The 57,671-nt window shown below is 35.4% G+C and carries 47 protein-coding genes (2 of these 47 running past the window's edge); 22 read left to right on the top strand and 25 right to left on the bottom strand.

Annotated features, from left to right (window positions below; translation table 11 throughout):
- The 5 genes in view from M2265_RS25380 to M2265_RS25360 are tightly spaced (at most 50 nt apart) and all read right to left on the bottom strand, a layout consistent with a single transcriptional unit that may run on beyond the window.
- A protein-coding gene (locus tag M2265_RS25380; protein WP_132772960.1) for a DUF3732 domain-containing protein crosses the window boundary here: on the bottom strand, positions 1-1,742 show its 5' portion. Its footprint begins 301 nt before the window's first position; only the first 1,742 of its 2,043 coding nucleotides appear in the window; its start codon is at positions 1,740-1,742; its stop codon lies beyond the left edge, outside the window.
- Positions 1,742-2,278, bottom strand: a complete 537-nt coding sequence (locus M2265_RS25375) for a three component ABC system middle component (protein ID WP_132772962.1) — start codon at positions 2,276-2,278, stop codon at positions 1,742-1,744. The genes M2265_RS25380 and M2265_RS25375 overlap by 1 nt, the downstream gene beginning before the upstream one ends.
- 2 nt (positions 2,279-2,280) lie before the next feature.
- A complete protein-coding gene (locus M2265_RS25370) occupies positions 2,281-3,513 on the bottom strand; it encodes an ABC-three component system protein (RefSeq protein WP_132772964.1) in 1,233 nt (410 codons plus the stop codon).
- 50 nt (positions 3,514-3,563) lie between these two features.
- Positions 3,564-3,857 (bottom strand): hypothetical protein, encoded by a 294-nt coding sequence (locus M2265_RS25365; protein ID WP_132772965.1) that lies wholly within the window; start codon positions 3,855-3,857, stop codon positions 3,564-3,566.
- A gap of 18 nt (positions 3,858-3,875) precedes the next feature.
- The gene (locus M2265_RS25360; RefSeq protein WP_132772967.1) at positions 3,876-6,311 is read right to left on the bottom strand and encodes an AAA family ATPase; all 2,436 of its coding nucleotides are present in this window, start codon (positions 6,309-6,311) and stop codon (positions 3,876-3,878) included.
- Between the two features lie 559 nt (positions 6,312-6,870).
- Between M2265_RS25360 and M2265_RS25355 the strand changes: the two genes are divergently transcribed.
- Positions 6,871-7,551: a DUF6843 domain-containing protein gene (locus M2265_RS25355; RefSeq protein ID WP_132772969.1), complete on the top strand. Its 681-nt coding sequence runs from the start codon at positions 6,871-6,873 to the stop codon at positions 7,549-7,551.
- Entirely contained in the window at positions 7,536-7,943 is a 408-nt protein-coding gene (locus M2265_RS25350) for a hypothetical protein (RefSeq protein WP_132772971.1), read from the top strand. The genes M2265_RS25355 and M2265_RS25350 overlap by 16 nt, the downstream gene beginning before the upstream one ends.
- A gap of 890 nt (positions 7,944-8,833) precedes the next feature.
- Here M2265_RS25350 and M2265_RS25345 read toward each other — a convergent pair.
- The 3 genes from M2265_RS25345 to M2265_RS25335 all read right to left on the bottom strand — a co-directional run bounded on the left by M2265_RS25345 (position 8,834) and on the right by M2265_RS25335 (position 11,217).
- Entirely contained in the window at positions 8,834-9,682 is an 849-nt protein-coding gene (locus M2265_RS25345) for an aldo/keto reductase (protein ID WP_132772973.1), read from the bottom strand.
- A 122-nt stretch (positions 9,683-9,804) separates the two neighbouring features.
- Positions 9,805-10,149, bottom strand: coding sequence for a putative quinol monooxygenase (locus M2265_RS25340; RefSeq protein ID WP_132772975.1), 345 nt, complete (start codon positions 10,147-10,149; stop codon positions 9,805-9,807).
- A gap of 54 nt (positions 10,150-10,203) precedes the next feature.
- The gene (locus M2265_RS25335) at positions 10,204-11,217 is read right to left on the bottom strand and encodes an aldo/keto reductase (protein ID WP_132772976.1); all 1,014 of its coding nucleotides are present in this window, start codon (positions 11,215-11,217) and stop codon (positions 10,204-10,206) included.
- A gap of 441 nt (positions 11,218-11,658) precedes the next feature.
- On the opposite strand from M2265_RS25335, the gene M2265_RS25330 reads away from it, so the two are divergent.
- Positions 11,659-12,018: a hypothetical protein gene (locus M2265_RS25330; RefSeq protein ID WP_132772978.1), complete on the top strand. Its 360-nt coding sequence runs from the start codon at positions 11,659-11,661 to the stop codon at positions 12,016-12,018.
- 77 nt (positions 12,019-12,095) lie between these two features.
- Positions 12,096-13,022 carry a helix-turn-helix domain-containing protein gene (locus M2265_RS25325; protein ID WP_132772979.1) on the top strand — a complete coding sequence of 309 codons (927 nt, stop codon included), beginning with the start codon at positions 12,096-12,098 and terminating at the stop codon, positions 13,020-13,022.
- A gap of 346 nt (positions 13,023-13,368) precedes the next feature.
- Here the strand turns inward: M2265_RS25325 and M2265_RS25320 are convergent, their stop codons facing one another.
- Positions 13,369-13,554 (bottom strand): hypothetical protein, encoded by a 186-nt coding sequence (locus tag M2265_RS25320; RefSeq protein ID WP_132772981.1) that lies wholly within the window; start codon positions 13,552-13,554, stop codon positions 13,369-13,371.
- A 710-nt stretch (positions 13,555-14,264) separates the two neighbouring features.
- Between M2265_RS25320 and M2265_RS25315 the strand changes: the two genes are divergently transcribed.
- Positions 14,265-16,829, top strand: coding sequence for an SEL1-like repeat protein (locus M2265_RS25315; protein ID WP_132772982.1), 2,565 nt, complete (start codon positions 14,265-14,267; stop codon positions 16,827-16,829).
- Positions 16,830-16,903: 74 nt separating this feature from the next.
- Here M2265_RS25315 and M2265_RS25310 read toward each other — a convergent pair whose 3' ends face one another.
- The 4 genes from M2265_RS25310 to M2265_RS25295 all read right to left on the bottom strand — a co-directional run bounded on the left by M2265_RS25310 (position 16,904) and on the right by M2265_RS25295 (position 21,735).
- The gene (locus tag M2265_RS25310) at positions 16,904-17,920 is read right to left on the bottom strand and encodes a hypothetical protein (protein ID WP_132772984.1); all 1,017 of its coding nucleotides are present in this window, start codon (positions 17,918-17,920) and stop codon (positions 16,904-16,906) included.
- Positions 17,921-18,014: 94 nt separating this feature from the next.
- Positions 18,015-18,971: a hypothetical protein gene (locus M2265_RS25305; RefSeq protein WP_132772985.1), complete on the bottom strand. Its 957-nt coding sequence runs from the start codon at positions 18,969-18,971 to the stop codon at positions 18,015-18,017.
- 162 nt (positions 18,972-19,133) lie between these two features.
- Complete coding sequence (locus M2265_RS25300; RefSeq protein WP_132772987.1) at positions 19,134-19,766, bottom strand: response regulator; 633 nt, start codon at positions 19,764-19,766, stop codon at positions 19,134-19,136.
- Positions 19,759-21,735, bottom strand: a complete 1,977-nt coding sequence (locus M2265_RS25295) for an ATP-binding protein (protein WP_132772988.1) — start codon at positions 21,733-21,735, stop codon at positions 19,759-19,761. The genes M2265_RS25300 and M2265_RS25295 overlap by 8 nt, the downstream gene beginning before the upstream one ends.
- Before the next feature lie 164 nt (positions 21,736-21,899).
- On the opposite strand from M2265_RS25295, the gene M2265_RS25290 reads away from it, so the two are divergent.
- Positions 21,900-22,376 (top strand): hypothetical protein, encoded by a 477-nt coding sequence (locus M2265_RS25290; RefSeq protein WP_132772990.1) that lies wholly within the window; start codon positions 21,900-21,902, stop codon positions 22,374-22,376.
- Between the two features lie 68 nt (positions 22,377-22,444).
- Here the strand turns inward: M2265_RS25290 and M2265_RS25285 are convergent, their stop codons facing one another.
- From M2265_RS25285 to M2265_RS25275, 3 genes are all read right to left on the bottom strand, one after another.
- Positions 22,445-23,326 (bottom strand): DMT family transporter, encoded by an 882-nt coding sequence (locus M2265_RS25285; protein ID WP_132772991.1) that lies wholly within the window; start codon positions 23,324-23,326, stop codon positions 22,445-22,447.
- Complete coding sequence (locus tag M2265_RS25280; RefSeq protein WP_132772993.1) at positions 23,313-24,134, bottom strand: alpha/beta hydrolase; 822 nt, start codon at positions 24,132-24,134, stop codon at positions 23,313-23,315. The genes M2265_RS25285 and M2265_RS25280 overlap by 14 nt, the downstream gene beginning before the upstream one ends.
- A gap of 71 nt (positions 24,135-24,205) precedes the next feature.
- Positions 24,206-24,778 carry a Crp/Fnr family transcriptional regulator gene (locus M2265_RS25275; protein WP_132772994.1) on the bottom strand — a complete coding sequence of 191 codons (573 nt, stop codon included), beginning with the start codon at positions 24,776-24,778 and terminating at the stop codon, positions 24,206-24,208.
- A 207-nt stretch (positions 24,779-24,985) separates the two neighbouring features.
- Here M2265_RS25275 and M2265_RS25270 point away from each other — a divergent pair, with 207 nt between their 5' ends.
- The 4 genes from M2265_RS25270 (at position 24,986) to M2265_RS25255 (ending at position 31,200) form a co-directional block, all read left to right on the top strand.
- Complete coding sequence (locus M2265_RS25270; protein WP_132772996.1) at positions 24,986-25,384, top strand: DUF2809 domain-containing protein; 399 nt, start codon at positions 24,986-24,988, stop codon at positions 25,382-25,384.
- Positions 25,385-25,798: 414 nt separating this feature from the next.
- Entirely contained in the window at positions 25,799-28,759 is a 2,961-nt protein-coding gene (locus M2265_RS25265; RefSeq protein ID WP_132772998.1) for a SusC/RagA family TonB-linked outer membrane protein, read from the top strand.
- 10 nt (positions 28,760-28,769) lie between these two features.
- Positions 28,770-30,452, top strand: a complete 1,683-nt coding sequence (locus tag M2265_RS25260) for a RagB/SusD family nutrient uptake outer membrane protein (protein WP_132773000.1) — start codon at positions 28,770-28,772, stop codon at positions 30,450-30,452.
- A gap of 253 nt (positions 30,453-30,705) precedes the next feature.
- Entirely contained in the window at positions 30,706-31,200 is a 495-nt protein-coding gene (locus M2265_RS25255) for a GNAT family N-acetyltransferase (protein ID WP_132773001.1), read from the top strand.
- Positions 31,201-31,395: 195 nt separating this feature from the next.
- Here M2265_RS25255 and M2265_RS25250 read toward each other — a convergent pair whose 3' ends face one another.
- From M2265_RS25250 to M2265_RS25235, 4 genes are read right to left on the bottom strand one after another with little or no spacing between them, the layout of a single operon-like run.
- Positions 31,396-32,829 carry a c-type cytochrome domain-containing protein gene (locus tag M2265_RS25250; RefSeq protein WP_243655501.1) on the bottom strand — a complete coding sequence of 478 codons (1,434 nt, stop codon included), beginning with the start codon at positions 32,827-32,829 and terminating at the stop codon, positions 31,396-31,398.
- Entirely contained in the window at positions 32,826-33,707 is an 882-nt protein-coding gene (locus M2265_RS25245; RefSeq protein WP_132773003.1) for a sugar phosphate isomerase/epimerase family protein, read from the bottom strand. The genes M2265_RS25250 and M2265_RS25245 overlap by 4 nt, the downstream gene beginning before the upstream one ends.
- A 12-nt stretch (positions 33,708-33,719) precedes the next feature.
- On the bottom strand, positions 33,720-35,213 hold the full coding sequence (locus M2265_RS25240; protein ID WP_132773005.1) for a DUF1501 domain-containing protein: 1,494 nt from the start codon (positions 35,211-35,213) through the stop codon (positions 33,720-33,722).
- Between the two features lie 5 nt (positions 35,214-35,218).
- Entirely contained in the window at positions 35,219-37,975 is a 2,757-nt protein-coding gene (locus M2265_RS25235; RefSeq protein WP_132773006.1) for a DUF1553 domain-containing protein, read from the bottom strand.
- A gap of 585 nt (positions 37,976-38,560) precedes the next feature.
- Between M2265_RS25235 and M2265_RS25230 the strand changes: the two genes are divergently transcribed.
- Positions 38,561-39,469 carry an AraC family transcriptional regulator gene (locus tag M2265_RS25230; RefSeq protein ID WP_132773008.1) on the top strand — a complete coding sequence of 303 codons (909 nt, stop codon included), beginning with the start codon at positions 38,561-38,563 and terminating at the stop codon, positions 39,467-39,469.
- A gap of 163 nt (positions 39,470-39,632) precedes the next feature.
- Positions 39,633-41,453 (top strand): alpha-L-fucosidase, encoded by a 1,821-nt coding sequence (locus M2265_RS25225; RefSeq protein WP_132773010.1) that lies wholly within the window; start codon positions 39,633-39,635, stop codon positions 41,451-41,453.
- A 137-nt stretch (positions 41,454-41,590) separates the two neighbouring features.
- Here M2265_RS25225 and M2265_RS25220 read toward each other — a convergent pair whose 3' ends face one another.
- The 3 genes from M2265_RS25220 to M2265_RS25210 form a co-directional block, all read right to left on the bottom strand.
- Positions 41,591-42,511, bottom strand: a complete 921-nt coding sequence (locus M2265_RS25220) for a dihydrodipicolinate synthase family protein (RefSeq protein WP_132773011.1) — start codon at positions 42,509-42,511, stop codon at positions 41,591-41,593.
- Between the two features lie 117 nt (positions 42,512-42,628).
- Entirely contained in the window at positions 42,629-44,167 is a 1,539-nt protein-coding gene (gene nanU, locus M2265_RS25215; RefSeq protein ID WP_132773013.1) for a SusD family outer membrane lipoprotein NanU, read from the bottom strand.
- A gap of 20 nt (positions 44,168-44,187) precedes the next feature.
- Entirely contained in the window at positions 44,188-47,487 is a 3,300-nt protein-coding gene (locus M2265_RS25210) for a SusC/RagA family TonB-linked outer membrane protein (protein WP_243655502.1), read from the bottom strand.
- Positions 47,488-47,625: 138 nt separating this feature from the next.
- On the opposite strand from M2265_RS25210, the gene M2265_RS25205 reads away from it, so the two are divergent.
- Entirely contained in the window at positions 47,626-48,357 is a 732-nt protein-coding gene (locus M2265_RS25205; RefSeq protein ID WP_021189128.1) for a FadR/GntR family transcriptional regulator, read from the top strand.
- A 187-nt stretch (positions 48,358-48,544) separates the two neighbouring features.
- Entirely contained in the window at positions 48,545-49,366 is an 822-nt protein-coding gene (locus M2265_RS25200) for a DMT family transporter (protein ID WP_319801179.1), read from the top strand.
- 126 nt (positions 49,367-49,492) lie between these two features.
- Here the strand turns inward: M2265_RS25200 and M2265_RS25195 are convergent, their stop codons facing one another.
- A complete protein-coding gene (locus tag M2265_RS25195) occupies positions 49,493-49,822 on the bottom strand; it encodes a DUF3276 family protein (RefSeq protein ID WP_132773015.1) in 330 nt (109 codons plus the stop codon).
- Positions 49,823-50,106: 284 nt separating this feature from the next.
- On the opposite strand from M2265_RS25195, the gene M2265_RS25190 reads away from it, so the two are divergent.
- From M2265_RS25190 to M2265_RS25165, 6 genes are all read left to right on the top strand, one after another.
- The gene (locus M2265_RS25190) at positions 50,107-51,009 is read left to right on the top strand and encodes a LiaF transmembrane domain-containing protein (RefSeq protein ID WP_132773016.1); all 903 of its coding nucleotides are present in this window, start codon (positions 50,107-50,109) and stop codon (positions 51,007-51,009) included.
- Positions 51,010-51,011: 2 nt separating this feature from the next.
- Positions 51,012-52,055 (top strand): sensor histidine kinase, encoded by a 1,044-nt coding sequence (locus tag M2265_RS25185; RefSeq protein WP_021189131.1) that lies wholly within the window; start codon positions 51,012-51,014, stop codon positions 52,053-52,055.
- Positions 52,048-52,788, top strand: coding sequence for a LytR/AlgR family response regulator transcription factor (locus M2265_RS25180; RefSeq protein WP_021189132.1), 741 nt, complete (start codon positions 52,048-52,050; stop codon positions 52,786-52,788). The genes M2265_RS25185 and M2265_RS25180 overlap by 8 nt, the downstream gene beginning before the upstream one ends.
- A gap of 36 nt (positions 52,789-52,824) precedes the next feature.
- The gene (locus tag M2265_RS25175) at positions 52,825-54,255 is read left to right on the top strand and encodes a serine hydrolase (RefSeq protein WP_132773018.1); all 1,431 of its coding nucleotides are present in this window, start codon (positions 52,825-52,827) and stop codon (positions 54,253-54,255) included.
- A gap of 179 nt (positions 54,256-54,434) precedes the next feature.
- Positions 54,435-55,418 carry a 2-hydroxyacid dehydrogenase gene (locus M2265_RS25170; protein ID WP_132773020.1) on the top strand — a complete coding sequence of 328 codons (984 nt, stop codon included), beginning with the start codon at positions 54,435-54,437 and terminating at the stop codon, positions 55,416-55,418.
- Positions 55,402-55,545, top strand: coding sequence for a hypothetical protein (locus M2265_RS25165; RefSeq protein ID WP_021189136.1), 144 nt, complete (start codon positions 55,402-55,404; stop codon positions 55,543-55,545). Before M2265_RS25170 ends, M2265_RS25165 begins: the two co-directional genes overlap by 17 nt.
- Here the strand turns inward: M2265_RS25165 and M2265_RS25160 are convergent.
- Positions 55,542-56,393, bottom strand: a complete 852-nt coding sequence (locus M2265_RS25160) for a mechanosensitive ion channel family protein (RefSeq protein ID WP_132773021.1) — start codon at positions 56,391-56,393, stop codon at positions 55,542-55,544. The genes M2265_RS25165 and M2265_RS25160 overlap by 4 nt on opposite strands.
- Positions 56,394-56,529: 136 nt before the next feature.
- Between M2265_RS25160 and M2265_RS25155 the strand changes: the two genes are divergently transcribed.
- Positions 56,530-57,399 carry an AraC family transcriptional regulator gene (locus tag M2265_RS25155; RefSeq protein WP_132773023.1) on the top strand — a complete coding sequence of 290 codons (870 nt, stop codon included), beginning with the start codon at positions 56,530-56,532 and terminating at the stop codon, positions 57,397-57,399.
- 2 nt (positions 57,400-57,401) lie between these two features.
- Positions 57,402-57,671: the 5' portion of a DUF983 domain-containing protein gene (locus tag M2265_RS25150; protein WP_132773024.1), read on the top strand. Its footprint extends 165 nt past the window's final position; only the first 270 of its 435 coding nucleotides appear in the window; the start codon lies at positions 57,402-57,404; its stop codon lies beyond the right edge, outside the window.

The following is a 57,671-nucleotide window of genomic DNA, read 5'->3' as shown; positions in this document are numbered from 1 at the left end:
ACTAATAATGAAGGTATGTAGTTCTTCTTACTAGTTTCTGGCAATTTTAAAAAATATTCATGTAATCCAAGAATTGTGGCAAGATGGTAACACATGTGATTCGCACCACTACCTAACTTATATAGAAAATTAATATTCTTTGTCTTTGTATCTTGAATTCTGATTCCAACACTAACATCTGGATCAAGCAACACTCTTCTTTGCTCTCTATTTTCTATAGGAAGAATCTTCACATAATTAGCAATTGAATCCGAAACTTTCTTCAAACAAAGTTCTTTATCGAATTTTTCTTTTAACTTTCTTATTTTTCTCCTTTTACTAATTAACAAAGTTGCAATTTTGTCTAGTTCTACCGCCAAATCTGCTGAAGGAGAAATCCTTTCTAAATTCTCGATCACATGTTGAATCTTACCTGTAAATTCAAATATATCTTGAAACTTTTTATAATTCCTATGATCTTCGTTTCTAATTATTTGAATATTTGCATCTATCTTTTGTATATTTTTTTCCCTTTCTCTTATCTTCTCTTGATAATCCCCTTTCTCTCTTTCAAAACTGAAGTATTCTGATTGCGAGTCTTCTATAATTTTATGATTTTTCTCCCTCTCATTTCTTAATGTAAGAAGAGTATTTATAGCTTTCTCAGACACTGAATCACAAAATGGACAAACATTAGTACCTTTCTGCTGAAGAAACCACTCTACGGGTGTTAACCTCTTATTCACTTCAATGGAAACATTATCAATGTAATCGACTTTTGATCTATCAAATTGTTTGATTTTTTGAAGACCTACTTTAAGATCATCCAATTCTCTTATTAGAATTATTCTTTCCTTATCTAATTCTTCTAACTTCTCCGAGTACCTCAAAGACGATCCCTCCTTCAAAAACCGATTACTTTTAACATCTATCACGATTCTACTCAATTCGTCCTTAATAATGTTGACGCTACTAGTCTCAATACTTATATCGGCATTTGACAAACCAAGATTGATTGCCTTAGAATAGTATTCGTATATGTCGGTTTGCCAGTTTTCATACTGTAACTTTAAATCGTCTAGCTTTTTAGCTTTCTCCTTTTCCTTACGTTCTAATGCATCAATTTCTACCTCAAGATTTAAAATTTCGTAAGACTTGTACCCCAAAACTAATGGAAACAACATCTTCAGGCGACGTAAATGTTCAAAAGTATCCGTCTTGTAAAATATAGTCGTAGGGTTTGCGATAATATTTTGTGGCTGGAACAAAAATGCGGCGGTGTCTCTAAAACTAGCTGGAGCTTCTTCTTTTTGAGATTCATTATTTATTGAAATATTCTCAAAGCCAGCCTTTACGGATAGAAAATCTTTCACTTTCTTCCGATTCGTCTTATACTTTCCAGATTCCTTTATCCATTCATTAGAGTTTAAAGTTGGGTTATCACCTTTTCCCTGAACGTCATACATATACATGACGTCAGACGCCTTATTGTCATTACCAGGACAATCCCTTGCTAAAAAAACTGCTTGATTATCTAATGTTATGTAAATGGCAAACTTATTGACTTTCTCTCTAATTGTTCCTACCGGAATATCACATTCACTACTTCCTAAACAATAATCGATTATTGAAATAATAGCAGACTTGCCTCGTTGACTGTACCCTGTAATAACATTTACCTTATCTTCCTCAAATTTGATAATTCTTGGATATAAATTATCATCTTGTGGGTACAAGAGAATATTTTTAATTTTCAATTTCATTAAAACCTGATATTTAGACTACTCTGTATATTTTTCTCATGCTTTTTAGCAAAAACACTTCCCAACTTATATGCACTATCTTGAATCTGCTTCACACTATCAAAGGAATTATTTGAAGATATAGATAGTACCAGTTTCTTGCTTGTATACGGTTTAAGCAGAATTATTGTACCATTATCTTTATCAATACTCAAAATTTTTTTACTGAAAGCCATATTAAGAGCGTCAAAAGTCTGTTTAGACATTTTGTATGCTCTTTCCTGAAGCCCTAGGATTATAGAATGTTCTTTGATTAAAGCTGTATATAACTCATTGGAATTTAAGAAACTCAACATCGCTGAATAATTATAGACAATAGGTAACACAAAAAATAGGTAATCAAGTTTAGGAAATTTTAGTTCACTTTCTTTATTTTTCGCTATGTTGTGATACCCCAAGGTAAAGCTGTGAACAGCTATTACACCAAGAGCATCATTTTGCATTAATTCAAAAAGATTATAGGCTTCCTCAGTAGGATAATAATTATCTTCCCCCATTATTACTTATATTTAGATTCCCAATCAGGATGCCAACCAATTTCTGGAATGTTTGACAGTTTTAAAAAGGTTCCATTACGTACATAACTATTTGAGGAATTGAATGAAATTCCATCCTGAAAATGAACAACAATTTCATTCATCAGTTTATCGAAGATATCTATTGCCATATCATTTTTCTCATTATCATTATATTCATCAAGTTCTTTTCTAACAACAGTATCATAGTGACTTTGCCATTTATGCTTACACACTTGCTGAAATTCCACAAAATCTGGTTCTGTAAATTCACCTCCTTTTACTATGTGCGACATCTCGATTTCATGATATATAAAATCATTCACAGCCAGCTCGATAATTCTTTGTTTTGACTTTTCGTTTCGATCAATATCCGTAATTTGTTTTACAAACAGCTCCTTTTTGAGATGAGCAAGTACTTTTTCATCTATTGTTCCCAAATCACTCTTTTTCCTAAAAATCGCGTTGATTATTGCAGGATTTGTTGTAACGTAAGATAGTTTTGAATCAAATTCTTTCTTTGAAAAAGATGCAGGAATTTTAGTCCCCTGCATCCACTTAGCCTTACTAGCGTTTACAATCCATCCATACATCGCTTCAAAAACAAGGTCTTTTCTTACGTTGTTATAATTATTAGTACTCATGTGTATGGCTATAAGAAATCTTTCCTTTAATACTTCTTGATCCTCAATAACAAGATTTTCTTTAACTTTCCTAAAGCTATCTTCTCTAGACAGCACAAACTCTATAAGCGTTATTGTTTGCTTTATCGATGAGCCTGCACCCTTATTAGTACTTTTCGATTTTTTAAGCTTTTCTTTTTGGTCAGTTAATAGCAACTTTATTTCCTCTAAAACTTTATCAAAGTCGTTGGTTTCAATTTTACGCAAAAGTGAATTATCTGCTATTTTCCTATTAGTAGAACAGATAAATTTTGTAGTATCATCAAACACCCCTAATTCAACTTTCTGAATCCATATCTCTAAGGTTCTCCATAACGACCTACTAGTATCTTGGAAGGTTGTCCCGTTCGGAGATATACTATGTTTTGATTGAATAGTGACTAGTACAAGGTCGTCCTCGTTTTGAACAGCGACGTCGTCAACTTGTTCAATTGAAACCACATCCTTAGTATTGTCTAGCGTCGCCAATAAAACTAGTGCTTTCTCAAATTGAAAAAGAAATCCAGCAATTGAGCCTGAAGCGGAATCAGTCATAGATTAATTTAATTGTTAGTTTTACTAAATTTACTAATTTTCAATGAATCTCAATGAATCTTACCAGTAGATATAAACTCAAAAGCTTTTCCTATCAAAAGTGATTTAGAACTGGTAAGGGATAACCAAATATTATATCCTTTATCTTTCCCATCATACTTAATCATAGGAAGATAGAGATTTTTTGCTTCATGTACTATGTTAATCAGATTGAAACCATAAGCAGATTCAATAAAATTCAATATCCGATCAATCGGCTTCATCTGCATATTTTCGCTAAACGAATTGGATTCATACTGCCTATATATTTCGGGAAAACTATTTTTGAATTCTTTTAAGGTCATAATAATCTCTTATCTTGTTTAGGCTAACCCAGTATTAGCTAGAGCTAATGGTGCAGGTCTACTTACACCTATGCTTTCTAACAATGCTTCGTATTGTTCGGAATCTTTATCCTCAATCCTATCTAATATAAACTGAGCAACTTTTTTCATTTCTGGTATATCGATGGGTTGCATACCCCGATCAAATATCTCTTCAAGATGAGACAATTCGTTATTAACACGGTCTGTTAAAATAGCGGCTTGATTGTCATTCCCAAAATATTTTAATAAACGCTTTGAATTAGCATTATTAGTTTGATTTTCTATTCTAGATGGGTACTTGTAAAAAAGCAAGGCCTCCAAAAATTTACGAGCATTATTACCGAAATTGTAAAAAAGATGATGGTTCTCATCGTTTACAATTTCTGCATTTGCACATTTATAAATTTGATCAAACAAAAAGTTAAATTCAGTAACATAATCTTTGAGATATGAAGGCATAAGGGATATAGTACTCTTCTCTCCTATTCGATTTATAATAAAATGCTCCATTCTATCATTTTTATTTACTTGCAGGGAAGACAAATCTAACCTCTTCAAGTATTTAAGAAAATCTAGATTATGAGTTGATATAAATATTTGATCAAATCTATTCTTTACAAACAGCTCAGAATTGATAACGCTATACAAATAAAATATGTGATTAGCGTCCAAACTGGATATTGGGTCATCTATTAGAATTATTGGTTTACTTCCTAAAGTGTGAATATCATCAAGTTTTGCCATAAAATAGCAAAATGAGATTAAAGAAATCTCGCCCTCACTAAGGTGATATGCTATACTATTGTTTCTGACGATATTAAATCTAATTTTCTTCGTTGCACTTTTTTCCTCTTTAATAGCCTGTAACTTAAGGTGTCCATGTCCGAAATAATTAGTAAGATAGTGATTTACTCTATTCGCTCCTTCTTCCTCATCGTTTAATCTCCGCCCTAATTCATCTATACTACTTTCTTTACTTCGTATTTCTTCTTCTAACTCGATAAATACTCTTTCTTTTTCCCGTAAATCTGCCTCTTTTTCAAGAATCAGAGCTTGCTGTCCCGAATAGTTTATAGTTTCAATAAAATTATTAATCTCGTAATATCTTAAATCCTTTTGAGCATTTTCCTTTCGGTCTTTTAGCTTACTGGTCAAAGTATTGTTATCTTTTATTAAGTCATTTAATAAGGATACTTTGGAATTTAATTCCTGTATACAACTAATATTAACTGTTTTCGAAAAATCAGCATTCCTCAGTAATGATTGCAATCGAGTATCTATTAAGTTAGCATATTCTTCTAATTCGACAATAACACCATCTAAGCTTAATTTTACGGCATCTATTGCTGAAGAGGCTTTCGTTTGCAATTCGCTATAAAACAAATCTGAAGATATTGAGTTCTTTTTACCGGATAATTGAGTATTCTTATTCTCTATTAAGGAAGCGACTATTAATAAATCTTTCTTCAACTTTGCAGTCTCTTCATCAAAATGCTTATCGAGAGCTACCCAGCGTTCAGACGAAATAGAATTACCACAAAATGAACATTTACAATCTCTGTCATCCTTATGTAAATCATATCCTTCTTGTGCCCATCTATTAAGTGTAGCATTTTCGAGAAGTTCTTGTATCTTATCGCTACCGAGAATTTCTTTCATAACGAGTTCTTTTACTTTGCTATGAATAGTCTCTATTTCGCAATCAATAACTTCCAATTCAGAAACATCCGCCTTTTCGTCCTCTTTCAAAAGCTTTTCACATTGGTCTTTCTTCTCTAAATCAAGCAATTGAACATTAGCAATATCTCCAATCTCCTTACTCAGTTTTGTAATATTATAGTTGATATCACCATAAGTAGCATAGTTCTTTTTGATGCTATCTGCCCCTACTGTAGCTTTGTTTGCTAACTGAGTATTCAAATTACCCTTTAATTTTGTCAACTCTGAAGAGACTACCTCTTGGTCGACCTTTCTTTGTTTTAAATCACTATATAAGAGTGTCTCTATTCCCTCTTCATTACTACCTAATAGATTTCTAATCTCTTCTATTTGTTTCTCAATTCCTGTATTTTGTCCTATAATAGCAAACGGAATTATATCCGTTTCGTGATCAATAAAAAACTTTAGATTCTCCTTAATAAAATCTTCATTAAAGCACCTTATCAGCAGATTATTCTGCTGAAAATTGGTATAATTTATCAATACTCCACCTTCCAGAGTCAGCTCGAAGTCGGGTCTCTCATATTTATCAGAAATAGACTTAGTTTCTATACCTCGAAGTATTCTTGATAGAGTTGTTTTACCAGAATAATTTCGTCCATAGAATATATTTACTTTTTTTAATGGTATTAGAGTATTCCCTGAATCTCTTATTGAATCCCAAGTGAAACCATTATATATACCAAAATTATTAATGTTAATTTTTCTAATCATAATTAAATTTATTTTCACTATTTTATTGATTTATGTCATATGACTTTTCCTTTACATCATAGCATTTACAATACAAGTATTTTTATAATTTAGTCAGGATCTCTTGCTAACAATATGGCTGTTTAGAAATCATCTACAATATAAACTGAAAATCAATAAATAAAAAATTAAAAGTAAAATAGTTTTGTATCCTGCAATTGCGCGCAATAATAAGTAATCTTATTTTACATAGTATACGGGAAACCGTAAAGGAGAAAAAAGAGGAATATATTCGGCTTTATCGCATATGCTTAACAGAATCTGCATAATTTATATTGCCGATTGCAATTGCGCCTTTGTCTTTCGATTCGTTTCAGGAATCAAAATGATAATTACACCTTTTATATTAATTCAAAATCAATTACATTCATCGCTGATAAAAGTCTTATTTATTTCCTATTGTAGTATATTAGGAAATACTATATCCCTTATGCTAACAGGGATACAAATTTAAAATTCAGTCTGTCATTTTCGCCAAGCCACAAACCATCTGTAATTTTACAAATACGACAAATACAAAATGAGCGTTTATAAAACGGGAATTATTCTGATTATTTTAAGTTGGATTGCTTGCTTAAATCCTTATTGGATAATATTTGGAGGACCAGTTTTTATAATCGGACTTTTGATAGTATGGTTCTCTAAAATCAAGCTAAAGACAAAATTACTAACGACCTTTTTACCACTGCTACTTTGGTTTCCTGGAATGCTTGCATTCGTCTTTTTAGCTTCAAAGCATATGACACCAGAGACCTTTCTTATTCCTAAAGGCTTTAGAGGTCAAATCACGCTAATTTATAATGAGCCTTGTGGACAGACTGTTCCAAAAGTAGACGGAAGACTGATTTACAAAATTCCAGATAATGGAGTTATGATACTCACAAACAAATTTGAGACTGGTATCATAGACCAAGAGTATTATTTTGTTGATAACAACTGGAACAAAATAGAAAAAATACCGGAACTTATACAGCAAGACTTTAACGAAGACTACACACTTGAAAAGAACAAAAATGAGCCTCCAAGAAATAAGGTCGGTATATTTTTACTTGGGACAGGTAGTGGATCCACTGCAATGAATGAGAATTATGAGTTTCATATGATGGCAGTCAATTCCTGGGACAATTTTAGAGTTCAATACGATGGAGGTATTTCGGACAAATTAATCGACAGCTTATTATTCCAATGCAGGAAAAAATAACCATACAATATTTAATTGGTGTAGGACTTGCACTTTTGATAATTCCAATAGTTGAAGGCGCACTTGCGGTACTTCCGAACATTGGTTGGCATTTTTTGACAGTTATGTATTTTACGGTATTTACTTTGCAAATCACCTTTTACTACTTGACAACAAACTTCAAATTTGGCTGGACGGTTTTGAGTTTTATTTTGAACTTTATATTCTGGACATTTGAGCAAGTAATTATTGAGAAGACTTTTCACGACTCCATTATTTACAATGGAGAGAACTGGAAACTTGGCGTATACATTCTTGGCGGACTACTTTGGGTAACAAATAAAATTCTTATTGATAAACTTTTTGACCTTAATAAATCCATTCACAAGCAGAGCAGCAGAATAAATACATAGTGTATTTTGCATATTGGTTTTGGCTTCTTTGGTACTTTTACTTGTGAATACTTGATGACAATAAAGAGAATATCATTTTAATAAATTTTTACACTTGTCATTGTAAAGCATATGTTTTGTTTACGAAATGATTTAACAAGAGCTAGTTTGAAAATTTAACAAAGCCTATTTATCCAAAGCAAAATATCCTCCATCTTTTGGTACACCTCGAAATTCTATCAACCCAACCAAAAATCGGAAAGCTTATTAATTGAAAACAATCAGTATTACAGAATTTTGCATAATGGAGAAAAGAAAGAGATATAAAAATTCCAACAAATGTTATAGCGGAGGTTTCCCTCCGTGTTTAAAATATTCAATTTATCTTTTTTTACGGTTTTGATGATTGCATCAATATAAGCATATACAAAGGCTTCTTTGTCATTGGTTTCAATAGTGGTTTCACACCTTTTCCCTCCCAATTTGTTTTTGTAATCGGATGAATGGATTGAATGTAAAGAACCGGCATGAAAAATCTTTAAGGTTGTAAATTAAAATAGAATCATTGATAAATTATACTAGGATTCTCATTTGGTACAATTCTCTGGATGATGATAATCCATCGTCAGAGAATGTTGATGGGATTAGTAATTTCGTAAAAATAGATGATAGCGATTTAGATATAGGCTGCGGCACAGGTAAATTAGCAAGCGAGCTTATGCATGGGTATAAAGAAATATACGTTTTGGATATATCTGTAGAGATCAATGGAGCATCAATATATCAAATAATGACTACGACATGTAAGTCAAATACACAAATTAAGCGATACTTGCCGACTCTCAAATATCTAATTCACAGCAAGCAGACACCTGCCGTGGATTAGATAAAAGTTTTGAAGCTTCTCAGCACTATCCTATCTTATGTTGATTGATGAATTTGGCAATGACGGGATCGCGATGATCGAAAACTACACTGGATTTTGTTTCTAATGTACTGATGGCTTGCATATCCTCGCGACCAAGTTCAAAATCGAAAATATCGATATTTTCCCTGATGCGCTGCGGTCGCACCGATTTTGGTATCGCAACTATGTCCCGCTGTATAAGCCAGCGCAAAACAACTTGTGCTACTGTTTTATTGTGTTTTTTGGCAATAGGCACGAGCACTTCATTGTTGAATATATCATTTTGTGCTTCTGCTAAAGGTCCCCAGGATTGGTGCTGTACATTGTATTCCACCATCGTTTTCTGTTCTTCTTTTTGCTGGTGAAACGGGTGTGTTTCCACTTGATTTAAGGCTGGTACCACCTTGTGGTTCAGGATGAGGTCGACCAAACGGTCCTGCTGAAAATTACAAACTCCAATGGCCTTGATTTTGCCTTCGGTATACAGTTCTTCCATTGCCCGCCACGCTCCGTACACATCACCGAAAGGTTGGTGAATCAGGTAAAGGTCGAGATAATCAAGGCCAAGATTTTTCAAAGATTTGTCAAATGCAATTTTGGCTTTCTCATAGGGATGATCCTGCACCCACAACTTAGTCGTGATGAACAGTTCCTCTCTTGGCACGCCGCTTCGGCGGATCGCTTTTCCAACGGCCTCCTCGTTAACGTAGGCCGCGGCGGTATCAATCAAACGGTAGCCTGCCTTTATCGCCTCATATACACTATTTTCACATTCTATCGGGTCGGGAATTTGGTAAACACCAAATCCAAGAATCGGCATTTCAACGCCGTTATTCAATGTAACTGTTTGCATAATTAATTATTTATGATATTCGTTAATAAAAGCTATCATTCCATTATCAGGATCATGCTTTAAAAAATGGGAACTTAAACATCCGATCTAAAATCCCATTTTATCAGATGATCAGCACAGGCTTATTTGTTCGCCGATACAAAAAGCAGATAATTTTCTACGCCAAACTGTTCCTTGAATGATTCGCTTAGCGGACCTAATGCAATTATCTGAGAAATCTCCGTCAACTCAAACCATTCTGCCAGCTGTAGAGCTGTATTCTTGTTGTGTTCCTGGCATGCATCTTCGCTTGCGTAGCGTTCATGCTGGCAATAACTGCCATCTGGTTTTCTGAAAATATCATATACCAATGTTCCCGTTTCTGTTTTTGCAATGGCAATTTGTTCTGCCATTACTTCTTCGTAAAGTTTCTGCTTTCCTTCTTTTACCGTGAAGGTGAATATCATGTCAATAATTTTACTTTCCATTTGTTGTATTTTTAATATTTAAGAATAGATATATAGGTTTAACAACCTAGTTTTTTATGCATTATCAATGGCCTGCATTCCCGCATCGTCATATCTGTTACCCGTTGGGGTTCCTAATGGAATGATACTTTCCAGACGGATCAAATCATCGGTGCTTAATTCCAGATAGGTAGCAGAAATATTCTGCTCTACATATTTTACACGTTTGGTTCCAGGTATAGGAATTGCCCCTTTTGAAATGGTCCATGCCAATGCCAATTGGGTACTTGTTACTCCTTTTTCTGAAGCCATCTTCTCTATTTCCTCAAGTAGTTCAACGTTCTTTTTTAGTTGATCGCTCATATACTTGGGAGATGTTCTTCTGAAATCGTTTTTCGGAAAATCTTCCGTTTTTTTGAACTGTCCAGATAAAAAGCCTCTTCCAAGTGGCGAATAGGCCACAAGACCGATACCAAGTTCTGCTAAAGTTGCCTTTACGTCGGTCTCTTCGATGCTTCGCTCAAATAGCGAATATTCCGTCTGTACAGCGGTCAACGGATATACGGCTTGGGCCCTACGAATTGTGGCGGAAGATACTTCAGATAGGCCAATATATTTTACCTTACCCTCCTTGACTAGTTCTGCCATTGCTTCAACAGTCTCTTCAATAGGGGTGTTTTTATCGAGACGGTGCAGGTAATACAGGTCTATATAATCGGTGTTCAAATTTTTAAGCGACCTCTCTACGGCTTTTTTTACATACGCTTTGCTACCGTTAAACTGCCATGTAAGCTGGTTGTGGTCATCTATCTCAAAGCCAAATTTTGTGGCTATAATATAGTTCTGACGATTGCTCCTGGTTGCTTTCCCTACCAATTGTTCATTTATCAATGGACCGTACAAGTCTGCGGTATCAAGAAAATTACCTCCAAGCTCCAAGGAGCGGTGTATCGTTGATATGGAATCACTTTCAACGGCTTTACCATACATATTGCCACCCAGCATGTCTGTCATACCCATACAGCCTAAACCTACAGCTGGTACAATTAGCCCCTGACTGCCTAATTTTATTTTTTTTATTTCTGACATATTTTTATTATTTATTAATCGACATACATCCGAACTTCATTTGCTCCAAAGGTAAAATCGAAACATTTATTTAAAATTAATAATACAAAGATCTCACTCGTAGTCAGTTTGGGTGTATCTCAATCTCTGAATAAAGTATCCCAATTACATCTGTCAAGAAAACAGTCTAAATTCTTCGTTACGAAACTCTAATGATAACCAATTTGGATACATATAACATTGGTTTGGATACAGGTGCACAAAGTCAAAGCAGTAATTTTGAAATAATCTTGTACATGGAATTCAGCTATATGAAGCACGCGCAGAAAAACATGGGATTGTGTTTTTAACTATGGAACGCATCAAGGAACATTTGTGATAGAATTAAAGATCGTCTCATTGGTATATTAGAATTGAAAGAAACTTCATAAGTCCCCTTAAATAAATTAAATAATATAAATAATGGAAAAACAAGCTGTAATAAAAATTATAAACAAGCTAAAGATTAAGACTGGCCAGGAAGCAAACATAATCCCGTTGCTTGAAAAGCAACTGCAATTTGTCAGCAAAAATGAACCCCACATCCTGGCGCTAGAGTTTGGCAGGCTTGATGAAAATACATTTATCATATTCCAGACTGTGGCAGGCAATGCAGGAATGCGGATGCATTTTTCTACGGTATCGCCCGACCTTGCAAAGGAATGGGCCACAGTAACTTACTCTGAGGAAGTGATCGTTCTTGGTCAAGTAGACAGCGATGTTTTGGAAGTATTGAAAAGCTTTGGTAAACTAGTCCACTATACTTTAGCTATGGAGTTATAGTGATATGCTTGCTATTCTCATAATATCTGCTTAAATTTATATAGCCCCTGGAAAAAACACTCCAACAAAATTGTCAAATGAAAAAGAATAACCGGATTCCTGAAAAAGTAAGTACAATTTCTGCTTTGCACGCTTCCTTGGGGATTAAAGGACCAAAACACCCATTAATCAGCATCATTAACCTGGAAGAGATCGTAACAGACAGCCCGACCGTGGAAGAGTCACTATCTTTTTCCTATAACTTTTACATCATAGGACTTAAAAAAAACTACGAGGCAAAAGTAAGATATGGGCAGAACTACTATGATTTTGATGCCGGGGTGTTAAGCTGTATCGGTCCAGGCCAGATCATAAGCGTTGACAATTCCGCACCCCAGAAGCTGGAAGGATATCTTTTAGTAGTGCACTCAGATTTTTTTGCTCAATATCCACTTGCCAAACGTATAAAGGAATATGGTTTCTTTTCTTATGCAACCAATGAAGCCCTCCACATGTCGGACGCTGAAGAATTAACAATCATCTCTATGCTGAAAAATATGCAGAATGAGAGCTCAACCCCAATTGATCACTTTACACAGGATTTGCTGGTATCAAATCTGGAGCTGTTGCTCAATTACTGCAACAGATTCTATAACCGCCAGTTTATCACTAGAAAACATGTAACCACTGATATCATTTCCAGTTTCGAAACTTTGCTCAATAGTTATGTTGACAATGGGGAATCAATATTAAATGGATTGCCTACAGTACATTATTTTGCAGAGCAACTCAATACCACTCCAAATTATCTGAGCGATCTTCTGCGTGCATCTACAGGTAGAAGTGCGAGTCATCACATACAGGATAAGGCAATTGAAAAGGCCAAGGAACTTTTAGGTTCTACTGAACTTACCGTAGCGGAAATTGCCTATCAGCTGGGATTCGAATTTCCCCAGTCCTTAAATAAGCTTTTTAAGAAAAAAACAAGCATTACCCCATTAGATTATCGACAGTCCTTGAATTGATCTTAGGATAGAAGCGTATTGTTGTAGAAGGATAAGGAAAGATACGTTGAAAACAAGTCAAACTGCTTTTTTGAATTCTTTATCCAAATAACCGTTTGAATCCTTCATCTGTCATCGATCAATAAAAACGTGTTGAACGTGATTTTTCATAATTTTAGGATTTGCTTAAATAATGAATTACATAAAGCAAATCTGATAAAAACTAAAAATATTATCCGATTATTATACGTTATAGTCTTTTGTTGTCGGCTATCACAACTTGGCTCAATATTTACAGATATATCAGAAAAAAGCAAAGCCACATCTTGCGACGTGGCTTTTACTAAACATATGAATTAAACTTAACTTACTTATACGAGTTGATCGATTGGGATACTTTCCAGTTGCCACCATCATTAACCAAGGTGATTAAATCGGTCTTGGTAAATCCTTCGAATTGTTGGGTTATTTTTGCGATCCTATAGTCACTGGATTGCTCAATGATTGCAGTGCTTGTTTTACAGTTCAACTCCTCGCCTTTTTGTTTTTTCAAAAATGAAATAACTTCTGAACGGCTATTGGTTCTATCTTCTGATGCATGTACTTTCTGATTAAAACCTGAAGTGAACAACTGCTCTACTCTGCCGACTGTCCTTCGGTCATAACTTCGACGTAATGATCAATGGCTAGATCTGCTGTGGATAGATTGACCACTGCTTTTTTAGAGTTATCTCCTACTGGTTTGCCTGCTGCCATCGTGAATGTAGATAGTGCGATCAACGCTGCTGCTGCAAATGTTTTTGCTAAAGTTTTTCATCTAGTTAATTTGTTATTTAAAGGTGATAAAGCTATCATGAGTATAAATTCTACAACTAATTACCAATATACTCATGATGGTTCATAATGTTTTTATGTTATATTGTTATTAAGTTGCATCAGCCCCACATCCACCAATTCAAACCTTGATGCCTGCTTTGCAGTTCTATTTGTTTGTTGATTCAAAAGTAGGGTGTAAATCGTACCTACCCTATGGCAATTAGACTAAACCCACTAAAAACTCGGTGAATGGTGGAAATGGGTAGGTAAATCTGTGCAGTTATGACGTAATGTCGGTGAAAAGGAATAGAGGAAAATATAATTTATCCCTTTATCTTGTAAATATGTTTTTAACATCAACATTATTCTAAAAATCCCCAATTTCAGCGAATGTTTTAAGAAACTAATCTTTTTATCTTTGATCAGGATCTTAATACAATTATAAAAATGGCACATCGCATTTACATCTATAATATCGACTCCCAATCTGGTGAAAGCTATCCCTGTTATTTGGGAGAATGGAACTACGAAATACCACCTCTTTTATTACCTCTTTTTGCTTCTCAAATCAGGGCAAAAGGAAAACTATTATATGCAAACCGAGAAGCGGGAATTGTGTTATTAAGGCAATTCTACACGCTATTGGCCGATGAATACCAATTGCACTATAAAAAGGCGTATTACGAGCCCGTCAATCAGCTATTTGATTTGTTAGAAAATTTACCCTATGATACGTTCTTGATCGATGGTACGGATGTCTTCAATATGAATGAGGAGAGAAAATCAGAACAAGCCAAAGATTGGGTTACTGAAATCCAACAAAAAAATAAAAGTTACCTAAAGGCAACAAAATCTCAAAGCTTAAAACCGCTCGATAGTATATTGAAAGCATCAGGTTATCAAAATTTTCTTGAGGCTCTGAAAACAGATTGGATAAACTACGGATTAGGATATTGGAATGAAGATGTTTATAAATACGATTATGCTGAAGTATTTATAGAAAATGATGTAAAAGGATTAAAAGATATAAAAGGTAATATCATTACTCCTGCCTACTATGATGAAATATCTGAATTTGAGGATGGAATTGCAGTTATTCAAAAAAACAACAAATTTGGTTACCTAGACACAAAAGGAACTGAAATAGTTCCACCAACTTATGATGATGCATCTCATGTTTTTGAAATTTATTACGGACTAGTTTCAGATTACGATTACGAATTTAAGCATCTAGTTGGTTGTATAACTTCTGATGCTAAGGTTGGGCTTATAAATATGGTAGATCATCAATTGCTTATTCCACCTATTTATGAGGAGTTAACACATCTATATGGGAATTATTTTAATGCAAAAACAGGTAGAACATACACGTTAATCAATCATAAAAATGAAAACGTCATCAATCAAGATAGTGAAACTCCTTTTGATTTTGACGGGAGTGAACTTTTCTTTATAAAAATTGCAGGAAATTCAAAGCGTAAGTATTTTAATAATAGAGGGGTCCATATTGGCGATTATATCAAAGATGTATTACATGTACTGCCCCATAACTTTTTCTATGTAAAAGCAAACAAATTTCACAAGAAAATTGAAGTTGTCAAATCTGACGGAGAAATTCTAGATACAGAAATAGATCAGGTAATCACACTGTCGAACTACCAGACTTTTGTTTACCGCAAGACTAAGAAATGGTTTATTTATAATCCAATAAATCAAAATTATCTAAAAGATGATGTTAATATTCAAAAAATTGAAATTGATTATCTGGCAAACTTCTTTAAAGATATCTACATATTATATACCGAAATTGGTAATGGAATTTTTGATGCCTTTAACAACCGTTGGTTACTTGAGCCCAATGCTTCATATCTTAAAATCGAACAGCTTGAAAAACACTTTTTAAGAGTGCACTTACAAGAGGGAATGCAATATTGGGATGGACAGACCAATCAATTAAGTCCAATTTACGAGTATGTTTCAGAAGTAATTGACCATCATAACGATGAGCTTTTCCTCTATCAGAAAGAAGAATTGTTTTGTCTTGACAAACTGATGAAAATCAGAAAAATTACACCTGAGGAGATGGGTAAATGCTATAACCGAAAAGAGAATTTAAGGGGTAAAGACTTAGCTTTTTTCTTAAAATATTACACCGGTTGGAAATCTCAAACAGGCGCAAATTACTTTCACTATTTCGATAATCAAAGCTTGTACGACTTAGGTCTTGATCTTTTAAAAAACAACAAAATAGAAGAGGCAATTGAAGTTTTAAAAATAGGTGTGCAGCGAAAACATCCTCAAATGATGACCGAATTGGCCATGATTTATACCGATACCGAAGATCAAGTTCATGCCAACCTAGCTTTAGGTCTCGAATTATATGAAAAGGCTGCAAAATTAGGCGAAAAGAATGCCTGGAACAATTTGGGATATCACTATCAAAATGGCCTGGGCTGTAAGAAAGATATCGATAAAGCAGTAAATGCATACACTAAAGCTGGAGAATTGGGCAATGGATTAGGATGGGCTAATTTGGGAGATCTTTATTACCACGGCCAATGGGTAGAAAAAGATGAAGACAAGGCCTTAGATTATTATCTAAAAGCGCAGAAATTATATTATTTCAATTCGGATAAAATAGCCGATATCTATTTTACAAAAGAAGATTATAAAAAGGTTCTACCGCTATTAAAAAAGGATTACGATGAAGAGTTTTCACCTATTTACTATGCGATTATGTATGAACTTGGCCTCGGTGGATTAAAAATAAATCTAAAAAAAGCAATCAGCTATTACGAAAAAGCAATGCAGATAGGTGTTTACCATCATGCTGTAAACCAATTATTATATTATTATAGACCTGCTTCAGAATATGCTAATGAAGCTCAATTTGCAAAATGGTATGCGTATGCAGAAGAAAATAACATCGAGATAGATCTAAAAGTCTTAGGCCTTGAAAAACAGCGAAAAGACACATTAGGTTCATTTTTTAAAAATCTATTTAAAAAGTAATAGAGCCATAAATAGTAATGTCTATAAGACCAGAACATTCCATGGCCTTGTAGACATCACTATTTACTGATTATTTACCACTTCACCAACTCGCCGATCCGATAAGTCAATACTCCAGTTGTTGGATTATAGCTATCTGTCGACAGAACCGGCATTGGCATTGCAATCTGATCCTGATCCGGATGATGTGTTCTATTATGATGAGTTTTTATTTCCTTTGGAATAAACTCTTTATCATTTATCCTCAAATTACTTAAAGTCATATCAATGACCGGGATATCTTTATATCGGAGATAACCCTTTCCAAGTTTACGATCTTGGCTAGCAAAATCAAACGCTTTATGATACTGCTCTGTAAAGTATATGATACTTTTGCCCATCACTAACTTCTTGCCAGGAAAAGCCATGGAACCTATGGTATCAACTTTCTTAGTTTCCAAATTTTCAACCGTGTAGGTCACCCACGTATGTTCGATATCGCCCCATGCGAAATATAGATCTTTTGGATTATATTGTTCTGGAATTGCTTTTCCTGGAACGTAATCAGCTTTTGAAAGTTTCAGGCGATATTTTCCTTTATTCCAATTAAGTTTATTTCGAACACTGATGAAATCACCTTCGCCATCACTACTATTGTAATATCCTTTGGAGCGAGTAGCTTCCTTACTTCGTTCATACCAACGTGAAAAGATCCCGCCTCGGCCTATTTGCTGATAGGAGTTATCTTTCACACTAAAACCATCAGAATGGGTTTGGATGCCCCCATATATAGGCATACCATTTAAGCTGATGTTGAAAGGTGAAATATAAAACGCATAATCATCAGGAATGTCATTCAATATTTCTACATCGATACTGAAAGATTGAAAGTCATTTACAGCGCTATCTAAAGTAACGAAAGAGTTTGTAAAATGGAGAGGTGCTAGAATCACACTATCGGGATAGGCTCTAGAATTTCTCATTTTTTTCTCCGTTTCCTTGTGAAGATCACTGTTTTCATATTTTTTCTTAAGCTCTTCTTTAGTCTGCGCCAATAGACATGTACTTGAAAGAGAAAGAAGCAATAAAATAGAATGTATTGAATATTGCATTGGGTTATAATTTTAATACCTAAATTACACTTATTTTTAGATATTCAAATTTAATAACAGCAAATCCAAAGAGAAAAAAAATGTAAGGTTAAAATTATGATGTAGGCAGATCAACACGAACACCATTTTTCCAATAACATGGCTTATAATTTACAGGAACGTCTCCTGTTGAGCCTGTTACATAAACATCTTCACCGTTAATAAAAATTCCTGAAGCTTGAGCATTATCTTCTAATTCGTGAAGAACGCCGTTTTTCCAATAACAAGCAGTATGACCAGTACTGTTTGATTGATGTTTATTAATTAATCCAACAGCATAGATATCATTGTTCGATTGTGTAATCTGCAGAACTTCACCATAACGTTCATCCAATACAACAAGTTCTTTATTTTTCCAATAGACCGGAAAACCACAATTACCACCTATATAAACTGTATTTGCACTACCTTGAAAAATTGTCGTTACTTCTTTAAATACTCCTTTGCTCGGCAACGGTAATTCTTCTGGCGCAGATACACCATTCCAATAAAAAGGTTTACCTATAGCTAATGAGCTTCCTCCGAAATTTCCAGAAACCTTTCCATACATACCTGCAAACAATGGTTTATCATTATACATTGTCATAGTCCGTAGGACCCCCACACTATCACTATTCATCTTTACCTTCACATTGTTCTTATAATAATACATAACGGTATCTAACAGGAAGCTACCTTGGTCCATCTGATAGGATTCCTTTGCTCCTGACTTATTTTTATATTCAAAATTTATTCTTGATTTATCATCAATAGCTTTACGATAAAAAGTTCCATTCGGAATATTTTTAATAAATGTAGTCGCATCTATCTTTAGACCATCTAACCAATAGACTGTACTAACTTCACCAACAAAGGATCGATAGCCACTAATTGCAACGTGGCCATCAGTCGCGATAATGGATAGACCATTACTTAAGAGCTCCTGTTTGACATCTGATTTTTTACAAGAAACAAATAGAAATATAATTGAAAATATAGCTAAAAGGCGACTAGGATATATGCGACTCATCATCAATGGTATTTATGTTTACTAAAATTGATTAGTTGTATTGTCAAAGTTAAAAAAAAATATAAGATCATGCATATATTGATAGTACTTTTTACAGGCTAAATATAGTTGTCGTTTGGTTAGATGAAATGAGTTAAGGATAAGAAATTGTCGAAATAATTTAGATTAGATCAATTTATTCTCTGTAGCAACCCTTACTAATTCGATCATATTTTTTGCCTGAAATTTTTTCAGTAGATTTCTGCGGTGAGTTTCTACAGTAATGATGGAAATGAATAACTTCTCAGCTATTTCTGCTGACGTAAGTCCTTCAGCTACAGATTTTAAAATCTGCTGTTCTCTCTTTGTCAGTCGTGGTATTTCGAAAGTATTGAGCGAAGGCCTTAACATAATCTGCTGTACTTCTTTACTTAAAGCAATCTCACCGCCCAATGCTTTTTCGATGCACGCAACGATTTCTTCTGAATCAGCATTTTTTAAGATATAACCATTACCACCATTTTCTAAAAACCGGAAAATAATACTGCGCTCAGCCTGATTGCTGATACCAAGTACAATGGAATGTGGTGATTTTTGTTTAATATTTTTACAAAAGTCCAATCCATTACCATCACTTAAAATAATATCCAGTAAAACAATATCGACCGTATTTTCCTGAATAAAATCCAATATAGCGGCACCTTTTGTAAATGAAAACACTTGGAATTTATGTTCATTTTGAAGTAAAGATCTTAGTCCCTCCACAATCATGGGGTGATCATCAACTATTGCCAGATTTAACGTATTTTTACTAAACATAACATTCGACATTTATTGTAGTACCTTCTCCCTTTGCAGAAGTAATATCTACTGTTCCATTAATCAATTGTACACGGTTTTCAATGTTCTTTAATCCTAATCCTTTTGTAATTTGATTTTTATCAAATCCAACTCCATCGTCTTCAATGGTAAGATTCAAAAGATTGTCATTCTGACTGATCTGAACAATTACGTTATTCGCTTGCGCATATTTGATGACATTGCTTATACTTTCTTGGGTAATGCGATAAAGAGCCAGCTGCGTCTCAAAAGGAATATTTTCAGATAGATCAAAAGCTTCGAATTGAATGCGTAAATTTTTGTAACTCATGGATTCGCAAAGTTCTGATAATGCAGTTTCAAGACCTAGATTCTTTAAGGTTTCAGGCATCAAATTTCTAGAAATACGACGCATTTCTGAAATAGATTGATCTAGCTTTTGAACGATATCATTTGTTTCATTAATATTCCCTATCCCATCCTTTGAGATAGACATCCTGATGTTGGCCAGCATTCCTCCCATACTATCATGTAGATCCTGGGCAATACGCTGACGCTCCTGCTCTTCTCCTTGTAAAAGAGCTTGTGTTGCTTCATATTTTCTTTTGTTCTCAATACGTAACAACTGTTGCTGATGGCTCAAGCTGATTTGTTCATTCAATTTTCTTTGCTTCGTATAATTGAGATAGGCTAAGAATGCAATAACCAAACTTAAACCAAGCGCAATGCCCAATAGTATAGTACGCAAATTCTTATTTCTAGCTAAGAGTTCATTTTGCTTTTTTTCCTGTTCTAAACGATTTATGGTTTGTTGCTTTACTGAAGTTTGATGTGAGATTTCCAAAGCGTTCATTTTCTCCAGTAATTTTTTCTGTTGCAGACTATCGCTTAATGCGCTTGACTTTTTTAACCATTGATAAGCTTGTTTATAGTCGCCCATTAATTCATTAACCGTAGCCAATTGGGTAATTATTATCTTACGATTAATACCTTCTTTTGTCAAAATATCTTCATCTAAAATCCCCTCCATTAATGCTTTAGCTTTCGCATAATCTTTTTGCATCAGATAAACATTATACATCCTAAAGTTTAACATCTGCAACATCTTTCCTTGCTTTTTTATTTTTGCCAATACAATGCCCTTACTTAGATTTTCCAATGCCGGAGTAAATTCCTGTTTTGTTGTATGATACATTCCTACTTGATAATAATAATTAGCCGCATGTTGCGTTTTGGGATATTTTTTAATAACTGCTGTTGCCTTGTCCAGATAAATTTTTGCGGTTTTGCTATCGGGTTTATAACAGTAGTTACTAACAAGATTGAGGTAAGTGATAAGATGAACAGTATTTTGTTCAGGTAAATTAAGAAGCTGCTCCAAGGCCTTCTTGTGATATTCTTCAGCAGTATTAAGCTGTCCAACAGACATAAAAGTTAGGCCTAATTGGGTATAGCAATAAGCTAAAAGCTCGGTATTTCCAATTTTTTCACTTAAGGGTATGCATTTCTCCGTCAAAGTCTTGACCAAAAAATCATATCCTTTGTCCTCCACTTGCATGTATGCATAGTTATACCAAGATTTGATCAAGGCATCCTGATTCTTTAATTCTTTTTCAAGTCTAGTGATCGCATCATTGTACAATTCTTTAGCCTTAGTTTTATCACCTTGATTTGCTTCATATACTGCCTGATAATAATTTAAAAGGCCGGAGCTTAAAATATTTTTATTCTTAGCGCGCACTACTGCGTCCAATGCCTGCTTGCTTTTTAAAGCGTCTGTTGGCGCCCAATATTCTGAAAGCAGTAAATAGTTGTAAAGACGTGTACTATCGCTGTTACCACCATTAATCTGATCATTAATTTGCCTTACATAAGCCTCTTCATCCAACGGGATGAGCTGTTGTGCTCTCGCATAATATGCAAAAATAAAAATCGAAAATATGATTGATAAAAAGTATCGCTTTAACATGGGCTTTGTAATTAAATGACAAATATCTGCATAAAAAGAGCTGATCTTTTATTTGCTATAAAATCATGGTAAACCATTAGAAATTAAATCATGGTTTAAGATGATTGTTCAAATAACCCAATCTATGGAAATTTGCTAACACAAAATAAATAAAAATTGTAGTTATGAAAAAAGTAAATGTGAAAATAGCACTTTTAGGGATTTTGTCAGCACTGACATTTAGCATGCTTACTGTAAGTTGTAGCAAAGATGATGATAATACAATACCAGAACAAAAGGGAAGTAACTATAAAATCACAGTAACCCTTAACAACGTAAACGCCGATCAGGATTTTGTTTCGATTGCTGTGGCAGGAGGAAATCCCGGAGGCAAAACAGATGTTTGGAAAGTGAACGGTAAAGTTAGAACGGGTGAATCGGCTATTGGATTAGGCGATACTGATTTCGCTGGTGCTACTAAAACATACGTTATTGAAACGACAGAACCGATTCGCGCATTTTCAGGCGGTGTACAAATAATCAATTATGGCGCACCTTTATCTGTAGACTATAAAATAGAAGTAGATGGTAAGGTTAAAGTTACTGAAAATCCTACACTTACAGGAGATGGTGCGAACTTAACGAAACAATATTCGTTCTAAACGTCTTACCGTTTTATAATATTACAATAGATTTTATTTTGAATCTTGTGATATAACAAGAAAAGCCTCTATCGGGGCTTTTCTTGTTTATTAATTATTACAATAGCAAACAGAATCAATATAATTCCACCCCACTGTATTGTCTGAACCGACTCATTTAATAAGATTACTGCCGACAGTATCGATACAGGAATCTCCAAGCTGGCAAAAATATTACCTAGCGAAATTCCAACTTGCGGAATACCTTTGGTGAAAAGAAGTGGTGGTAGAATAGTTCCAAAGATCGCAATCACAATTCCCCAATATAAACTCACGAAGCTCATTTGTTCGACAATATGAATATTCCAGAATAAAACAACTAAGATTAATCCACCAAAGACAAGATACTTACTGCGTATATGACTGGGTACATCTAAAGCAACAGAACTTGATGCAAAGAGCGACAAAGTGTATGAGGCTCCTGCTCCTAAACCCAATAGAAGACCTTTTACGCTGAGATTAAATTCGGTATCAAAAATATTTGTTGCAAGCACTGTTCCAATTAAAACAATGATCACACCGATTATTTTAGCTATAGTCGGTCGTTTTTTATGAACAACAATCTCCACAATGAGGCTAATCCAGATAGACTGCATGAGAAGAATAATTCCTACAGAAACAGGAACATACTGAATCGACAAGTAGTACAACGTGGTTGTAAGTCCAAGTGATGTTCCCCAAAATACCAATCTTGACTTTGATCTGAAAGATACAATAACCTTCTTCTCCCCTCTTCTTTTTTTCCAGATCAGGTCGAGGAATAATAGAAATATAAATCCAATAAAAAATTGCCAAAATGTTAGGGCACTTGTCCCTATACCCAAACCATTCGCATATTTAACGATAGTTGCCAATAATCCGTAGCTAATGGCGCCTGCAAGTACATAAATAACTGCTTTAAAGTTTTTCATAGTAAAAGTAGTTATTAAATAAAGCCAATTGATTGGAAAGCGATCTGCTCCAGTAAGCGGTATCGTGACGACCATTTGATTCCTGGTAAATATGATCTACATTAGCCTTTATCAGCTGATTATGAAAGTCACGATTCATTCCGATCATCTGCTCGTCTTGAATACCGCAGTCCAAAATATAAAACTGATCTGCAGTTTGCATTTTTGCGATCTTACTAGATGTCAGAAATGCTCGATCTAACTGTTCGTATTGACCTAATACTTGATCAACTTGGTATTCATGATAAGCTTCTCCAAATCGAGTAAAATCCAATGCTCCACATGAACTGCCTACTAATGAGAATGATTTTGAATAAGTAACACCAATATTTATAGCGCCATACCCTCCCATACTCCAACCGAGAATCCCTCTACTTTCTCTATGAGCAAAGACTGGATAATGTGCATCTACATAGTTTACTAATTCATCTCCTATAAAAGTTTGATATTGTGATCCTATGTCGATTGGACTATCGACATACCAGCTGTTAAAATTAGCATCAGGTAAAACATAAATAGTTTGGTAAAGTTCCGACTTTGCGAAAAGATCTGGAATATCTTGCTGATGAGTTCTTTCGGAATTGCCACTATAACCGTGCAAAATATAAACAGATTTATAGCTTTTCCCCGCTATTATATGAGGTGTGATAATGACCACTGGAATTTTCTTGTTCATTTTCGCACTATAAACATGTTCATGGACTATGTGTTGTCCAAAAACAGGAAGTATTAATGTAAAAATAAAGCACATCATTGCAATTTTTTTCATCTTCTTATTGTTTTAATTCAAGACAAAAGTCAAGTTTCAAAAGATGAAAAACGTTTACATATGTTGAAGGATTAAAAATTTAATTCTTTTCGTATTCGACTGAGTTGTGTTGGCGTAATGCCAAGATAGGAGGCAATATGATGTTGCTTAAGTCTTTTAAACAATTTCTGATTTTCATAAAGCTTGATATAACGTATTTTTGCTGTATCCCATTTCAGGTCGATTTCCAAAGGCTCTTTTTTTACAACCCAATTTTTCTCTAAATAATGAATATGAAACAATGCAAGATCGTGATATTTGATCAGCAATTCACGAAAAACTTGAGCAGGATACATAATTACTTCACAATCTTCAAGCGCTATGATGTGGAATAAACTTGGCTTATGTTCAATAATTGCGGCTGTGGAAGCCACAAAGCTATTCTCTTCAAAGAAAAGTTTGAAAATTGTATTACCACTCTCATTAATAGTATAGTAACCCAGCAATCCTTTACGAACATAATAATAATAACGTGCCATATCTCCCGCTCTTAAAATTAAATCATTCTTTTTAAAAGAGTGTATTTTGCAGATTGCCTTCAGAGCATCTGCTGTTTCTTCAGATAGTGAATAATAGGCATTTATCTGTTTCAAAAAATCATCCATGTCGAGTTGAATTACAATCCGCTAAATTAGGTAATGAAAAATTAATATTAGACTATATTCTGTATGCATTAATAATCACTTGGCATAAATTACCACCAGCTTCCCGAAATATTTAGTTATTTTCGCTAGATCGCTATTTATAAAACATCAGCTTTAAAAGAATATATTTTAAAAGTGTTTTATGAAATTTTGAAATGTTGCTAATACATGATAAAAAACAGTAAAAATAAAAGAACAACCTACGTTGGTTTAGTAGCTATCACAATAATACTTGGTTTGGTTTCTAGAAGAATTGATTTTGTTCCTGCAATAACAGGCGACGTGTTATACGCTATAATGGTATATTGGATCTTTCGTTTTCTATTTTTTACGCGTCCACTCCTATTTTCAATTATACTCACTCTAGTTTTCTGCTTTTCGATAGAATGCATGCAATTAATACAAACTCCCTTCTTTATTTATATCAGAAACAACCCAGTTCTTCGTCTTGTTTTTGGGCAAGGTTTTCTCTGGTCAGATCTATTCGGTTATATCGCGGGTACCGGTATTGCCTATCTATTGGATAAAAATAGATTTTTCAAAATGGATACCTCAAGGAAAATTTAATCAAAGAATTGCACAATCACAGTTGCCTAACACCTCAACTATTAATATCATCTGTTAAAAAACGGTTTTTGAAAAAAAACTTCAACAATAAACATTCGATTGTAGCTACTTGTTCTCCAATACTTCAACTGTTAATGATGAACGCTCCACTCCTTTCCAATATCACTAATTAATTTTCATAAAAAGAAAATTAATCATCAAATTGTCTCAGAATAATATCAAAATGTCTCAACATAAGGTTTAAGGTTTAAAAATTTCTCAATTTAATGTCTATAACCAAACCAAGTATGATAATTATTATGTGCTTAATAAGCTATTATTATTGCGATGCCGCATTACATCAACTTCTGATCGATCCAACATATTATAATCACTAATAATAACCCTAAATATCTCTTACAAACCTTTTAGCTTATGAAATTTAAAATTAACAATTTTAAAGTAGCTACCAAATTATTACTGTTTAGTACCAATTTCTACGCGATTACATCTCATGCATCGCCCATGACCAACTACAGTAATGAAGTACAGGCAGTGCTTAACGGTAGTATCACTGATGAATCAGGCAATCCTTTGGCAGGAGCCACTGTTCATGTAAAAGGTACTTCTAACAGTACCGCCTCGGACCAGAATGGATCTTTCAAATTGAATAATGTCAAAAAAAATGACGTGATCTCAATCAAGATGATTGGATTTACAACACAAGAAGTTCGGTACAATGGCGAAAGCAACCTAAAGATTCAGCTGATATCGGTAGCACAAAGCCTAGAGGAAGCTGTTGTAGTCGGTTATGGAACAATCGATAAAAAAGAGCTCACAAGTGCTGTATCTACTATCAAACAAAAAGACATGATCGCAGGTGCAGTCTCGCCCTTACTTTCGATACAGGGAAAAGTTCCAGGACTAAGTATTATCTCGACCAATGGGACTGATCCCAATGCCGGAATTTCCTTACAACTTCGAGGCGTTAATTCAGTAAATGCATCACAAGGTCCTTTAGTTGTGATTGATGGTGTACCGGGAGGTGATATCAACTCGGTTGCTAAAGAAGACATTGAATCAATTAACGTACTTCGAGACGCTTCAGCCGCTGCAATATATGGAACCAGAGCTTCCGGAGGAGTTATTCTAATTACAACAAAAAGACCACAAATCGGAAAAGCACAAGTTAATTTTACGTCAGAATATTTCCTCGAAACAGTCCGAAAAAAACCAGAAGTCCTTTCTGCTGATAAATTTATCGAATATGGCCTTGGTAATGACCTTGGACACAAAACAGATTGGTATGATGAAGTGACAAATAACAATCCATTTAGCCATAGACAAGTGGTCAACATCAGTGGTGGATCTGAAAACGCCAATGTATACACTACTTTTACAAAACGAGATGCTACCGGTATGGCCATTACCTCTAAAAGGGAAGAAATCGGTGGACGTATCAATTCTTCCTTTAAATTTTTTGACGGGTTTGCTGAATTAAACACCAATGTTAGCTACAATGAAGCAAAAGCTTTTGGAAGCAATAATGATATTTTCAATATGGCAATGGTACTCAATCCAACAGAAACTCCTTATGATGTAAATGATGTTAGCGGATTTAATGTACTTGTGGGTGGATATGATTATTGGAATCCTGTTGCTGAAGTCAAACTTCGGTCAGATTTAAAACAATTTAAATATCTCTTAGCCAATAGTACATTAAAACTTAATTTAACAGAACATTTAACCACTAGTGCAACAATTGGAGTAAAAAACAATTCAGAGCATGGTTCATATTATCGATCTGCCCAACATCGATTATCAAGACAGGATGGTGTAGATGGAAACGCCTCACAATATTATAATAAATATAATGACAGAGTATTTGAATGGACATTTAATTACAACAATCGATGGGATAACCATACTGTCAACGCAGTAGCAGGTTACAGTTATCAAGATTTTAATGGGCAAGGATTTTCAGCCAATAACTCAGATTTCCCTGTAGATGGCATTAAAGAAAATGATATGGGAACAGGAAGTTATTTAGTCGAAGGAAGAGCAGGTATGGGTTCATGGCGCAATCCTTGGGTAAAATTAGCAGCTTTTTTTGGACGTGTCAATTATTCTTATTTGGATCGGTATATTCTTACTGCGACAGCACGTTATGAAGGCTCAAGTAAGTTTGCTCCAAAGAATAGATGGGGTTTCTTTCCTGGTCTGTCTGCAGGATGGCGCGTATCTCAAGAGCCATTTTTAAAAGATGTTACTTTAATCAACGATTTAAAATTACGGGCAGGATATGGTGAAACCGGAAATGAAGGTTTTGATGCTAAAGTAGCAAGTCGCATGTACAGTGCTGATACCTGGTTCTTACAAGGTGGAAATTGGTTCAGGACATATGGAGTCATGCACAATCAAAACCCTGACATCAAGTGGGAAGTAAAAAAAGAGTATAATCTGGGTTTAGATTTTTCAATTCTAGAAAATAAACTGAACGGAAGAATTGACTTCTATAAACGTAAAATAGATGATCTTATTTATGATATCAGCGTCTCCCAGCCACCGGCAATTCATGACAAAACAACGATGAATGTTGGAAGCATGCAAAATACAGGTTACGAATTTGAATTAAATTTCAAAGCAGTCTCTAATGAGAACTTTACTTATAGCACTGGTATTATTGCTTCTCATAATAAAAGCACGCTCAATACACTTTGGGGCAGCCAAACATTTACTGATCGAAAAGATTTTCCGGCACCAGGTTCTCCAGGATCTGCAGTAAGACTATTCCCCGGAGAAGAAATCGGTCGGTTTTATCTATGGAAATTTGCAGGCTTTACAGATGATGGTTATTGGCAATTATACGATAAAGATGGAAATACATTTGATGTTCGGGAACGTAGTAAAACGGTTGGTGATAAAGCCTTCGTTGGAAATGCCATCCCTAAGCTGCAATTATCATGGAACAACCAGTTCACTTATAAAAACTGGGATGCAAGTATCTATATGCGCAGCTGGATTGGCCATGATGTCTTTAACATGATCAATATGTACTATAGCTTACCAAATGTGAAAGGCCAGAATGTCCTGGCAGAAGCCTACGATAAACACAAAAATATCAAAGGTGAAAAAGAATTGAGTGATTACTGGCTTGAAAAAGGAACATTCTTAAAAGTCGACGCACTTAATATCGGTTACTCTTTCAATGCAAATCTGATCAAACCTATAAAATCACTACGTATTTATGCTACCGCTAGAGATCTATTTGTATTCACAAATTATACCGGGTTAGATCCCGAAGTAAACATCAATGGACTTGAACCTGGTTTTGAAGAAAGAAATGTCTATCCAAAAACACGAACTTTTATGATGGGTTTACAAGTAAATTTTTAAAAATAAGATTATGAAAAAATACATATCGATACTAACACTATCTGCAGGGCTACTCTTTCAGGCTTGTACCAAATTAGATCAGGAATTTTATAGCTCTGTAACTCCTGAAACATTTTACAAAAGTGAGAAAGATATCAAAGCGGCCCTTTTTAGACCTTTTACCCATGCTAAGTGGTACCTCGGAGAAGATCGCTGGAGATTACAGGAATATACTGCAGACAACTTTGCGATCACAACTAAGGGCAGGCATTGGTATAATGGCGGAGAAAATGAACGCTATCATTATCACAAATGGACTGCAGACGACGGTTGGATTTGGGGAACATGGCGTGGAACCCTGATGGGGGTTGCCCTTGCTCTGGATACCAAAAATGATCTTTCTAAATTGGATTATACAAAATTTGCTTTAAGTGCGGACCAGCAACAAGCTGATATGGCTCAGCTCGATGCTTTAATCTCATATTTCTATTTGAGAGGACTGGACTATTTTGGCGGAATGCCCATTTTTGAATCACTAGATCAAGAATCACTTCCTCGAAATACCGACCAAGAGCTGTTTTTACATATTGAAAAATTATTGAAAGCAGCACTTAATAATTTACCTGCAAAAAAACCTGGTGACAAAGAAGAAGGGGCAATTCGAAAAGCGGCTGTTGCGGCAATGCTTGCTCAATTGTATTTTAATGCAGAAGCCTATATTGGTAAACCGATGTATGAGGAAAGTAGACAATTAAGTCAAGCGCTAATCAATAAAGAATATGGTGATTATCAACTGGATCCAACATGGAATGGTGTTCATGGGTTCAAAAACAACAATTCTCCTGAGATTATATGGTCTATGCCTTCTGAATTTAAAATGCTAGAGTACAATTGGTTTTATGCAGATTTCTACCATTACAATACAAGAGAGTATTTTAGCCAAGATATGGGCGGGAATAATGGTGCTCACCTCACTCCTTCTAGAAAACCAGATGGTACACTTTATAGTAGTGATTTTAAACTAGGATCGCCATTTGAAACTTTTAGCGCAGGGGACTTTCGAAAGAGCCCTTATCGTTATTTAGGCACTGAAAACTATGAAGGTATGTTCATCGTGGGGCCACATCTATCTCCAGATGGAAAAGCCATTCTTGGCGGTGAAGAATATAATAAACAGCCCTTAAATTTTGTAGATCAGGTGGCACGATTCTCAGAAGTAGGTCAGGGAAAGAAATATAGCTCTGTCGCGCAACTCCCGTCAAAAATGTCGGAGGGTGAGGAAAACACCGGAATTCGTTTGGTAAAAGTTCCTATTCCAAATCTAGCCAATAATACATTAAGATGGGGTGCTGATATGCCTGTAATCCGATTGGCCGAAATCTATTATATGTTAGCCGAATGTGAGTTCCGTGTCGGAGATAAAACTAAAGCTGTTTCCCTAATCAATAATGTTAGAAAAAGAAATTTTAAAGACAACATCGATTTAAATCCGGTCACCACCGCTAATATAGATAAATATCGTTTTTTAGATGAATGGAGTATTGAATTTATAGGAGAAGGGCGAAGAAGAACCGATCTCATCAGATGGAAAGCCTTCACAACAGAAAATTGGTGGGATCACTCGCCTTCTAATAGCAGTCATCTGAATCGTTTTCCTATTCCAAATCAAGCCATTGCAGGAAATAACATGCTGGAACAAAACCCCGGATATTAATTTAATTAACTTTAAGTCATTGATTTCGGATTTGCCCCAAAAAGTTTCTAACTTTTTGGGGCAATTTTAATAAGTAAAATACATGATAATGCATTATCAATTTAGTATTTTTTTATTAAATAACATAACTTAAATCTTGTATAGAGCAACTTAAAGAAAGTAAAAAATCATTGTTCTGGGGTAGATCTTATAATGGAGTTAAAACTTCCAGGTAATAGCACTAATTTTAAAAACCTTTATATTTACACATCATATGACCACCCAGCTAACTTTTAAAAAATATACCGAAGAAGATTTTTCAGACTATCTTAATCTTGTTAAAGAAGATGACCTGATGCAATACATCACCGGAAAAGGTCTATCTGAAACAGATGCTAAGAGAAGATTTGCATTTATCTTAGATTTAGGCAAACAGCATGATTCTCTTGGTTATTACCAAGTATTGGATACAGCTACTGGTCAAATCATTGGTGATTGCAAACTGGTCTTCTACAAAAGAAATATCCATATTTTTGAAATTGGTTATTTACTGCGAAAAGAGCATTGGAAAAAAGGTCTAGGAGCTAAAATTTGTGAATATTTGTTATCCCAAGCGGCGACCGTCAATAAAGAAAATGATGTAATTGCTATCATTCACCCAGAAAATATCGCTTCAAGAAAACTAGTCGAAAAATTTAATTTTAAAAGCTATTTTAAAGGAAATGAAGATGGTACTACAATCGAAAAGCTGATATTAAAACGGACTTAAAAAAGATATATCCTGTATACATATCATCCTTCAAAATACCCAGTAACAATTCACTATATAATCATAAAAACTCATTACTAAAATGATTCTTAGAACAGCATTAAATAAAGTTGTTTCTTAAGATATCATTCCCAAGAAACAACATTAAAATGTGCGCTGTACGGACATACCAACAATCAGCGTGATCTATCGTTATTAGTATCGAACGGTATCAGAAGCTAGAAATGGTAACTGATAAGATCCTGTGTCGATCAGAACTTGTTTTGATATCTTCCTTAAATTTTCAACACTTGCCAACGTCGCTTTTGTCTGATAGGCATAGATTTGTTTCAATTTTGGCATTTTATTGAGCTTTTCTAACCCTTTATCAGTAACTGGCACTGCAAATAAATTTAGATAGGATAAAGCTGGATGTCCATTCAGATGTTCAAGTCCTAAATCTGTAATTTTTGTATTTTCTAAATGTAACTTCATTAGGTTTGGGAATTCGGCCATCATCTTGAGGCTTTGATCAGTTATAGCGGTATTTCCTAATTTCAACTGCACAATGTTATCCTTAATCTTTAAAAGATCTTTTAAGTCTTGATCCTTAAATTCAGGATAGTTAATTGCGTTGATGGTTACATATTCACTATTACCTGCAATAGGCAAAACTTTAATTCCTTTTGCTTGTAACTGCTGTACAAAATCAGCCGGTAGCTTTTTTGCCTCCGGTAATTCTTCAAATGGAGAAGTCGGTTCACTTCCCTTTTCTAATTTCCCTAAAATTTCTTTTATTTCTGCTGTCTGCGCCAAGTCACTTGATTTTTTAGCAAAATCAGCACCTTCTTTCACCCACCATCCGATCAACTTAATTTGTTCTGCAGTAATTGGCTTACGGCCTTTTGGAGGCATTCTTTTCTTATGGCCCTCTGGCAATATCAATCGCGCATATAATGCACTCTTTTCTAAATCATTTGCAACCAGTACTGTCCCGCCATCACCACCTTTTAATAAATGAGCTTGATCGTGAAGAGCAAAACCACCTTCTTGCTTTTTCTCCCCATGACAACTTTGACATCGCTGTTTAAGAATGGGCTGAATAATTCCGGAATATACCTGCGCTTGTTGCACATTAGTCAGTAAAACAGGTTCTTCAGATACATCCTCTATCCCGACAACAGTTTTAATCGCTGTAGGAAGCGCATCTTTAAAATACCCTTTCCCATGTGTTAAAGTACCTCCAAAGTGACCAGTAATACCGATAAGAATAAACATCAAAAATAATAATGTAACACGCTTAGATTTAAACTTTTCAATGAATGAATTACGAACACCTTCCTTATATAAAAAATATAAAAAAAGACTAATAGCAGCAACTGCAAGTCCTAACCACTGATGGAAATTCAAAGTATCTTGCTCATAACCGCCTTGTAAAGACAACAGATACCCTGTAAAACAAGCGAATATAGCCGCCACACTACCAAACAATAAGGATAATGATATTGCTGGGCCTATATTCTTATAATTTTCCTTTTTTGAGAAAAGTGCCAATACACAGGCAATAACTAACATTCCAATAGGAAGATGTACCATAACTGGGTGCCATCTTCCTGTAAAATTCATTAACTCTTCAAAAAACAACATCATGATTTATAGCGTGTCTTTAAAAGATTTAACATAAAGACATTGATACTCCATTGATCAGCTACAGGCTGTTGTGTATAAGGTAAAGTCGGTAAATATCCAGAGGGACCAAATTCAGTTGTTATGGTTAGGACTTTTGCTTTACTTTCTTTGTGAATACGTACAATTTCATCCCACCATGCCAAATGCTGATCCAAAATAGATTTCCATTCTGGAGCTGCGGGATCATTAACCTGTGGTCCTTGCGGATGACCAACACGGGCGTGTATATGTCCAGTTTTTAAAAGCGCCAATTGAACGGCTTCTTTCTGATCTGATAACATGGACTCATGAACATTACACCAATGTGATATATCTAATGTTAAACGCAAATGCGGAATCTCTTCTAAATATTTTTTTGTAATATGTGCGGCAAAACTAAATCGGCCGCGGTGTGTTTCATGTCTAACTGGGATACCCGTTTTTTTAGAAATGGCTTCTGCTGCATCAATCAAAGCTTTATTTTGTTCAAACGTGTAATACTCTTTTCCAGTATGACAATTAATATAATCTGGTTTTTGTTGCGCGGCATCCTCAACATTTTTTATAAAAGAAGCAAGATACTGATCAAAATTGGCACCGCCACCTCCACTTAATAAACCCAAAGAAAGGTTATGTTTTTTTAAAGCATTAAACATGGCTGTACGCTCTTCCCCGGCCGCTGGAAGCCAGGTCTCTAAACCATCAAATCCAGCCTGACTTACTCGAGCACAGTAGCTGTCCCATGACTCTGACATACCCCAATTGGTACAATAGAACTTTATTTTTAAATTATTATTCACTTGAGCTTGATTTGGTAGAGCCCATAAAATAAAAAGCATAATGCTGTATATATATTTCATTCCAATTATTTATTAAACAACTGCACTAATCAGGTTACCTTCAACATCCGTTAAACGGAATGGTCTGCCCTGAAATTCATAAGTAAATTTTTCATGATCGAAACCGAGCAAATGAAGCATTGTCGCATGTACATCATGAACGGACGATCTTCCGCTTACACCCGTAAACCCGATTTCATCAGTCTCTCCATAGGTCACCCCTTTCTTGACACCGCCTCCTGCCATCCAGATCGTATAGGCATCAGTATGATGATCACGTCCTAAAAAGGGCATATCGCTGTTATCTCTATTTTCCTGCATTGGAGTTCGTCCAAATTCTCCTCCCCACACTACAAGCGTTTCGTCCAGCAATCCACGTTGCTTAAGATCCATAATCAATGCGGTCATAGGTCTGTCAATTTCCCTACATTTATTACGGAAACCATAATCGATAGAATCGGAGGCATTAGTTCCATGACTATCCCATCCCCAATCAAACAACTGTACATAACGGACTCCTTGTTCGACCAGTTTTCGTGCTAATAAACAATTATTCGCAAAAGACTCTTTACCCGGTTCTGTACCATATAATTCATGAATATGCGCCGGTTCTTGACTGATGTCCATAACCTCTGGAACCGCGACCTGCATTTTGTAAGCCATCTCATATTGGGCTATTCGAGATAATGTTTCAGGATCCTTATAGGTATTATATTCGTCCTTGTTGACTTCATTAATCGCATCGATAGCATGTCTCTTTAAGTCTCTGCTCATGCCTTCCGGATCGGCAAGATATAGAACAGGATCACCTTTCGAACGGCATTGCACACCCTGATATACTGAAGGTAAGAATCCTGATCCCCAAACACTTTTTCCGGCATCAGGAGTCTTTCCTCCTGAAGTCAATACTACGAAACCTGGCAAGTTGCTGTTTTCTGATCCTAAACCATAAGTTACCCAAGATCCGATACTAGGCCTACCCAATCTTGCACTACCAGTTTGCATAAACATCTGTGCAGGACCATGATTAAACTGGTCTGTATGTACAGCCTTTAAAAAGCTGACATCGTCCACAACTTTACTAAAATGCGGTAGATGATCGGAAACCCAAGCTCCACTTTGCCCATACTGTTTGAAAGTCGCTTGAGGACCTAGCATTTTAGGAGTACCTCTGATAAATGCAAAAGTTTTACCTGCTAATAGTGACTCAGGACAGGGTTGATTATGTAATGTCTGCAACACTGGCTTATAGTCAAAAAGTTCCAATTGTGAAGGAGCCCCTGCCATATGCAAGTAAATGACACTTTTTGCTTTTCCAGGAAAATGAGGTGATTTTGGTACAAGTGGATTTAATGCATTTAAATCTATAGCTCCAGATCCACTGGAGTTCCCTCCACAACTTGCCAAAAAACTTGCTAATGCTATGCTTCCAACACCTGCCACACAATCTTTCAAAAAATGTCTACGCGTTACCGCCTGCAATTTCTGCTGTTGCAATTCACGAAATAATTTATCGAGATCTTTCATGTCGTTTAAGATTTTGTAAGAAATTCATCCAGATTTAATAAAGCATTGGCTACCACCATGTAGGCAGCCTTTGATGTTAAAGATGGATCTTTTAAATCACTCGCATTAACAGCCATGAATTTAGCCGCCTCTGCCGGTTTTTTATTAAAATTTTGTAATGCTTCTTTATATAATTTTTCCAGTGCAACCACTTTTTCTGCACTCGGATTTTTTAACATCAGTTTCTTATAACCATAAGAAATTATTTTTTTAGAATCTCCTGCCCCTTCTTTCTGCATGAGTGTCGAAAGATGTTTAGCTGCCTCCAGATAAACGGGATCATTTAACGTGGTTAGTGCTTGTAATGGAGTATTTGTTCTGATCCGATCAACCAAACAGACCTCTCGACTCGATGCATCAAAAGAAATAAATGAAGGATAAGGACTTGTCCGTTTTAAAAATGTATATAACCCCCTTCTAAATTGATCTTCACCTGTACTTGTTGCCCACGATTCACCACTATATACCGTCATCCATACACCATCCGGCTGATAGGGCATCACCGAAGGTCCATACATTTTAGAACTTAGAAGACCACTTACGGCTAATGTCTGATCCCGAATCTGCTCTGCCGAAAGTCTGAATCGTGGTCCTCTCGCTAGAAATATATTAGCCGGATCTTTCTCCGCATCTCCTTGATTTAAACTCGATGATTGCTTATAGGTGGAAGACATAACAATATCCTTAGTAAGCGCTTTCATACTCCACTTTTTATTTTGCATGAGATCTAGCGCTAAGTAATCCAATAAATCAATATGCATAGATGGTGTACTCTGCGTCCCCATATCTCCTAGTGGTTCCACCAACCCGCGTCCAAATAATTGCGCCCAAATTCGATTTACCAAAGTACGTGCTGTCAAAGGATTATCTTTACTTACAATCCATTTAGCAAAGCCCAATCTATTGTTAGGAGCTCCCTTTGGAAAAGGATTTAATGTTTCAGGAACTGCAGGTTGCACCTCTTTACCTAGCGCTAATCTATTTCCTCGCTCAAAAACATGTGTTTTACGATGCATTTCTGCAGGATTTTCAATCATCACAGGTACACTTTCAGGATTTGTATTAATCAGTTGCATAAAGTTATTTTGCATACGCTGGGACTCCGGGTCTGCAGATACTGGAAACCCTTCGCGCAATGCGAACCACTCAATCATACAAATCGGCTGATCTTTTGCTGCTGTTGCATTCTTAAATATTAAATAAAGGTCATGAACTCCGGTATCTTCCTTCAGATCTGCTTGAATAACTTGTCTTCCTGAAGTACTTGGCAATTGGACTGTCGTCAGTAACGGGCCTGTTTTACTACCCTTTCTGACTTCTATGGCACCTCCATTTAATGATGTCCAATAATTAATATAAAATTGCTTTTTACCCTGCAAGGTGATGTGTTTCAATCGAGCACTTCCTCCTGAACGTATTCCGAGCCATTTAGTATCATACAAAGCGCCATTTTCAACCTGATCACTATAATGTGCATGAATTTTTGGTTCCAATGTATGCAAGAATAAGTCTGTAGAACGAATCAGCTTTTGATTCCCTTTCTGGGTCAACCAAGATTTGATACTATCCACTCTGCTTTCATCTTCGGCCTTATAGAACCGCAACCTTGGATGATCACCTTGGGTATCTTCATCTCGTGTATTATTAAAAAAAGCAACAGATTTATAATACTCTTCAAATTTAAATGGATCGTAAGTATGGCTGTGACACTGTACACACTCAAAAGTTGTACTTAACCAAACCTGGTAAGTTGTATTGACCCGATCTAGAACAGAGGCCACACGAAACTCTTCGCTGTCGGTCCCCCCTTCATCATTATTCATTGTATTTCTGTGAAAAGCAGTTGCAATAAGTTGATCTTTAGTTGGATCAGGTAATAAGTCACCCGCTAATTGCTGTACCGTAAATTCGTCGAAAGGCATATCTTTATTAAAAGCTTTAATGAGCCAATCGCGATAAGGCCATATTTGTCTTGACCCATCCTTTTCATAACCTTTAGTATCCGCATATCGGGCTAAGTCCAGCCACCAACTAGCCCATTTTTCACCATACTGTTGTGAAGCTAGTAAACTATCAACTCTTAACTCGTAAGCATTTCCCCTCGTATCATTTACAAATGATTGCAATTCGGTTAAACTTGGTGGAATACCGACCACATCTAGATACAGTCGTCTCAATAAGGTCTCCTTATCTGCCTCTTTTGAAAAAGACAGGTCTTTCTCTTTCATTTTATCCTGAACGAAATAATCGATATTATTGGATATACCCGATGGATTCATTCCAAATAAACCAGCAAAAGAAAATGGTTTAGGTACTTCAACTTTTTCAGGTAACATATAAGCCCAGTGCTTGCCCCATTTCGCCCCCTCGTTGATCCATCTTTTCAAGATGTCGATTTCATCATCACTCAATCGTGGTGCATTGTATGGCATTCTTAACTCGGGATCATCAATGGTCAACCGTTTAATAAATTCACTATGATCTGCATCGCCTGCGATTATAGCCGGCTTACCAGACTCTGCCTTAGCAAATGCCTCATTTTCGAAAAGCAAACTAAAACCTCCATTTTTCTTTACGCCACCATGGCAAGTAATGCAATGCTTATTAAGGATAGGTTTCACTTCAGCACTAAAATCAACAGGATCTTCCTTCTTAAAGGTAAACAATCCGACGACCACAATGGCACTCAATAAGAGGGATACGACGACGACTTTCTTTTTCATGTTTAATACGATTTATAACTTCTAAGCTTTTATTTTAAATCGCAGTACAGCGATTTTAAACAAAGCAAATTAGTTGTATTCGCTTATTAGGTTAATAAAATAATACAAAGGTTTTATAATGTATCTTGCTAACAGCAGTTCTTCTTCATTTATAAAAAATAAAATTAAGGATCTTCAACCTCATAAAATACAACCTCATTAACAAATAATGACAGTATATTGACGTTAATACCTTTTTTGTGTAATTTATTTGTTTCTTTCAGCGTCATAGTAAACCTATGTTTAATTTATGATGCTCTTTATAACTTGAAATGCTATGGCTATCATGGAGACTTTTTTCCTTTAAAACTAGCGACCATTTACAATATCAAAAATTTTACGATTCAAGATTTGATCACCTAACTTATGGGGAGCCACTCATCCATCACATTGTTCTAATGCTTAATTAGCATAAATCAACATCAGCAGTTCATCTTTTACAACTATATATCCCTAAAAAGCGATCGAAGATCACAAAAGATCAAAAATTGTTTTATTATACCGAAATTTATATATTCGTAGGTTACAAGCCAATTATCTAGACGAATGAAAGCTAAATTAATAGAAATCAGTCCACTTCCGAAGAAAACAATACATATCAAACATGTGGACGAAGCTTTTTTTAGTAATCCTTTGCACTTTCATGAACTATGCGAACTAGTCCTTATCGAAGAAAGTTACGGCAAACGTATTGTTGGTAATCATATTGACTCATTTAGTGCAGGAGATATGGTATTAATCGGGCCTAACATTCCACATATTTGGCATAATGATGATGCTTTTTTAAAGCCAGACTACCATGAGCGTGCTAAAGCTCTTGTTATTTACTTTCCAGCTGACTTTCTTATTCAATTGACCGATGATCAATCGACAATTCAAGCCATGCAAAAATTTATTGATAAGACTAAAGATGGTTTACGTTTTTATGGGAGTACATTAAAAAATGCAATGACACTCATGCGGGATCTAGTCCATAAAGATTCTTTTTCAAAAATAACCGGTTTCCTAAATCTTATAGCATTATTGCATCAAAGTACCGAATATGATCATTTATCATCAGGGACATATAAACCTGTTTACAGCGAAAAGGATAATAAACGGATAAACATCATTTATGTTTACGTAATGCAAAACTTTAGAGAAACCGTTTCATTGCAGGAAGCGGCTAGCCTCTTAAATATGAACTCAAATGCTTTCTGCAGGTTCTTCAAAAAACACACCCAAAAATCGTTTTCTAAATTCGTAAATGAAACACGCATAGGACATGCCTGCAAATTGCTGGAAGATAAGAATCTGAATATTTCAGAAGTATGTTATGCTAGCGGTTATCAAAATTTAACAAACTTCAATAAGTTTTTTAAAGAAATTATGAATAAAAATCCGAGAACCTATCGAAAAGAAATGGAGGTTGGTAGATTCAGCACACCAATAAAACCTATTTCTTCCAATGATTAGTATTATTCACAACGAATAAAATGTCCTAAATAATTATGGTAACATTCATATTCCAAAGTTTTCAAATAAAAAATAATTCGCTTTCTTTGGAACTGATAAAGAATAAAAGTTAAAGGGTATTCTATAGTAGATATATAATATCAACATAAACCATAAAAACTAAATGAAAATAATTAAGAAAATTGCTCTTTTAGGATTATTATCGACAGCAGTATTATCGAGTAATGCGCAATCTATTCCATACGAAGGAGTATCCGGATGGGAGGAAACAAAAGACAGTCGGATGGCGTGGTTCAGAGAAGCCCGATTTGGACTTTTCATCCATTGGGGACTTTACAGTGCCGCTGGAGGTAGCTGGGAAGGAAAACAATATCCACAACATTATGCCGAATGGATTCAAGCATGGGCAAAAGTACCGAGCAAGCCATATGCCGAAGTTTTAAAACCAAAATTCACAGCTTCAAAATTTGATGCCTCTGCTTGGGCATCCCTTGCAGAAGAAGCAGGCATGAAGTATGTTATTATAACCTCACGTCACCACGAAGGATTCTCAATTTTTAATAGTCAACAACCTTATTCATTAAAAAATGACATCACAGGAGGTACTAATATTTCACCTAAAGGACGTGATCTTTACGGAGAAGTCGTTAAAGCTTTTCGTGCTAAAGGTCTAAAAGCGGGTGCTTACTATTCATTATTAGATTGGCAACATCCGGACTCATATGAAGGTCTTTCTTATTTAAACCCCAACCCTACTGGCTATAAGCCCAATCATGAAGTCTATAAAGATTATTTATATGGGCAGGTGAAAGAGCTTGCGAATAATTATGGAGGTCTGGATGTCCTATGGCTTGACTTTAGTAGTAAAAATCATCAGGGTGAGAGCTGGGGTACAAAACGTATTCTTACAGATTTAATTAAATGGCAACCTCGGGTTATTGTCAATAACCGTTTCTGGGATGGTCTTGAAAATAAAAATGGGGATATTGGAACTCCCGAAAAATATATACCACCAACAGGTCTTCCGGGTATGGACTGGGAAGTGAGCCACACGATGAATGAAAGCTATGGCTATAGTGCACATGACCAGAACTGGAAATCATTTGATAAAACAATGCGTCTATTTATCGAAACAGTAAGTAAAGGTGGAAATTTCCTACTCAATGTTGGTCCGGATGGTGAAGGTGCTATTCCAGAGAAAGCCGTCAAGCTACTTAAGGACATCGGTCAATGGATGAAAGTAAATAATGAATCCATATATGGAACCACTGCAAGTCCGTTTCAAGGATTAGATTGGGGCTATTGTACTCAAAAAGATGGTAAACTATATTTCCATGTATTCGATATTCCATCAAATGGCAGTATAGAAGTACCATTGGCGAGTACTATTCATAAAGCCTATTTATTAGGAAGTTCTAAAAAATCATTAAAGATATCAAAATCTGCTGCGGGAAAAACAATCCAATTACCTGCGGACTTTAAAGGACAGATGCCAATGGTTATTGTTGCAGAAATCAAAGGAACTCCTCAAGTAATACAGCAACAGATATTAACTCAAAAAGATGGTAGAATAATCTTAACGGCTAACAATGCTAAATTAATCGGTACTGGAGGAATTAAACTTATTGGCGCAACGACTCATGATCCGAATCGTCCAAATGCAATTGGCGACTGGTCTAAAAAATCCGATCAAGTGGCGTGGGATGTAAAAATCCAGCGTCCTGGCACCTATAAGATAGTCGTTAATTATCTTCCGCACGAGCAAAAATCAGGAACTATTTCGCTAAGTCTCGGAACGAACAACTTATCTTATCAACTCAAGGCAACCAAAGGTAGCCAATTTGTAGATGTTGAAACAGGAACATTTGAAATTTCACAACAGGCACTTGGAGACACCGCTTTAAAAGCGGAACTAAAAGCGCTTGAAATTACGGGAAATTCACTACCTGAGATTAGTTCAATCAGTCTCGTTCCTGTCAAATAAACTGAAATAAATAGACAGCTAAGAGCCTGTTTCCATCTTTAAAAAGCAAATGGAAACGGGCTCTTTTCATTTAAATTTGATGTCGAGTTTCACAAAAAATGAAAAATATTTTTTGTTTTCAATTAATTGCCGTTAAACTATTTTGAACAGAAAGAATTAAAATTCAATTTTTTAACATCAGATTCGAATGATTTATATTGCTCTGCAGTCATATTTTTGACTGGTAGTCGAAATTCTCCACAGTCTAGTCCAACCTGTTTCATATATGCCTTACCTACTGAAATACCGCCATATTTTCCAAGCAGGGTAATCATATCAATAGATTGTTGCTGAAGATCATTTGCCCTGTCGAAATCACCGTCATCAAATGCTTTGATCAGGTCATAATATAATGGTGCGGCATAATTGTAAGTACTCCCAACCGCTCCCCTTGCTCCTAATACTAGAGCAGATAGCATATTCTCATCTCTGCCCCACAGCATATCATACTTTCGATCCGCATAGTTCATACAAGATAGAAAATCCATAAAGTCTTCATGTGTATACTTAATTCCTGCAAAATTCGGAATTTTGCCATCTACTGCTTTCAGTAAATCAATCATTGGAAAATTACCACCTGTCAACACCGGAATATGATAATAATAGAATGCCGTATTGGGAGCTGCTTCAGCAACAGCGGCACAACATTTAGCAAGCTGATCCACATTTGAAGGCTTGAAATAAAATGGTGATGTAAATGAAATAGCGTCTACGCCTTCTGCTTCAGCAATTGTGGCCAACTCTCGGCATTCTTTAATGTTTGTACCTCCTAAGAGAATCATTAAACTAAAATCAGGATCGCTTTTTGTTAACTTGGTCCATGCTTTTAAGACATCGACTTTTTCTTGAAAAGTTAATGAAACTCCTTCACCTGTTGACCCACAGATAAAGCCTCCCGTAACCTTATTATTTTTTAAAGACTGGTAGTAATTTGGTATTTGTGCTAAATTTAATGCTCCATTCTCGTCAAATGGCGTGAAAGGGGCGGCAATTAAGCCATCTATTTTTTTTGTGATCATATATAATAATTAGATTTTTCTAAAGTGAAATTCTACTCCGTTATGGAGTAGAATTTTTGTGGTTAGGTTCCGGAATAACCGGGATTTTGTTATTGCAGTACTTGTATTTTAGTAAAATTAAAACTCAGGATAACCAGCCGTTTGTTTAAGAGCTCTGTTGTTGGTTAAAGAAGTACGATCAATAGGCCAAAACAATTTATAGGATTCTTGTGCAGATAAACCTGTATGTAAAAACACATACTGATCTCCAAATCTTCTGAGATCATACCAATATTTGCCTTCTCCTAAAAATTCCAATTTTCGTTCCTGCAATATCGCTTCATTTGCATTTTTATCCACTGCTTGATTTGGATATCCAAATACACTTTCACTATAATTACTTCCAAAAGCACGGGTACGAATCTGATTGATTTCTTCTTTTGGATTTTCTCCTAAAATTACTTTAGCTTCTGCCATCAATAGTAATAGATCAGCATAGCGATACAATGCATAGTCATTGGTGTAGACCCTAGAACCCGCATTTTGCTCACCCTGATATTTCTTAAGGAAGCAGCCAGCAATTTTATAGTTTCCATTACCATCTTTAGTGTATGCAGCCTGAATAGATATATTTTTACGGGTATCTAGGTCATTATAATTACGATATGTACTAATACGCGTTGGTATCCTTAATAAGCCTCCATAATTATCTTGTGTTACGCTAAATTTACGATTAGTCAATGAATCAGAAAAGTTAACAAGAATATTTGAATTGGGAACAAAATCAGTAATAAATCCAAGAGTAGCCTCGTTCAGTTTATGTCGAAGCACAAATATCATCTCATTATTGCCCCTACTTTTTACATCATTTACGTTATTAAAGTCTGTTTGCAAAGCTAATGGCAAATTGGATTTCACATCTGTAAGTGCGTTTTTCGCAATAGTAGCATCTGGTTTACCGCCCTCACGATGCGCTGACCACAAATAGACCTCTGCTTTGAGCATTAAAGTCGCATTTTTAGACCAAAAAGAACGTTCTTGACGTATAGAATAATCAGTACCAAAAGCTGAAATTGAGCTTTCTAAGTCCGCTTTGATCAATTTCATAACATCAGCGGCCGGTGATGCAGCTTTCGCTAAATTGGAAACATCAATGTTGCTTGGTAATGCATCTGTTTGAATGACAACATCTCCCCAGGTACGATACAATTGAAAATAGTAAAAAGAACGCATACCATGTGCAATCCCAAGGTAATAATTCTTGCTTCCTTCAGTAAGCACAGTTGTTGTATTTAGTTTACTAATCATCAAATTAAGCTGATTAATCTGTTCATACAAATTAGCAAAATTAGTCACTCCAGAATTATCCATATCTAGATTGTGTTGCCACATTCTTTCTAAACCTTGTGATGCTTCACCTGTGAAGGACGCCGTAGTTCCTGGATCATTACCAAATAGACCGGCACGTAATTCACCTAAAAGTAAAAAATTACGTTCATTCGTTCTAAATCTTGAATGCAAACCCACAGCAAACGCTTCAAATTGATCAGCTGTCTTCCAATAAATTTCATCACTATAGTTACTGATCGGTGTAAGTTCTAAATCATTCGTACAGGAGTTTAATCCCATACAGATTAGGCTTCCTAAAAAAAGATATGTTAATATTGTTTTTTTCATGATAGTTTCAATTAATACAATTAAAAAGAAAGTTGAACGCCCAATACATAAGACCTCGGAGTTGGATATGTACCTCCATATACGCCTGTTGTTACATTATTTACATCTACTGGCGGTTCAGGTGTTGGTCCAGAAAATTTAGTGATATAAAATAGGTTGTTCGCACTTACATACACTCGAGCACGTGAAAGAATATGAGTTTTTGAGTGCAACCATTTCGGAAGATCGTAAGAAAGCGTAATCTCACGAAGAGCTAAGTAATCTCCTTTCTCATAAAATCTTGAGTTATTACTGTTCAAATTTGGATTTGCATTATTTCCTCTTGTATAGTTTTGTTTCGATCCTAAAACCTGATCTGCAAAGTAAACTTTTGGAATATCTGTATCTGTATTCGTTGGAGACCATGCCTGTTTTTGCATTTCTAAATAATTAAAAGTCCCTTGATAATTACCTAATGTACGTGCTACCAAATCATTATAAATAGTATGACCCAATGCAAATTCCCAATTAGAAAACATACTGAATCCTTTATAACTCATGTTTGTTGTAAAGCCACCAGTCCATTTAGGGTTGATGTTCCCTATATACACTTGATCACGAGAATCAATAATATTATTACCGTCAACGTCCTGCCAGTTTACATCTCCTGGTGTTATACGTCCATTTTTCCCAATTGGTAGATTCGGTCCAGTAATTCCGGCAATATTATCAGTCCTATTTCCTGCGATTTGAGTTACTTCTGCATCGTCCTTAAAGATAGAAACCTGCTTGTAAGCATAAATATCCCCCAAAGTATGACCTTCTTGATAGCCACCAACCCACTTCACCTGACCCGAAACTGGGTCATAGATTTGCAAACCACCCTGTCTATTATTTTCATTCCCATTATAAGGAAGTTCAAGAATTTTGTTTTTAACAAAAGCTGCATTTGCGCCTATACTTAAGTTAAAACCTTCAGGATCTTTTAATATTTGAGATTGAACAGCAATTTCAAATCCTTTATTTTGAAGCGTTCCTAAATTTGTTGTAATGGAAGGGAAACCAGTATAACTTGGTAATAGCAAATTAGTTAACAAATTACTTGTGCGACGATCATAATAATCTAATAATACTGTAACACGATTGTTCAGTATGCCTAAGTCTAAACCAGCACCTGTTGTTTTACTTGTTTCCCAGGCTAGATTCTTATTTACTGGTGAAGTATTTAAATAACCTGCAAGACCATTGTAACTAGGCTGCACGTTGTACACTCCCTGTACTTGGTAACGCTCTAATCCTGCAATATTTCCGTTCTCCCCATAACTTAATCGTGGTTTGAACGTAGTAATATATTTTGAAAGAACAGATTTTTTAAAAAACTCTTCCTGATGCATATTCCAGCCGGCAGATGCTCCCGGAAAAAATCCGGTACGGTTGCCGCGTGCCAGTATTGAAGTTCCATCCAATCGATAAACAGCATTCACCAAAATTCTGCCATCATAATCATATGCAAGACGTCCCATGGAAGAAATGATGCGGTATTCAGACGCAGTGCTTGTATTATTTCCTACAGGAAAAACGGTAGAGGCATTGACGGTAGTGATATCATCTGTAGGTGCATTTTTTCCATGCACTTGCATGTAATCAGTCTTAACCTTAAAATATTCCGCACCTACCATTGCTGAAATATTATGCTTTTCGGCAATGCTTTTCGAATAATTCAAGATACCATTAAACTGTGTTTGAAAATCTCTATTCAAGTTACGGTAAGCATCTCTTGAAGTACTACCAATGGTTTGTGGATTTGAAAAAATGTTAGAATATGTTTGTGTTGACATCTGAAAAGATTCATTTAACACTTCTTTCATATAGGCATTAGCTGTTGCCTTGAAATAAAGTCCGGGAATAATGTCCCATTTTAATGAAGCATTTGCCACAATACGATTCGTTTCATTTTTACGCTTTAACCTACCTAACCAGTATAGGGGATTACCATCACTTGCAGAAACTCCCGGATTTGGCTGTGTTTGCGCTTCATCAATCCACGGATTAAAAGTAGGCCAAATTGCTAATGTCCTATAAAGTGCATTGGTTTCCGTAGATGGAGTACCATATTGAGAAGCAGTAGAGAGTGTAACATTGGTAGATACTTCCACATTTGGTTTTAACTTATATGAACCATTGATATCTCCTGTATACCTTTTATAGCTAGATCCAACTATAACCCCATCTTCATCATAAGCATCAAACGCTGCGAAATACTTTCCTTTCTCATTCCCTCCAGTGACATTTACATAATGATCTTTCGTATAAGTATTTCTAAATAAAGCATTCTCTACTTCACCACTATGATCTTTATAAATTATCTGGCCTCCATAGGGATCATCAACAAGCTTCCAACCCTCATTTAATAATGGCTTTAATTCATCGGTGAATTTTCTAATGTCAAATGAAGCATTGTAAGCAGGATCAGAAGAAATCCCTAGTCCCCTTGAACTATTGACAGATTCCAATGATCGTCCAGCATTTAAGTAGCCTTGCCGTGTATATTTTATATAATCACCCGCATTCATATATGCATAGCCGGCTCTACGTTGATTATATCCTCCTACAAATTTATATGATACATTAGCAGTACCCGATTTACCTGTTTTTGTAGTTACAAGAAGTACTCCATTATTTGCTCTAGCACCATAAATAGCTGTTGCAGAAGCATCTTTTAATAAGTCTATCGATTCAATATTTTCAGAACTAATATCATTCAAATCACGAATTACCCCATCAACAATAACTAACGGCCCTCCTGGGTTATTAATAGAAGCTCCTCCTCGTAACTTTAGCATGGGAGCTGCACCTGGTTGACCAGATTTATTGACAACCTGTAATCCCGGAATACTTCCTTGAAGTGCAGTTGCAACATTAGATCTAGGAGAATTTTGAAGTACCTCTTTATCAAGTTTAGCAATAGATCCGGTCACACTTCTCCTACTCTGTGTTCCATAGCCCACAACAACAACCTCATCAATTTGCTGATTGGAAGATTCTAATTTAATTTCCAAGGATTCTGCCTGTCCAACTTTTACTTCCTGAGGTTTGTATCCTGTAGAAGTAATGACCAGGATCGCATTCGGATTTGTCGGTAAAATAAAGGAACCATCAGCTTTTGTTTGTAAAGATTGCTTACTTCCCTTCACGTTAATAGTTACATTTCCCAAAACTTCTCCTGTAACGGCATCTCTGACTTTACCTTGAATGTTTCGATCCTGCGCATGGATTACAGCTAGATTTCCTGCTAGCATAGACCAGAGTAATAAATGTTTTAATTTTCGGTTTGAATACATATTGGTTATTATTAAGTATTACATAAAGCAAATTTATATAATTTAATTTGTAAAAAACAACATTAAATTAACATTATGTACAACATACTTGTAAAAATTTATATGTATATTTGTTTTTAGGCGTATAAATGCACTTTTATGAGTACAAATCCAACATTGATCAATTTTGTTAACACCATTGATACCTCTTCACTAGTTGATAAAGTGGAGAAAGAAATCATCAATTTATTCATTAGTCAGGGATTAAAAATAGGCGATGCACTTCCCAAGGAATTAGAATTAGCGGAAACTTTAGGAGTAAGCCGCACGGTGATCCGAGAAGCAATGTTACGTTTAAGACTAGTAGGCTTAGTAGAATCTAAAAAACATAGAGGTGCTGTATTAACCAGTCCGGATCTGATCAGTCCGATGAAAAAATCGCTTTACCCAACGATCATGGATGATAAGACACTGCGTGATTTATTTGAAATGAGATTGATATTGGAACTTGGAATGGCAGATTTACTTTATCAAAGAATTACTCCTGCAGATATTCAAGAATTAGAAGTAATTGTTGCTAAAGAATCAAATGATAATGACAACAGCATATTTGATATCGAAACAGAAGTTGCATTCCATGGTAAATTATATGAGATCAGTGGGAATATCATGCTTAAAGATTTTCAAAATCTTCTTTTACCAGTCTTTAAATTTGTACATTCGAGTGGCATGCTGATTGAAAAGTCAAATTCAAAGAATTTTATATCTCACCGTGGCTTGGTGGACATATTAAAGGTAGGAACTCCTGAAGTTTTCAGAAATGCGATGCGCCAGCACTTAGATAATCACTTTCAGCGTATACAACAATACGATAACAAACCTATTGATTAAAGATTCAATATTTCATCATAACTTATTACTATACAGCAACTTCTTTCATACCAGAAGTATGAAAGCAGTGTATCTCATACCGATCAACTTGCTACTTAAATGTTAAGTATAATGAATATGTAGCGCTCCCGTAGCCGACTTCATTCGAACAACATCTATATTTATTCTAATTTTATAGCTCACTTCTATTTACCTTTATGCCCACAAAAAAAGTACGATTTATAAAGGCTTTTCTTTAGCAATTGCAGCGGCTATCCTATGGGGAGTATCTGGGACATTAGCACAATTTCTATTTCAAAAAAGGGAAATAAATGTTGAATGGTTGATTACAGTTCGTATGTTACTATCTGGCATCTGCTTACTAAGCTTTGCAAAAACTAGCGAAAGAGCGCCTATATTTAAAATTTGGAAAACTAAAAATGACCGTTTACAACTACTTGCCTTTAGCATTTTTGGTATGCTGGCTGTACAATATACTTATTTTGCGGCCATTAAGCATTCGAATGCCGCTACCGCTACTGTGCTACAATATGCTGGTCCAATCATAATCGCCATCTATTTAGCGTTTAAGCATAAAAGATTACCCAGCCTTTTAGAATTATTTGCTATTATTCTGGCAATAATTGGAACTTTTCTATTAGTCACAAATGGTAACATCAATACCCTCGCCATATTCAATACCGCGCTGTTTTTTGGCTTAGCCTCTGCGGTCGCACTAGCGATCTACACTTTAATGCCGATAACATTACTATCAAAACACAAATCCTCTGTAGTGATTGGCTGGTCTCTCCTTTGTGGTGGTATTGCCTTCAGTTTCATGAAAGCACCTTGGGATATTCAGGGCGTTTGGGATACTAAAACTTATTTATTTACGGCACTCATTATTCTTTTCGGAACTGTTTTTCCATTTTACTTCTATCTGACTTCCGTAAAATTAATCGGTGGACAGAAAGCGAGTCTGTTAGCATCAGCTGAGCCTCTTTCTGCCACATTTTTGGCCGTATCTTAGCTTCATGTTCCCTTTTCATTGTAGGATTGGATAGGAACTTTCTGCATTATCGCTACGGTCTTCATATTAAGTAAAAAATAAAAAAGGCTGTAAGATTATTACAGCCTTTAAATAATTTATAAAATCTTAGAAAGAAAAATCATCTTTAGATGATTCACTTACATATGCTGGATCATCAAAATTAGGCTCGTAGCGTTTTTCAAGAACTTCCTGATTCGATTTAATGTATTCAACAACATCTGTCAAACCCTCTGCAAATTTCTCAAAGTCTTCTTTATACAAGAATATTTTGTGTTTAATAAACTGGCCGTCTTCAAAACGTTTCTTGCTTTCAGTGATGGTAATGTAGTAATCGTTAGACCGTGTAGCCTTTACATCAAAAAAATAGGTACGCTTACCCGCTCTCACTTTTTTTGAAAAAACCTCTTCTCGCTCTTTGTTTTCAAAATCTCCCATTGGTTATTATTTAAGTTTAAGTTATCTTAATCTTTGATAAATATATAATATTTAGCATGTAACTTCCAAATATTATTCAAAAAAAATAAATTTTGAATCTATGATAAGCTCTTTTAACGAACTTGATTTTTATATTTAGCCGATAAATGTCACCTATCGCTCCTCAACGATATTTTTTCACCGAGGATTTTATTACATTTACCGAATATTATTGATCGATTACCTATTTCAATTACTTCGGGTTATATAACAACTATACCTTTGAAGTATAAATTTTAAAAGTCATGGAAAAAGAGCCATTCGTACCAAAAAGCAACAACAGTAAAAATATCATAGGTGGTATCATCATACTCATCGGTATTCTATTACTATTAAAAAATTTAGATTTAGACTTCTTCTTCCCTTCATGGATATTTGGCTGGTATATGATTTTGATTATTATCGGTCTTGTAATAGGTGTCAATTCTAATTTTCAAAAAAAATCTTCTATCATCTTAATTGCGGTTGGTCTAGCATTTCTAGCTAGAAGAATCATGCACACCGATTTTGGAGGAATTATATTCCCGATCTTGATTATTGGATTAGGAGCATATTTTATCATGGGAAGAAAAAAAGGTTTACCTCCTATGCCTCCCATGCCTATCAACCCGAGTGGTCCTCCAAAGCCTCCCGTAGACTTTGACTGGGATAAGCGTGTTATCGATCCGGCAACTGAAAATGATCAACAAACAGTAGCTGAAAATGACGAGACAAGCGGAAACGCCAACAGCAATACAAATAGCAATCAAGGTCTGCCTAATGAGCAGGCCTTTGCCACTCCATATTATGCACAGACAGAAAATAGCTTTGAAGATGTTTTAAATGTCAATTCCATCTTTGCAAGCCTCAAAAAATTTATTCTATCTAAAAATTTTAGAGGTGGTAACATAGCTTGTATGTTCGGTAGCGTATCCATTGATCTGACACAGGCGGATATAACCGACATAGCCGTAATTGATGCTTTCCAAATGTTCGGAAGTGCTAAAATTATTGTTCCTGCGAATTGGACCGTTTATTCTAATGTTTCATCCGTGTTCGGTGATGTTGATGACCGACGTTTCAATGTAGGTCTAACAAGAGATCCAGCTAAAAAATTATATATCACAGGTACTTGTCTTTTTGGAAATTTAACCATTAGAAATGCCTAGACATGAAGGATAAACTTTTATTGCAGAATAAAAATAAACTGATTTTAATCATTTGTTTAAGCATATTGCTTGGCTACTTTGTCATGCAATATGCTTTAATGTATAGGTCCGGGTTTCCAAGCGAAATAACAATAAAGGACTCCATCATCAACAGTTTAATGATGATGCTCTGTTGCTATGCAATTTCCACCACGCTCAATTACTATATACCTAAACCTAACCAAATCTGGAAGGTGCTTATTATAGGCTTCATTATGAGCGGCATAAGCATTCTTGGAAGCCGACTGGTCGTTCAATATTATCTTCCGAAGGAGCATTTAAAAATCTATGACCTCATTATTCCTTATCGCTATATTGTTAATTTTTTAATCTTAACATCAGTAGCTATTTTCATTATTGTATGGAATATACAGGAAGAATATATTTCTAACATCAAAAGAAAGCAAGATTCGGAGAATCAACTGCGTGAAGCAGAACTGTACAACCTAAGACAGCAATTACAGCCTCATTTCCTCTTTAACAGTCTCAATTCCATTATTGCTTTAATAGGTAGTAAGCCAGATCAGGCCCGCAATATGACCTTTCAATTGTCCGATTTTTTAAGGGGTACACTCCGAAAGGAAAATAACCAGTTGATCGTACTTCAAGAGGAATTAAACCATCTCGAACTATACTTAGATATTGAAAAAGTAAGATTCGGTCACCGGCTTAATATCCACATTGATCATGACCAAGATGTTTTATCGACCAAAATACCGGCGATGATTTTGCAACCGCTAGTTGAAAACGCTATTAAACATGGCCTATACAATGTAACAGAAAATGTAACCATCAGCATTAAATGTTTCTTAGATAATAAAACATTACATGTTTCGATAGAAAATCCCTTTGAGCCAGGTGAATCCGTGCAATCTAAAGGAACAGGCTTTGGGCTTACCAGTATCCAAAGGCGCTTATTTCTTCTTTTTGGAAGAAATGACCTACTAACGACACAAACCGAACAAAATATATTTACAAGCAGTATCAAAATCCCGCAATATGATTAAAGTTATCCTTATAGATGATGAACCTCTAGCGCGTTCTATCTTAGTAGAGTACCTGAGCAAAGATCCGTTAGTTTCTATTGTTGCAGAGTGTGGAGATGGATTTGAAGGAGTAAAAGCAATACAGCAACACCAACCAGACCTACTCTTTCTAGATGTTCAAATGCCTAAATTAACAGGCTTCGAAATGTTGGAATTAGTCGAAAACCCACCCGCAGTAATCTTTACAACAGCATTTGATGACTATGCACTCAAAGCTTTTGAAAAAAATGCGATTGACTATCTGATGAAACCAATTTCACCGAACAGATTTAAGCAAGCATTCGAGAAGTTTAAATTAAGTTTTTCAAGACCAAATGCAGAACCGGCACCTAATTATGAAGCAGTCATTCATCAAGAGGAGTCAAAACTAGACCGCATCGTTGTAAAAACAGGAACACAGATTAAAATAATACCCGTTCCACAGATTAAATATCTGGAAGCTTATGATGACTATGTGAAAATTCATACAGCAGATGGTCTCTATCTGAAAAATAAAACAATGGCTTTCTTTGAAAAGCATCTCGATGAACAGACATTCGTTAGAATACACCGTTCTTATATCATCAAGATCGATCAGCTGGCACGCATTGAACCTTGGGAAAAAGATAGCTTTGTCGCTATTTTAATAACCGGTGAAAAGCTTAACATCAGTAAATCTGGATATGCCAGATTAAAACAAATGATTGGCATATAAATAAAGTTTATGTAAATTTGTAGCAGTATAATCATTATGAAAAATTTTATTGCTGCACTTTTACTCAGTAGCTCATTGACTGCTGTTGCTCAAAATTCTAATCAAGAACAAATTAATCACACGTTCTATAATAAAATAGAATTTTTTATCAATTCACAACAGACAGATTCCATTTATAAACTGGCGAATGAAAATTTTAAGAGAGCAGTACCATATTCTTCTTTAAAAAACTTACTGGAAAATGAGATTTATCCGTTAGGTAGGATCAAACATGCTGAAAAAATAAACTACAGTAATGGAGTAAGTCAATATCGTGTAGATTTCACAGATAAATCCTTTCAGGTTCCTTTCGGTGTGGATAGCACGTTGCATTACCACACTTTAGGTTTTCAACCCGTTACAAAACCTGTTGCAGAGAAACAGGCACCCGTATTAACAAATACCGTTGTCGAAAATAAAGTTGATTTTTTCATTGATTCTGCTGCCAATATTTATACCAAAAAGGGGAATACACAATCTTTAGCAATTGGTGTCATAAAAAATGGTCAGTTAAACACCTACTTTTATGGTGAGACTGAAAAAGGAAATAAAATTCTACCCACAAGCAGTACCCTTTATGAAATAGGTTCACTGTCAAAAATCTTCACGGCTACATTATTAGCGGATTTCGTTCAAAGTGGAACATTAAGTTTAGAACAGCATATCGTTGATTTTTTACCTGATTCATTAAAAATAAATCCTAGCTTACAAAAGATAACGTTTAAAACCTTAGCAAATCATACTTCCGGTTTGCCCCGATTACCAGATAATCTTGAGAAAACAAAAGGTTTTGACCCCAACAACCCGTACAAAAATTATGATAGGAAATATTTACACCAATATTTGGCAACTTTCAAAGCCGAAAATGAAAGCGGAGAAAAATATGAATATAGTAATCTTGGGTATGCATTATTAGGAGATATATTAACATCACTCCATAAAAAAAGTTACAACACGGAAATTCAGGAAATTATCGCAAAGCCTTTAGGCTTAACATCGACTACGGATGTTCTAAATCCTAAAACACAATATCTGCCAAAAGTCTATAACATAAAAGGAGAAGAAACGAAAGCATGGGATTTTCAAATTTTTAGTGCGGCTGGAGGTTTAAAATCGACTGTTACCGATTTAATGATCTTTGCGCAGACACAGTTCAAAATGCCGGAAACACAATTGGAGAACGCTATGGCACTGACACGTCAGTTCACATATTTCCTTCCTCCTAGCACAGACATTGGCCTGGCTTGGCACATGGATTTATTGGATGATATTACTTACTGTTATCACACAGGTGGTACAGGTGGCAGCAGTTCATTCATAGCTATTGCACCAGATAAAAAAACAGCGGTAGTTTTACTTTCCAATGCTGCCGAATCTATCGAGACAACTGGATTATCGATCTTCCATTTTCTTCTTTCTCAAAAATAAGATAAAGCAAACATTCAAATACTTAGGGGACATATTGAATAATATGTCCCCTATTTTTTTAATCGCCTCCATAAAATAATGATGAACCAATGAGATATCGATTTGTTTTACATATATAATTACATCATAAATAAAACAAATTTAGCTAAGTTTGGTAATAGAAAATTGATTTTAAGCGTATGAAAGTTTTTATCTGCAGAACAATTCCTCAAAAAGCGATTGATAGTTTACAGCAAGCTGGTTTTGACATCACCTACCGCACAGAACCCGGAAATATTATACAATCAGATTTAATTAAAGCCTGTCAACAGGTAGATTATTTATTTGCCGCCGGACATAATCTGCTAGATGAAAAATTTTTCGAAACATGTCGTCATCTTAAGGGAATAGCATTGATGAGTGCCGGATATGACAGTGTTGACCTTGAAGCCGCAACCAAATACGGTATTCCTGTAAGCAATACACCTGATGTGTTATCCAACGCAACTGCTGATATCGCTTTTCTATTAATGCTGGCAGTGTCGAGAAAAGCTTTTTTCATGAATCGCAAAATCATAAATAACGAATGGAAAGATTTTGAATTAACGGAACATCTCGGTGTGGAGCTTGATGGGAAGACTTTAGGAATTTTTGGATTAGGCCGTATTGGTTTTGAACTCGCAAGGAAAGCCAAAGCTGCTTATAATATGGATATCATTTATTACAATAGACATCCAAACAGTAATGCAAAACGACTTTTGGATGCTACTTACGTAAATTATGATGAATTATTAACCCGAAGTGATGTGCTGTCGGTTCATGCAAATCTGACAGCAGAAACGAAAGGAAAATTTAATAAAGAAGCTTTCACAAGAATGAAAAACACAGCTATTTTTATCAATACAGCACGTGGGGGATTACATCAAGAAGAAGATTTATACACGGCATTAACAAGCGGAGAACTGTGGGGGGCTGGTCTAGATGTCACTAACCCTGAGCCTATGGCATTTGACAATCCACTACTTAGCTTGCCTAACGTAGCAGTATTGCCCCATATCGGATCTGCTACAACAGAAGCTAGGGATAATATGGCGCTAATGGCAGCTCAAAACTTGATCGCCGCTAATAAGCACATCAAAATGCCTCAAATTTTAAATAAAGAGATTTATGAAAATAATATATAAATTGATCAATAAAATCAATAAACTGATTTTACCTCGATATGCAAAGAAAGATCCAACAAAACTAAAAAAGTACCAACAAGCTATATTAGCTTATCGGTACTTTATTTTGGTCCGATCACTCGATTAAGATTTCATAATACGGTCCTGCCCTCCATTTAGATCCGAAATAATACGCATCTCGGTCTGTGGATAAGGAATACTGATGTTATGTTTATCCAAAGCATTTTTAATAGCTTCTTGATTTTCATTGTTCGCTGGCCAAAAATCTTCCTTTTTTGTCCATGCACGAATGGTGAGATTAACGGAACTATCTCCCAACCCTTTCACAAAAACCTCAACTGGAGGAGTTTTCAGAATACGTGAATCATTATGAAGTACGTCCATAATAATCTCACGCGCTTCCTTAATATTGGCATCATATGAAATACCGACCGTATACTCAAAACGGCGATTGGTAATTTTGGTGAAATTTTGAATAACAGAATTTGCTAAAGGACCATTTGGACTAAATACACGAACACCATCTCCAGCAATTAACGTTGTATATAAAATATCGATTCTATCCACAGTGCCCGATGTACCGTTACTGCTACTCACATAGTCTCCAACTTCGAAAGGTCTAAATAAAAGAATCAGTACCCCGCCGGCAAAATTACTTAAACTGCCCTGCAATGCTAAACCTGCTGCCAGACCAAAAGCTGATAAAGCGGCAATAAAGGAAGTTGTTTCAATTCCCATGGTACTCGCTACTGTTAGGAATAATAGGGCGTAAAATACAACACGCAAGATACTCATCGCAAATCCCCGTATTGATAAGTCTACATTACGCTTTTCAAATCTCCTACTGATCAGGCCAAGTAAAAATTTGACAATGTAGCTTCCAACGATTAATATAATAATCCCTGTAATAATACTTGGTGTCTTTAAAAGTACAACTTCTAGTAACGTATCCAGACTGCTTTCTAATCTATTCATTTGTTATCTGTTTTTGTTTCTCATAAATATAACAATTGAGTCACGAATTGGCAATAAAATTATCAATCGTTGAAAAACACCATAAAATCGATAATTAAATCAGTTGCAGATGTGATTTTTGAAGTAAATTTGTACTGTGATAAAGAAAAGTACCATACCCGTATTAGATAACTGCTCCATCAATAACGATTCGAGCAGCCTCTTATTTGTCGATCATCTTGCTGATTACATCGCGATGCATCACAATATGGTATTTCCGCATAAACATAATTTCTACCATTTTGTGCTCTTTACAAAAGGTTCCGGCAATCACCTGATCGATTTTGAAAAACATGAAATAGAAGCATACCAAATCTACTTTATGGCCCCAGGGCAAGTACACACCTGGAACTTCAATGGTGATGAAGAGGGTTTCGTTGTAAACTTTGATCCGGAGTATTTTCAATCTTTCTTATTACGAACTGATTATTTAAATCGTTTTTCGTTTTTAAGTGGTCAGAATGATCAAATTGTATTTACAATTCCAGAGTCTAATCGAAAAGATGCTTATAAAATGTTTGAGGCATTTTATCAGACAAGTAAAAATCCAACGGCTAGCGATTTAATACGTGTGAGCTTACTTCAGCTATTGCTTTGGATTGAATCTTGGCATGGCACAAAAACGGAGAAAACGAGTAATCCATATAATTACACCATTTTCCATAATTATCAACGATTAGTGGAAAAAAACTTTAAAGAAATCAGATTGCCAAAAGCATATGCGGAACAGCTATTTATTACACCTAATCATCTGAACGCGATCTGCAAATCGTACATAGGAAGTGCGGCTGGCGAGATCATTCGGGAACGTGTATTGCTTGAAGCAAAGCGATTATTGGTCAATAAAAATCTCAATATTAATGAGATCGCTATCGAGTTGAATTTTAATGACAACTCTTATTTTACTAAATTTTTTAAAAAAGCTACTGGATTAACACCCGATGAATTCAGAAAAAACAACAGTTAGATATGAAAGAGAAGGAAACTACTTATGAATTATCAGAATTTAAAGCCGCCAGCAAGGCACTATGCCCTCGTTGCCGTAAAGGAAAAATATTCACAGGGAATACTTATGGCTTTAAAACACAAAAAATGAACACGCATTGTGATTACTGCGGTCTACGTTACGAACGTGAACCGGGATATTTCTACGTGTCTATGTTTGTGAGTTATGCATTTACAGTTGCTGAAATGATCACAGCTTGTCTAGCTACGTATATTATAACTGGCAATGACAAT

The organism is Sphingobacterium kitahiroshimense (genome assembly GCF_025961315.1).
Taxonomy (GTDB): domain Bacteria; phylum Bacteroidota; class Bacteroidia; order Sphingobacteriales; family Sphingobacteriaceae; genus Sphingobacterium; species Sphingobacterium anhuiense.
Note: the sequence above shows the minus strand (reverse complement) of the source record. Positions and strands in the feature narration are given on the sequence as shown.

Coding starts and splice junctions, on each gene's coding strand:
- M2265_RS25255 (WP_132773001.1), top strand. CDS start 30,706: ATGACCACCCAGCTAACTTTTAAAAAATATACCGAAGAAGATTTTTCA.
- M2265_RS25335 (WP_132772976.1), bottom strand. CDS start 11,217: ATGTCAGAAATAAAAAAAATAAAATTAGGCAGTCAGGGGCTAATTGTA.
- M2265_RS25345 (WP_132772973.1), bottom strand. CDS start 9,682: ATGCAAACAGTTACATTGAATAACGGCGTTGAAATGCCGATTCTTGGA.
- M2265_RS25230 (WP_132773008.1), top strand. CDS start 38,561: ATGAAAGCTAAATTAATAGAAATCAGTCCACTTCCGAAGAAAACAATA.
- M2265_RS25275 (WP_132772994.1), bottom strand. CDS start 24,778: ATGGATGATTTTTTGAAACAGATAAATGCCTATTATTCACTATCTGAA.
- M2265_RS25250 (WP_243655501.1), bottom strand. CDS start 32,829: ATGATGTTGTTTTTTGAAGAGTTAATGAATTTTACAGGAAGATGGCAC.
- M2265_RS25190 (WP_132773016.1), top strand. CDS start 50,107: ATGGAAAAAGAGCCATTCGTACCAAAAAGCAACAACAGTAAAAATATC.
- M2265_RS25270 (WP_132772996.1), top strand. CDS start 24,986: ATGATAAAAAACAGTAAAAATAAAAGAACAACCTACGTTGGTTTAGTA.
- M2265_RS25235 (WP_132773006.1), bottom strand. CDS start 37,975: ATGAAAAAGAAAGTCGTCGTCGTATCCCTCTTATTGAGTGCCATTGTG.
- M2265_RS25175 (WP_132773018.1), top strand. CDS start 52,825: ATGAAAAATTTTATTGCTGCACTTTTACTCAGTAGCTCATTGACTGCT.
- M2265_RS25280 (WP_132772993.1), bottom strand. CDS start 24,134: ATGAAAAAAATTGCAATGATGTGCTTTATTTTTACATTAATACTTCCT.
- M2265_RS25180 (WP_021189132.1), top strand. CDS start 52,048: ATGATTAAAGTTATCCTTATAGATGATGAACCTCTAGCGCGTTCTATC.
- M2265_RS25305 (WP_132772985.1), bottom strand. CDS start 18,971: ATGATGAGTCGCATATATCCTAGTCGCCTTTTAGCTATATTTTCAATT.
- M2265_RS25205 (WP_021189128.1), top strand. CDS start 47,626: ATGAGTACAAATCCAACATTGATCAATTTTGTTAACACCATTGATACC.
- M2265_RS25350 (WP_132772971.1), top strand. CDS start 7,536: ATGCAGGAAAAAATAACCATACAATATTTAATTGGTGTAGGACTTGCA.
- M2265_RS25325 (WP_132772979.1), top strand. CDS start 12,096: ATGAAAAAGAATAACCGGATTCCTGAAAAAGTAAGTACAATTTCTGCT.
- M2265_RS25260 (WP_132773000.1), top strand. CDS start 28,770: ATGAAAAAATACATATCGATACTAACACTATCTGCAGGGCTACTCTTT.
- M2265_RS25245 (WP_132773003.1), bottom strand. CDS start 33,707: ATGAAATATATATACAGCATTATGCTTTTTATTTTATGGGCTCTACCA.
- M2265_RS25185 (WP_021189131.1), top strand. CDS start 51,012: ATGAAGGATAAACTTTTATTGCAGAATAAAAATAAACTGATTTTAATC.
- M2265_RS25290 (WP_132772990.1), top strand. CDS start 21,900: ATGAAAAAAGTAAATGTGAAAATAGCACTTTTAGGGATTTTGTCAGCA.
- M2265_RS25355 (WP_132772969.1), top strand. CDS start 6,871: ATGAGCGTTTATAAAACGGGAATTATTCTGATTATTTTAAGTTGGATT.
- M2265_RS25310 (WP_132772984.1), bottom strand. CDS start 17,920: ATGCAATATTCAATACATTCTATTTTATTGCTTCTTTCTCTTTCAAGT.
- M2265_RS25365 (WP_132772965.1), bottom strand. CDS start 3,857: ATGACCTTAAAAGAATTCAAAAATAGTTTTCCCGAAATATATAGGCAG.
- M2265_RS25360 (WP_132772967.1), bottom strand. CDS start 6,311: ATGATTAGAAAAATTAACATTAATAATTTTGGTATATATAATGGTTTC.
- M2265_RS25210 (WP_243655502.1), bottom strand. CDS start 47,487: ATGTATTCAAACCGAAAATTAAAACATTTATTACTCTGGTCTATGCTA.
- M2265_RS25240 (WP_132773005.1), bottom strand. CDS start 35,213: ATGAAAGATCTCGATAAATTATTTCGTGAATTGCAACAGCAGAAATTG.
- M2265_RS25170 (WP_132773020.1), top strand. CDS start 54,435: ATGAAAGTTTTTATCTGCAGAACAATTCCTCAAAAAGCGATTGATAGT.
- M2265_RS25165 (WP_021189136.1), top strand. CDS start 55,402: ATGAAAATAATATATAAATTGATCAATAAAATCAATAAACTGATTTTA.
- M2265_RS25225 (WP_132773010.1), top strand. CDS start 39,633: ATGAAAATAATTAAGAAAATTGCTCTTTTAGGATTATTATCGACAGCA.
- M2265_RS25295 (WP_132772988.1), bottom strand. CDS start 21,735: ATGTTAAAGCGATACTTTTTATCAATCATATTTTCGATTTTTATTTTT.
- nanU (WP_132773013.1), bottom strand. CDS start 44,167: ATGAAAAAAACAATATTAACATATCTTTTTTTAGGAAGCCTAATCTGT.
- M2265_RS25285 (WP_132772991.1), bottom strand. CDS start 23,326: ATGAAAAACTTTAAAGCAGTTATTTATGTACTTGCAGGCGCCATTAGC.
- M2265_RS25330 (WP_132772978.1), top strand. CDS start 11,659: ATGGAAAAACAAGCTGTAATAAAAATTATAAACAAGCTAAAGATTAAG.
- M2265_RS25160 (WP_132773021.1), bottom strand. CDS start 56,393: ATGAATAGATTAGAAAGCAGTCTGGATACGTTACTAGAAGTTGTACTT.
- M2265_RS25265 (WP_132772998.1), top strand. CDS start 25,799: ATGAAATTTAAAATTAACAATTTTAAAGTAGCTACCAAATTATTACTG.
- M2265_RS25300 (WP_132772987.1), bottom strand. CDS start 19,766: ATGTTTAGTAAAAATACGTTAAATCTGGCAATAGTTGATGATCACCCC.
- M2265_RS25340 (WP_132772975.1), bottom strand. CDS start 10,149: ATGGAAAGTAAAATTATTGACATGATATTCACCTTCACGGTAAAAGAA.
- M2265_RS25375 (WP_132772962.1), bottom strand. CDS start 2,278: ATGGGGGAAGATAATTATTATCCTACTGAGGAAGCCTATAATCTTTTT.
- M2265_RS25315 (WP_132772982.1), top strand. CDS start 14,265: ATGGCACATCGCATTTACATCTATAATATCGACTCCCAATCTGGTGAA.
- M2265_RS25370 (WP_132772964.1), bottom strand. CDS start 3,513: ATGACTGATTCCGCTTCAGGCTCAATTGCTGGATTTCTTTTTCAATTT.
- M2265_RS25195 (WP_132773015.1), bottom strand. CDS start 49,822: ATGGGAGATTTTGAAAACAAAGAGCGAGAAGAGGTTTTTTCAAAAAAA.
- M2265_RS25220 (WP_132773011.1), bottom strand. CDS start 42,511: ATGATCACAAAAAAAATAGATGGCTTAATTGCCGCCCCTTTCACGCCA.